General features: G+C 60.9%; 44 protein-coding genes (1 of these 44 running past the window's edge). 8 read left to right on the forward strand and 36 right to left on the reverse strand.

Features of this window, described 5'->3' with window-relative positions; translation table 11 throughout:
• Positions 1-244: 244 nt before the first annotated feature.
• Positions 245-1,030 (reverse strand): AraC family transcriptional regulator, encoded by a 786-nt coding sequence (locus tag VQ071_RS18430; protein ID WP_340515601.1) that lies wholly within the window; start codon positions 1,028-1,030, stop codon positions 245-247.
• A gap of 210 nt (positions 1,031-1,240) precedes the next feature.
• On the opposite strand from VQ071_RS18430, the gene VQ071_RS18435 reads away from it, so the two are divergent.
• Positions 1,241-1,672 carry a hypothetical protein gene (locus VQ071_RS18435; protein WP_340515602.1) on the forward strand — a complete coding sequence of 144 codons (432 nt, stop codon included), beginning with the start codon at positions 1,241-1,243 and terminating at the stop codon, positions 1,670-1,672.
• A gap of 80 nt (positions 1,673-1,752) precedes the next feature.
• Here the strand turns inward: VQ071_RS18435 and VQ071_RS18440 are convergent, their stop codons facing one another.
• The 7 genes from VQ071_RS18440 to ku all read right to left on the reverse strand — a co-directional run bounded on the left by VQ071_RS18440 (position 1,753) and on the right by ku (position 8,403).
• A complete protein-coding gene (locus VQ071_RS18440; protein WP_340515603.1) occupies positions 1,753-1,947 on the reverse strand; it encodes a DUF2188 domain-containing protein in 195 nt (64 codons plus the stop codon).
• 58 nt (positions 1,948-2,005) lie between these two features.
• Positions 2,006-3,058 carry an NAD-dependent epimerase/dehydratase family protein gene (locus VQ071_RS18445; protein ID WP_340515604.1) on the reverse strand — a complete coding sequence of 351 codons (1,053 nt, stop codon included), beginning with the start codon at positions 3,056-3,058 and terminating at the stop codon, positions 2,006-2,008.
• 4 nt (positions 3,059-3,062) lie between these two features.
• Positions 3,063-4,010: an aldo/keto reductase family protein gene (locus VQ071_RS18450; protein WP_340515605.1), complete on the reverse strand. Its 948-nt coding sequence runs from the start codon at positions 4,008-4,010 to the stop codon at positions 3,063-3,065.
• Between the two features lie 140 nt (positions 4,011-4,150).
• Entirely contained in the window at positions 4,151-5,608 is a 1,458-nt protein-coding gene (locus VQ071_RS18455; RefSeq protein ID WP_340515606.1) for an ATP-binding protein, read from the reverse strand.
• Positions 5,609-5,662: 54 nt separating this feature from the next.
• Positions 5,663-6,547 carry a non-homologous end-joining DNA ligase gene (ligD, locus tag VQ071_RS18460; RefSeq protein WP_340515607.1) on the reverse strand — a complete coding sequence of 295 codons (885 nt, stop codon included), beginning with the start codon at positions 6,545-6,547 and terminating at the stop codon, positions 5,663-5,665.
• Positions 6,544-7,449: an ATP-dependent DNA ligase gene (locus VQ071_RS18465; RefSeq protein WP_340515608.1), complete on the reverse strand. Its 906-nt coding sequence runs from the start codon at positions 7,447-7,449 to the stop codon at positions 6,544-6,546. The genes ligD and VQ071_RS18465 overlap by 4 nt, the downstream gene beginning before the upstream one ends.
• Positions 7,450-7,452: 3 nt before the next feature.
• Positions 7,453-8,403, reverse strand: coding sequence for a non-homologous end joining protein Ku (ku, locus tag VQ071_RS18470; protein WP_340515609.1), 951 nt, complete (start codon positions 8,401-8,403; stop codon positions 7,453-7,455).
• Positions 8,404-8,546: 143 nt separating this feature from the next.
• Here ku and VQ071_RS18475 point away from each other — a divergent pair, with 143 nt between their 5' ends.
• A complete protein-coding gene (locus tag VQ071_RS18475; protein ID WP_340515610.1) occupies positions 8,547-9,377 on the forward strand; it encodes a YheC/YheD family protein in 831 nt (276 codons plus the stop codon).
• Between the two features lie 344 nt (positions 9,378-9,721).
• On the opposite strand, the gene VQ071_RS18480 is transcribed toward VQ071_RS18475, so the two are convergent.
• The 6 genes from VQ071_RS18480 to VQ071_RS18505 form a co-directional block, all read right to left on the reverse strand.
• Positions 9,722-9,964, reverse strand: coding sequence for a hypothetical protein (locus VQ071_RS18480; RefSeq protein WP_340515611.1), 243 nt, complete (start codon positions 9,962-9,964; stop codon positions 9,722-9,724).
• A complete protein-coding gene (locus VQ071_RS18485; protein ID WP_340515612.1) occupies positions 9,961-11,277 on the reverse strand; it encodes a hypothetical protein in 1,317 nt (438 codons plus the stop codon). The genes VQ071_RS18480 and VQ071_RS18485 overlap by 4 nt, the downstream gene beginning before the upstream one ends.
• The gene (locus VQ071_RS18490) at positions 11,235-12,035 is read right to left on the reverse strand and encodes a hypothetical protein (RefSeq protein ID WP_340515613.1); all 801 of its coding nucleotides are present in this window, start codon (positions 12,033-12,035) and stop codon (positions 11,235-11,237) included. The genes VQ071_RS18485 and VQ071_RS18490 overlap by 43 nt, the downstream gene beginning before the upstream one ends.
• Positions 12,032-12,721, reverse strand: coding sequence for an ABC transporter ATP-binding protein (locus VQ071_RS18495; protein ID WP_340515614.1), 690 nt, complete (start codon positions 12,719-12,721; stop codon positions 12,032-12,034). Before VQ071_RS18495 ends, VQ071_RS18490 begins: the two co-directional genes overlap by 4 nt.
• Positions 12,718-13,146 (reverse strand): GntR family transcriptional regulator, encoded by a 429-nt coding sequence (locus VQ071_RS18500; RefSeq protein WP_340515615.1) that lies wholly within the window; start codon positions 13,144-13,146, stop codon positions 12,718-12,720. Before VQ071_RS18500 ends, VQ071_RS18495 begins: the two co-directional genes overlap by 4 nt.
• A gap of 572 nt (positions 13,147-13,718) precedes the next feature.
• Positions 13,719-14,450, reverse strand: a complete 732-nt coding sequence (locus tag VQ071_RS18505) for an RNA polymerase sigma factor (RefSeq protein WP_340515616.1) — start codon at positions 14,448-14,450, stop codon at positions 13,719-13,721.
• A gap of 146 nt (positions 14,451-14,596) precedes the next feature.
• Between VQ071_RS18505 and clpP the strand changes: the two genes are divergently transcribed.
• Positions 14,597-15,241, forward strand: a complete 645-nt coding sequence (gene clpP, locus VQ071_RS18510) for an ATP-dependent Clp endopeptidase proteolytic subunit ClpP (RefSeq protein WP_340515617.1) — start codon at positions 14,597-14,599, stop codon at positions 15,239-15,241.
• A 78-nt stretch (positions 15,242-15,319) separates the two neighbouring features.
• Here the strand turns inward: clpP and VQ071_RS18515 are convergent, their stop codons facing one another.
• Both VQ071_RS18515 and VQ071_RS18520 read right to left on the reverse strand, forming a co-directional pair.
• Positions 15,320-15,865, reverse strand: a complete 546-nt coding sequence (locus VQ071_RS18515) for a DUF1697 domain-containing protein (RefSeq protein WP_340515618.1) — start codon at positions 15,863-15,865, stop codon at positions 15,320-15,322.
• A 297-nt stretch (positions 15,866-16,162) separates the two neighbouring features.
• On the reverse strand, positions 16,163-16,504 hold the full coding sequence (locus tag VQ071_RS18520) for a hypothetical protein (protein ID WP_340515619.1): 342 nt from the start codon (positions 16,502-16,504) through the stop codon (positions 16,163-16,165).
• 253 nt (positions 16,505-16,757) lie between these two features.
• Between VQ071_RS18520 and VQ071_RS18525 the strand changes: the two genes are divergently transcribed.
• Entirely contained in the window at positions 16,758-17,480 is a 723-nt protein-coding gene (locus VQ071_RS18525; RefSeq protein WP_340515620.1) for a hypothetical protein, read from the forward strand.
• 40 nt (positions 17,481-17,520) lie between these two features.
• On the opposite strand, the gene VQ071_RS18530 is transcribed toward VQ071_RS18525, so the two are convergent.
• The 11 genes from VQ071_RS18530 to VQ071_RS18580 form a co-directional block, all read right to left on the reverse strand.
• A complete protein-coding gene (locus tag VQ071_RS18530; RefSeq protein WP_340515621.1) occupies positions 17,521-18,771 on the reverse strand; it encodes a GAF domain-containing sensor histidine kinase in 1,251 nt (416 codons plus the stop codon).
• Positions 18,772-18,900: 129 nt separating this feature from the next.
• Entirely contained in the window at positions 18,901-23,337 is a 4,437-nt protein-coding gene (locus VQ071_RS18535) for a DEAD/DEAH box helicase (RefSeq protein ID WP_340515622.1), read from the reverse strand.
• A 25-nt stretch (positions 23,338-23,362) separates the two neighbouring features.
• Positions 23,363-26,002, reverse strand: coding sequence for a PAS domain S-box protein (locus VQ071_RS18540; protein WP_340515623.1), 2,640 nt, complete (start codon positions 26,000-26,002; stop codon positions 23,363-23,365).
• Positions 26,003-26,154: 152 nt separating this feature from the next.
• Complete coding sequence (locus VQ071_RS18545) at positions 26,155-27,393, reverse strand: glucosaminidase domain-containing protein (protein WP_340515624.1); 1,239 nt, start codon at positions 27,391-27,393, stop codon at positions 26,155-26,157.
• 346 nt (positions 27,394-27,739) lie between these two features.
• Positions 27,740-28,339 (reverse strand): NAD(P)H:quinone oxidoreductase, encoded by a 600-nt coding sequence (gene wrbA / locus VQ071_RS18550; protein ID WP_340515625.1) that lies wholly within the window; start codon positions 28,337-28,339, stop codon positions 27,740-27,742.
• A 108-nt stretch (positions 28,340-28,447) separates the two neighbouring features.
• On the reverse strand, positions 28,448-34,162 hold the full coding sequence (locus tag VQ071_RS18555) for a HAMP domain-containing protein (protein ID WP_340515626.1): 5,715 nt from the start codon (positions 34,160-34,162) through the stop codon (positions 28,448-28,450).
• A 45-nt stretch (positions 34,163-34,207) separates the two neighbouring features.
• Positions 34,208-35,857: an ATP-binding protein gene (locus VQ071_RS18560; RefSeq protein ID WP_340515628.1), complete on the reverse strand. Its 1,650-nt coding sequence runs from the start codon at positions 35,855-35,857 to the stop codon at positions 34,208-34,210.
• 495 nt (positions 35,858-36,352) lie between these two features.
• Positions 36,353-38,305 carry an ATP-dependent DNA helicase gene (locus VQ071_RS18565; RefSeq protein WP_340515629.1) on the reverse strand — a complete coding sequence of 651 codons (1,953 nt, stop codon included), beginning with the start codon at positions 38,303-38,305 and terminating at the stop codon, positions 36,353-36,355.
• Between the two features lie 136 nt (positions 38,306-38,441).
• Positions 38,442-38,972: a hypothetical protein gene (locus tag VQ071_RS18570; RefSeq protein WP_340515631.1), complete on the reverse strand. Its 531-nt coding sequence runs from the start codon at positions 38,970-38,972 to the stop codon at positions 38,442-38,444.
• Between the two features lie 15 nt (positions 38,973-38,987).
• Positions 38,988-39,719 (reverse strand): ZIP family metal transporter, encoded by a 732-nt coding sequence (locus tag VQ071_RS18575; protein WP_340515632.1) that lies wholly within the window; start codon positions 39,717-39,719, stop codon positions 38,988-38,990.
• 286 nt (positions 39,720-40,005) lie between these two features.
• Entirely contained in the window at positions 40,006-41,331 is a 1,326-nt protein-coding gene (locus tag VQ071_RS18580) for a hemolysin family protein (protein ID WP_340515633.1), read from the reverse strand.
• Positions 41,332-41,660: 329 nt separating this feature from the next.
• Here VQ071_RS18580 and VQ071_RS18585 point away from each other — a divergent pair, with 329 nt between their 5' ends.
• Complete coding sequence (locus VQ071_RS18585; protein WP_340515634.1) at positions 41,661-43,088, forward strand: hypothetical protein; 1,428 nt, start codon at positions 41,661-41,663, stop codon at positions 43,086-43,088.
• A gap of 170 nt (positions 43,089-43,258) precedes the next feature.
• Positions 43,259-45,274 carry a Na+/H+ antiporter gene (locus VQ071_RS18590; protein WP_340515635.1) on the forward strand — a complete coding sequence of 672 codons (2,016 nt, stop codon included), beginning with the start codon at positions 43,259-43,261 and terminating at the stop codon, positions 45,272-45,274.
• Positions 45,275-45,289: 15 nt separating this feature from the next.
• Here VQ071_RS18590 and VQ071_RS18595 read toward each other — a convergent pair whose 3' ends face one another.
• The 6 genes from VQ071_RS18595 to VQ071_RS18620 all read right to left on the reverse strand — a co-directional run bounded on the left by VQ071_RS18595 (position 45,290) and on the right by VQ071_RS18620 (position 49,774).
• Positions 45,290-46,531 (reverse strand): D-alanyl-D-alanine carboxypeptidase family protein, encoded by a 1,242-nt coding sequence (locus VQ071_RS18595; protein WP_340515636.1) that lies wholly within the window; start codon positions 46,529-46,531, stop codon positions 45,290-45,292.
• Between the two features lie 54 nt (positions 46,532-46,585).
• Positions 46,586-46,948 carry an ArsR/SmtB family transcription factor gene (locus tag VQ071_RS18600; protein WP_340515637.1) on the reverse strand — a complete coding sequence of 121 codons (363 nt, stop codon included), beginning with the start codon at positions 46,946-46,948 and terminating at the stop codon, positions 46,586-46,588.
• A 19-nt stretch (positions 46,949-46,967) separates the two neighbouring features.
• The gene (locus VQ071_RS18605) at positions 46,968-47,135 is read right to left on the reverse strand and encodes a hypothetical protein (protein WP_340515638.1); all 168 of its coding nucleotides are present in this window, start codon (positions 47,133-47,135) and stop codon (positions 46,968-46,970) included.
• Positions 47,136-47,223: 88 nt separating this feature from the next.
• Positions 47,224-47,874: a hypothetical protein gene (locus VQ071_RS18610; protein WP_340515639.1), complete on the reverse strand. Its 651-nt coding sequence runs from the start codon at positions 47,872-47,874 to the stop codon at positions 47,224-47,226.
• A 65-nt stretch (positions 47,875-47,939) separates the two neighbouring features.
• Positions 47,940-48,884, reverse strand: a complete 945-nt coding sequence (locus tag VQ071_RS18615; RefSeq protein ID WP_340515640.1) for a TIGR03943 family putative permease subunit — start codon at positions 48,882-48,884, stop codon at positions 47,940-47,942.
• Positions 48,881-49,774, reverse strand: a complete 894-nt coding sequence (locus VQ071_RS18620) for a permease (RefSeq protein ID WP_445293312.1) — start codon at positions 49,772-49,774, stop codon at positions 48,881-48,883. Before VQ071_RS18620 ends, VQ071_RS18615 begins: the two co-directional genes overlap by 4 nt.
• Positions 49,775-50,012: 238 nt before the next feature.
• Here VQ071_RS18620 and VQ071_RS18625 point away from each other — a divergent pair, with 238 nt between their 5' ends.
• Entirely contained in the window at positions 50,013-50,954 is a 942-nt protein-coding gene (locus VQ071_RS18625; protein ID WP_340515641.1) for a DMT family transporter, read from the forward strand.
• Positions 50,955-51,059: 105 nt separating this feature from the next.
• On the opposite strand, the gene VQ071_RS18630 is transcribed toward VQ071_RS18625, so the two are convergent.
• Complete coding sequence (locus tag VQ071_RS18630) at positions 51,060-52,937, reverse strand: beta-L-arabinofuranosidase domain-containing protein (protein WP_340515643.1); 1,878 nt, start codon at positions 52,935-52,937, stop codon at positions 51,060-51,062.
• Positions 52,938-53,131: 194 nt separating this feature from the next.
• Here VQ071_RS18630 and VQ071_RS18635 point away from each other — a divergent pair, with 194 nt between their 5' ends.
• Entirely contained in the window at positions 53,132-54,007 is an 876-nt protein-coding gene (locus VQ071_RS18635) for a helix-turn-helix domain-containing protein (protein WP_340515645.1), read from the forward strand.
• 8 nt (positions 54,008-54,015) lie between these two features.
• On the opposite strand, the gene VQ071_RS18640 is transcribed toward VQ071_RS18635, so the two are convergent.
• Positions 54,016-55,524, reverse strand: coding sequence for an MDR family MFS transporter (locus VQ071_RS18640; protein WP_340515646.1), 1,509 nt, complete (start codon positions 55,522-55,524; stop codon positions 54,016-54,018).
• Between the two features lie 53 nt (positions 55,525-55,577).
• Positions 55,578-57,671, reverse strand: the 3' portion of a protein-coding gene (gene helD, locus VQ071_RS18645; RefSeq protein WP_340515647.1) for an RNA polymerase recycling motor HelD. Its footprint extends 321 nt past the window's final position; only the last 2,094 of its 2,415 coding nucleotides appear in the window; its start codon lies off the right edge, out of view; the stop codon is at positions 55,578-55,580.

Raw genomic sequence — 57,671 nt, forward strand, 5'->3', positions numbered from 1 at the left:
TGTTGGGTGTTGGGTGTTGGGTGTTGGGTGTTGGGTGTTGGGTGTTGGGTGTTGGGTGTTGGGTGTTGGGTGTTGGGTGTTGGGTGTTGGGTGTTGGGTGTTGGGTGTTGGGTGTTGGGTGTTGGGTGTTGGGTTCTGTGTGTGCAGTGTCGTGTGGCGCGGTGTTGTATGTGCGATGTTGGGCGCGCAAAAAGCGCCCAACATCGCCGCACACAAAGCATGATGCCGGATGCTTGATGCCGGCCTAGCGCTCTACGCGGCTTAAAAATTGATTCATCAGCACCGGCAGCGAGATGAGAATCGGCGGATCGCCGGGGCTCGGTGGATACAGCTTCACCTGCTGGGGAGGCGGCTCAGCCCCGGGACCGATGATTAGAGGCGATCTGGATCTCGATCGCAGCGTGGCGTGCGGCAGCAGCGAATCTCTCGCCTGCATGCGCCAGTCGATCGAGGTCGCCATCATATAGTAGATGCCCGGCTTGACACCGCTGAAGCAGAACCGGCCCAAGGCCGGCAGCAGTGTGCCATACGTCGGCAGCCCCTCGGGGATCGGCTTGTTGAAGAGACCGATCAGGACGAAGCCGTCGAACGGCTCGTCGGTCACGACCGTGCCAGTCACCCGCACGCCCGCATCAATGGACACTGCGACCTGCTCCCGCCAGTCCCGCAGCTCGCGAAGCGCGCGTATGTATCGGTCGGCCTCAGGCTCGGATTGACGGAATTCGCCCGGCGTCATACCCACGCGCTCGGTGAATCGCGTCGTGAACGTCCCCAGGCTCTGCTGCCCGATCTCCAGTCCGATCTGCCGGACGGACAGGCTGGAGTTGAGCAGCAGATCCTTGGCCCGCTGCAGCCGGAGCGAGGATACATAATATAGCGGCGGCAAGCCGATGCGCTCCTTGAAGATTCTCGAGAAATGAAATGAGCTGAAGGCAACATGCCGCGCGAGCCGCGACAACGGCAAGGGCTCGTCCAGATTCCGCTGAATAAAGTCGATTGCTTCGTCGATCTCGGCATAACGCAGGGTCATTTCATTCGGCCCTTTCCATACTATGGAATAGTAGACTTTTCCATTTTAAAGGCAACAGAAAGCGTTGACAACCCTTTTTCGAACATTTGTTCCCGTATGAGGAAATTCTCATCCAAACGTATCACATCCCTTCGTCTCTGGTCGTATGCACAAGCTATTCCGGCGAATTCGCATAAAATGGCAGCAAGCGTACAAAGGAGGTGACCGGCTATGGCTGCCAGGCCCAAAACGCATGCCGCCAAAAAAATCGGACCTCGTCCGGGGCAGCCCGTCTGCGTCGTGTTGAAGGACGGCTCCTATTGCGTCGGCTTGATCGATCAGATCCAGGACGGCGTACTGACGCTCTCCGGCGTGCGGGGAACGGAACGTTGGAATCCGCAAGCGGCCAGGAGATCCTGGGAAAAGGCAAAGATCAGCGCACTGGGCGCTGCTGTGGAGCAAGCCGGCACGGGCGCGCTGCCCGCGGCCACCGGCGGAAACGCCGGAACGGCGACGAGCGGCGCCTCTGTCGGCGGCTTGCTCGGAGGACTGGGCGGTCTCGACGATCTGATGGGATTCATGCAAAAGGCGCTGCCGATTATGAAAATGGGCATGGACATGATCAAGACCATCATGCCGCTGATGGGCGGACTCAAGCTCTGATCGCCGCCGCTAATTTAAACAAAACGGGATGAGGCAGAAAACAATTCTGCTTCATCCCGTTTTGCTTCTTGAAGTCGGCGTCAATGCCCCTTCTTGCGGATTTGCTTGTCGTGATCCTCGCCCCACTCTTTGGCTTTTGCGGTGGCGATCGAGATCGCGCGACGCTCGGAATAGCCGTCCTTCAGCAGCTCATTGGCGATATCGATCGCCTTGTTGCGGATCGGCGCCATGAAGTTTTTTAGCGAATCGGGGTAATCGTCCTTGTCCCAAGGCATGCTCATTCCTCCTGTCCTCTCGTCTACCTATTCATTGGACGACGAGACAAGGAATGAATCATATACCGCCGGCCCCGTCTTGGGCCGAGCCTGCACGATACCAATCCGCGAATCTGGCGATGCCCGCTCTGAAGTCCATCGAAGGCCGGTATCCGAGCAATCGCGCCGCCTTGCCGATGTCCGCGCATGTGCCGGCCATGTCGCCGGGCTGATCCGGCAACCGCGTCAGACTGGCCGTCCTGCCCGTCACGGATTCGAGCGTGCTCACAAGCTCGGTCAGAGCGACCGGACGATGGCTGCCCAGATTGACGATCTCGTAGAAACGTTCGTGACGCGACGCATAATCGAGCGCCAGCACGATGCCGTCCACGATATCGCCGACATACGTATAGTCCCGCACGCTGGCTCCGTCGCCGTAGAACGGCAGCGCTTCCCCGCGCTCGATCATCGCCGTGAATTTGTGAATGGCCAGATCGGGACGCTGACGCTCTCCGTACACAGTGAATAGCCGCAGCATAAGCCCGTCGATTCCGTAGAGATGCGAATACGTATGTCCGAGCAACTCGCAGCTTTTTTTGGAAGCGGCGTAGACGGATATCGGCATATCCGTACAGTCCGTCTCCGACAGGATCGTGCGCTCGGTGTTCCCGTATACGGACGAGGACGAGGCGCACACCCATTTACGGATGCCGCAGCGCCTCATCGCCTCGAGCAAGGATAGCGTACCCTTGACGTTGACGTCCTCGTACAGCGCCGGCTGCGCCATCGAAGCTCTGACGCCCGGCAGCGCCGCCAGGTGGATGACGGCATCCGGACGCTCCTCGGCGAACAGTACGGCGAGCGCGGCCTCTTCCCGGATATCCGCGCATACGAGGCGATAGGCGCCGGATGCGGTACATGCCGACAGCCAGGCCAGATCGCGCTCCTTGTCCATCCATTGCACTCGCCCCGGCATATGAAGCGACTCCAGCACGTTGGCGACCTTGCGTCTGTAATCATAATTGTCCGCGAAGCTGTCTACGTTCACGACGCGATGTCCGAGCTCCGCCAGCCTGCCGCATACGTGAGATCCGATGAAGCCCGCCCCGCCCGTCACTACATAGGTTGACATGACGTTAAGAGAGAATCTCTTCGATGCGTTCGATCGTCTCCTGCGTCAATACGACGCCCGAAGCCTTGACGTTCTCCTCGAGCTGAGACACCTTCGTGGCGCCGACGAGCGCGCTCGCCACGCTCTCATGACGCAGAATCCATGCGATGGCGAGGCTGGATAGCGAGAGACCGAGCTCCTTGGCGACGCCGTCCAGCAGATCCACCTTGTGCAGATGTGCCTCGGTGAGATAGCCCTTGATCCACATGTTCGTCTTGGGATCTGCGGCGCGGCTGTCTTCGGGCAGCTGCTGGCCGAGGCGGTATTTGCCCGTCAGCACGCCTTGGGCGAGCGGAGAAAAGACGACCTGCGACAAGCCGTTTTTCTCGCTGACCGGCAGGACGTCCTGCTCGATGTTGCGATAGAACATATTGTACTGGGGCTGATTGACGACGATGCGGTCGAGCAGATACTTGTCCGCAACCTGGAGCGCTTCCTGAATCTGCGCACCCGTCCATTCGCTCACGCCGACGTACAGCACCTTGCCTTGGCGAACGAAGTCCTCGATCGTGCGAAGAGTCTCCTCCAAGCGGGTATCCGGATCATAGCGATGGCAATAGAAAATATCGACGTAATCCTGGTTCAGCCGCTTCAGGCTGGCATTCAATTGTTCATATACATGCTTGCGCGACAAGCCGCGGTCGTTGGGGCCTTCGCCCATCGGCCAGTAAGCCTTCGTCGCCAGCACGTACGATTCCCGCGGATAGCGGGGGAGCACCTCGCCGAGCATGCGCTCCGCGGCACCACGCTCGTACACATTGGCCGTATCGATAAAGTTGATGCCGAGCTCGAACGCACGGTCGATCAGCTTGGCGCCAGTATCCTGACCTACCGTATGGCCATAAGTCATCCAGCTTCCGAAGCTGATCTCGCTCACTTTCAGCCCAGTAGGGCCAAGCTTTCTGTACTTCATTGTGCAGCACCTGCTTTCGAATGGATATGAACACGCGTTTATAATCGTAACACGCCGAACCGCCCCGATCAACCCGATCAGGCGGCACTGCATGCAAGCAGACCCAGGCCTTGCACTTCGTGCGGAGCGGAACGATTCGATCATCCTTCACGAGCGGCCGCGCTCTGCTGTGCGGACAGCTGCACGGCCGCCACTGGCGTCAGCGGCAGCCGCAGCATGAATGTGCTGCCCTCTCCTTTGACGCTGTGCAGGGACAAGCCTCCGCCGAGCAGACTGGCGAGCTGCAGACTGATGGACAGCCCGAGCCCCGTGCCCCCGAAGCGGCGGTTGATAGCCCCGTCTGCCTGCTGGAACGCTTCGAAGATCAGCTGCTGCTTGCTTTTGTCGATGCCGATTCCCGTGTCCTTGACCGTGAAGACGGCGTATTCGGCTCCGCCCTCCGGCGACTCTCCCTCGGTAGAGACGATAATGTCGACATGTCCGCGATCCGTGAATTTAATGGCATTAATAATCAAATTCCGCAAAATTTGCCCGAGTCGCAGTCCATCCGATAGCAGCGTCTGCGGCACATTATTTTGGACGACCACATTCATGCCGATGCCCTTCGCTTCGGCGAGCGGCTTCATCTGCCTGTACAGCAAATCAACCGTGTCCGTCACGGAGACGATGTCCCACACGATATCCATCTTGCCGGCTTCGACCTTGGACAGATCGAGGATGTCGTTAATCATATGAAGCAACTGTTCGCCCGACGCCTGGATGATGTCCGCATATCTGCGATTGTCCCTCGTATGCCCCGTCTCTTCGTTCTCGCCGATCATCTGGGACAGCAGGATGATGCTGTTGAGCGGCGTCTTCAGCTCATGCGACATGTTGGCCATGAATTCGGATTTGTATCTCGATGCGAGCAGGAGCTGCTCCGCTCTGTCCTCAAGCATCTTCTTGGCGGCGAGGAGCTCATCGGTGCGTCTGCGGAGCGCCTCGTTGGTCTCCCTCAGCCGTATGGCGCGCTGCTGATCGAGGAAGAAGTCGCGGATGATGAAAAGGAAAAAAAAGCCGAACAGCACAGTAGCCGGCAGCGAGTAAGGCATGATATGCGTCAAGTAGTTGTGGCGGTCGAGCGCGCCGTACAGGATGATGCCCGCGATCTGGCATACGTTGATGGCGAACACGGATGTGACAGCCTTGATCGGATAGCCCCACTGCGGCCTGCTCTTGTACAGATGCACGAGAATAGCGCCGACGATGCCCATCGTGGATATATTGATAAACCCCGTCAATGCCGAGGCCGATATTCCGTTGACGCCGAATCTGGCCAGTCCGATGCCGAAGCCGATGGCCAGTATCTGTCTCGGATCGCGGAACACGAGCGTGGCAAATATAATCGGCACGTTGCGAAGATCGAAGACGGACGAGCCGTTGACCCGTACGCCGAACCTCATCGCGATCCAGCCAAGTGCGATAAAGCCGATGATTAATGCGGCCTGCTTGACATAGCCAGAAGTATGCTGAAAAACGTACTTGTAAATTAAATTCAGCAGAAACGTGAAAGTGATCAGGATGGTGATGCTCGTAAAAAAAGTCATGCCAATATTCATGCCGCACCCCCTGATGCTTATATTTTACATCAATGGAATCGGGGGCGTATAGCCTTATTGCAGAAATTGCAGGATGTCGGCGAGCGATTGCTTCGGCATATCGGCGATCAGATCGCCCTTGGCGGCAAGCCGGCGCTCAATCGTGAGCAGCGTATAGTCGCGCGGGTCCGCGCCTTGGCGTACCTCGTCCCAGGTCAGGGGCGTCGACACGGTCGCTTCGGGGCGGCCCCGCGGCGTGTACGGCGCGGACAGACTTTTGCCCGGCGCGTGCTGCACGTAGTCGACGTAGATGCGGTCGCCGCGGTTTTTGATCAATCGCTCGACCGTGAACAGATTCGGATACTTCTCCGACACGTACTTGCCGACGAAGGCGCCCGCCTTGCGGAGCTCGGCGAAGCTGTAGCCAGCCTCGATCGGAATGACGATCTGCACGCCCGTAGCACCGCTGGTCTTGGGCACCGAGCCGATGCCCATCCCCTCCAGCGCTTCGCCGATCAGCGAGACCGCCTCCATCAGCCGCCCGCGCAGCGCTTCGCTCGGATCGATGTCTAGCACCCATTCGGCAGGCTCCTCTCCGCCCGTGTACTCGAAGGAGGGATGGAACTCCAGCACCGCCAGATTGCCGAGCCAGAGCAGCGTCGGCAACGAATCGACGACGACGTAGCGGACCTGCTCGCGGACGGCCGTATGTACGAATTCGGGCAGCGGCTCGGGTGCCCGCTTCTGGTAGAACGCCTTGCCGCCCGCGCCGTCGGGATACCTGATCGTCGTCATATAGCGGCGCCTGCAATAGGGCAGCAAATACGGAGACAGCGCCACGAGCTTCTGCAGATATGTCGCCTTGCGAATGCCGGCCTCCGGCCAGAGCAGCTTGTCCGGATTCGTCACCCGAATCTCGTTGCCTTCGACCTCGATCGTATAGCCGTCCGCCTCGCTCATAGCAGTATCCCCTCCAGATCGATCAGCTTGGGGTGGCGGAGCAAGCCGGCGTCCGTCATCTCTCTGCCGCTCACCCGTCCCGCGAGCGGACGGTCAAGCCATCGCACATCGGCGCCGCGCAGCCCCTCCGGCATGCTGTCCCAGTAGTCGGACCGCTTGAGGCCAGCCGGCAGCAGTCGGATACGGGCCTTCGCCTGCTCGTTCAGCCCCGACGATACGCGGCCCATGTAGCGTTCTCCCTTGCGCATGACCAGACTGGAGACGCGTCCTTCCTTCCATATAATGCCGACGATGTCGACGTCCATATGGTGGATCGTCTTTCGCTTGAGCCAGTCGTGATGCGCTTTGCCTTCCTTGTAGACGCTCTCTGCCTTTTTGCTGACCATGCCCTCCCAGCCGTTCGCTTCGACCCAGCCCCACAATGCCTCGCCGTCCGGGAATTCGTCCGCCACATAGAAGGGGGCGGTCCATCCGCTCGCCACACTCAGCAGCAATTGCCGGCGCGCCTTGTAGGGCAGCAAACGCAGATCGCGGCCCTCGAGGGCCAGCAGGTCGAACAGAATGTACTGCACGGGATGCCGCCTCGACGCGGCTGCGATCTGCCGGTCGCCGAGCAGCTTGCCCCGCTGCTGCATCAGCTGGAAGCTGGGCTTCCCGGTATGCGGATCGAGGATGACCGCCTCGCCGTCCAATACATAGGAGCCTGTCTTGTCTTCCAAGGCTGCGGTCAGCTCCGGATAGGATGCATTTTGCGGCAGCATCCGCTTGGAATACAGCCGGACACGGCCGTCCTGCACGTCGGCGATGAGCCGGTAGCCATCCCATTTCAGCTGGTGTACCCATGCCGGGCCAGCCGGGGTTCTGTCCTCCGCGATCGGAGACATCGGAGTGAAGGGTTCCATGAATTAGCTCCCTGTCTTTTTCGTCTTCGCCTTGGGTGCGGATTTCTCCGTCTGCGCGGTCTGATCGGCTTTTGCTTTTTTGGCGCCCTTGTCCGCCTTCGCGGCGTTTCGTTTCCTTGGCGCTTTTTTTGCGGGCGCGTCCTTTTCGTTTACATTCGCCCGTTCTTCACCCTGCTTGCCTTTGCCTGAACCCGTCTGCTGCAGGCTTGCCTTGAGCGCCTCCATCAGATCGATGACGTTGGTCTTCTTTTCCTCCGGCGCGAACTTGACTTCCTTGCCCTTGACCTTGTCCTCGATCGCATCCATCAGCCGTTCCTTGTACACGTCCTCGTACTTCTCCGGCTCGAACGGCGCGGACAGCTGTTCAATCAGCATCCGGGCCATCGCCAGCTCGCGCTCGTCCGCCTTGGACGCCTCCGGCAGATTCGGAATTTCCTTTTTGCTGCGAATCTCCTCGGCGTAGAACATCGTCGACATCGACAGCACGCCGTCCACGATCCGGATGGCCGCGAGACTGCTTCGCGAGCGGATGCTCACGTTCGCGATGCCGATCTTCTTCGTATCGAGCAGCGCCTGCACGAGCAGGTTGTATGCATGCGTACCGTTGCTCTCGGGCGCCAGATAATACGTTTTCTGATAATAAATCGGGTCGATCTCCTCCAGCGCTACGAAGTCCACGATGCGAATCTCGCGCGAAGTCTCCGATGCGATCTCCTCCAGCTCTTCCTTGTCGAACGTGACGAAGTGGCCCGGCTCGTACTCGTAGCCCTTGACGATGTCGCTCCAATTCACCTCCTCCTCGCATTTCGGACAGGTCCGATGGTACTGAATCGGCACGTTCAGCTTTTTGTGCAGCATTCGCATCTGAATATCGTTGTCCTGCGTAGCTGTGAACATCTTGACAGGGACGTTGACCAGCCCGAAGCTGACCGCGCCCTTCCATATCGTCTGCATATTCGTTCCCCCTTAACCTTGTGTCCGGGTGTTCCGGTATCATCCATTAACCGAAGCCTGCCGGGCGTGAATCTGCCGTCTCCTGCCCGTGTCGGGCGCGGACGAAGCGAGAATATACTGATTCGACGGGAGGAGGAGCGTACTTGATCAATCGCAAAGGAATGCATGTCACGAGCAAATGGGCCAAAACAGCCGCAATCTTGAGAGATCCGGCCGTCGCTCCCTACGTGCCGAAGACGCGCAGGATGAGCGAGAAAACGCTGGCGCAAATGCTGCAACGGTACAACATGGTATATGTCAAGCCCGACCGCGGCACATTCGGCCAAGGCGTGATGCGGGTGGAGCGGGCGCACGGCGCGGCGCAGCCGTACAGCTGCCATGCGGGTGTTCGCAAAAGGCAATTCGCATCGCTGGCGGCATTGTACCGGCACATCGGCAGCAAGAAGCGCCGCCGCCCCTATCTCGTGCAGCGCGGCGTACATCTGCTCAAGACCGGAGGCTGTCGGTTCGACGTGCGTGTCATGGTGCAAAAAAATAAAGCGGGCGCCTGGGAATCGACGGGCGTCATCGCCAGAGTCGCGCAAAAAGACAAAGCCGTCACCAACTATCACAACGGCGGCAGGCCGGTCGCGCTGGACGCGCTGCTGCGGCCGAAGCTGGGCGCCGCCGGTGCGGTCGCGACGGAAAGGCGGCTGAAGGCGCTTGGCCTGCGGTCGGCCAAGGCGCTGTCGCGCGCCTATCCGCGACTGAACATGATCGGCGCGGACATCGGGATCGACCGCGAACTGCGGCCATGGATCATCGAGCTGAATACGTCGCCCGACCCGTATCTGTTCAGGCATCTGCGCGACAAGGCGACGCATCGCAAGGTGCTGCGCTATGCGCGCGCGCTCGGCCGGATACCGCCTGCACGGGCACGTCAGGCGGCGGCAAGCTTGCGGGGCAAAAAGCTTGGCCGGACTCGCAAACAGTAGCCTTGCGCCTCTTTTCGTCCATCGCCAACAAGCTATAAATTGCAAAAAACCTGCATTTCAGCAGGTTTTAGATTCCATAGATTTAGTATGGTCCTAAAGCCTGCAGATGTGCAGGCTTTAGCTTCGTATGGACGCTAATTTGATTCCCATCGCCGAAATAGATGTACAGATGCAGCAATTTGCGCTGAAACCGGCGCTAGGGGCGAGAAAGGATGTACGGATGCAGGCTTTGGCGGGCGCGATGGCAAACGTATCTGTATGAGCGGCGACCGTGCGCGAACGCCAGGCATGCCGCAGCGGCGGCTTTTTCGCATGCTTGATTGCGCCGCCCACGGACCCTCTCGTCAATACGCGATCGACTGCGCCTCTTCTCGTGCGGCGTCGGCGGCCGCCTCCCGGATGACGAGGCGCCGCAGCAATCGGCGCCTCGCCTCCTCCGGCAGCAGCGGCAATTGTTGCTCACGATACAGCGACATCAGCGCACGCTTGGCGGCTTCACAGGCAGGCTCATCCGCTTCGAGCAGGTAATAGGCGATGCGATAGGCTTCGCATTCCATACCCCTTAAAATAGCGATCCGTTCGCTCATAGCTGGATCGTCATATTGTTCAGCCAGGTCAGACTGAGCTCCGAAGCGGCTTGGCCGTCAGATCCGTCATAGACGACCTGGCCCTTGTAGAGCTGTCTTCCCGTCGCTGCTTCGACAGACAAGACAAATACATATTTGCGGCTTAACGCCCCATTATTCCGCTTCGGAACTGCCATGAAGTAATAGCGGCCCTGTCTGAACTGCGGAGTGAGCATCTCCTCTGCGCCGACATCGGAGGCTCGAATGGCATATGCGCCCGTCCGCACCATCTTGGACAAGCTGTACGCGGTGACATCATAGCTCGGCGGACTGTTCACGTTCGGCGCTTTACTGTCCGGCGATATCATATACATCGTATCCCCGTCGAGATCGAATTGCGAATTGTAGCGATGCGCTTCGCGGTCCAGGTCGAACGTGGTCATCGCGCCGTCGGCATATCGATACACGAAGGAACGGAAAGCGCCGACATTGACGTTGACGACGGACTTGCCAATCCTGTCGGCATCCTCGGCTGACTTCGCGTCTCCCTGACTGTCGTGTACGCTGGAGGAAGCCACGAATACGACATACGGGGATGCGGAGCCCCAGCCTCTGTCCTTTACGATTCTAAGCGTCTCCCCTTCGCGAAGCTGCGGCAGCTCGACCTTGCGAGAGGGCAACTGCTGCCCTGTCCCGAGATCGACTGTCAGCATGATGAATTCCGATTGCTGGGGAGACGTGCGGCTGACGAGTACATATATTTTGGAATCGTCGAGCTGGACATCCTCGACGGCCATATTGAAGCCGTCGTTCCATTCTCCGGCATCCAGACGATAGTTGGACGACTTGCCTGTCGTCTTGTCGAGGACGGACAGTCTGACCTGCCCCATATTATTTTTGCGATACATGATGACGTAGGCCAGCCGCTCCTCCGTTTGGTCGATGCTGCCGTTTCGTTTACCGCGCATGAAGCTTCGATATTGAGCGATCAGCGACGCATAATAAGGGTCGTTATTGTTGATCTTTGGGAGCACCAGATTCCCGAGATAGTCGCGTTCGCTGGCATAGCGGGTCCCGGCGGCATCCAGGCTCATGGCTCTCGAACCGCGGCGGCCCACGTAGCTGCCTTCGAGCGTTACCGCATCGCCGATCGCGGGGTCGCCTTCAACCGTCTCCAGATGAAAGGTCGGCAGATGCTCGTCCGAAGCAAAGCCGTAATACGTACCGATTCCCGCGATCGCAAACGCAGCCAGCAGCCCGACCAGCACATACCTCGCCGCGCCTTTCTTTTTTATACGGACACCTTGCGGTTGATCAGTCTCAAGCTGAGCCATATCGCCACTGCCACCTCCAAACCGTATATCGTCAACATGAGGGCGCGCGCTTCGTACGGGTACAGTCTGCTCGAGGTCAGACCAAGCGCGATAAAGTTGAGTGCCATATAGAAAATCGCGAGGATCAGGCCGCGAATCCGGTAGCTGCGCTCGAGCAGAATGCCCGTGAAGACGAGCAGGACGAGCCAGATGCCGATTCCGTACCGGGCCGCGAAGGTGGCGAAGTCCAGTGGCAGCAGCATCTCTAAGATTCTGCTCGCGTACATCGCATCCGTGAACAGACTGTCTTCCTTCAGCCATGCCGGCGCAAGCCATGCGTATTCCAGCTGCAGCACCGGCATGAGCAGCAACTGCCAGGCCAGCATCGCGAATATGAACAGCAGAATGGCAGTCAGCTTGGCGAAGTACATCGGCGTTCTGCCGCCCGGCACCATCAGTTGGCGATAAATGAAGGGCTGCTTGCCGAACCAGTCCCTGTACCAGATGATCAGCACATAAGCGAGCAGCACGGCGAACGGGATCGCGACCGCCAAGGCGAAGCCTCGCTGCGAGTTGCCGATCGCATCCGCGAACGTCAGTGGCTGGGGTACGCCGCCTCCAAGCTGCGTCCCGGCGCGGGGACGGAGTCGGACGGCATAGCTCCTGAGCATCTGCGCCAGAACGATCCACTCCACCAGCAGCGTATAAAGCATGATGCCTGCCAGCGGGAAGCGGAACCTGCGCACCTCCATCGCGAGCAGCTTCATGTATACCGTCATGCTCTGTACACCTCCCGCATCACGTCGAGTACGGACTTTCCCTCTTCGTCCCGCACCCGCTCGCAGTCGATGTCCCGTTCGACCTTGCCGTCCTTGAGCAGCACGGCCCGGTCCAGCAGATACTCGACCTCGTCGATCTCGTGCGTCGTCAGGAGTACGCCGCGATCCTCCACCAGACGGCTCGAGAATACTTCGCCGATCAGCTCCCGGCTGAACAGGTCGATGCCGGAGAACGGCTCATCCATCAGCACGAACTCCGTATCTGCGGCGAGTCCCAGTACGAGGGCGTACTTGGCTGCGGTACCTTTGGACAGATTGCCGACTCTGTCGCGGGCGTTCAGATTAAAAAAAGCCATCAGTTCCGCCGCACGGGCATCGTTCCAGTTGCGATAGTAATCGGCCATGAAGCGAAGACCCTCCTCCAGCCGATAGCCGCCCGGCATCGCCGCATGGTCCGGCACGAACGAGACCTTCTCGTACAACTCGCGGCGCGACTGCACGCCTTCCACACGCACGCTGCCTTTGGAGAGCGGCGTCAGCCCCATGATCGCCTTGAGCAGCGTCGACTTGCCCGCGCCGTTCATGCCGACCAGACAAGTAATCTGGCCTTTGTGCGCCGTGAAGGTCACGCCATCGAGCACCTTGCGCAAGCGGTAGCGCTTGTGCGCATTGTCGATGTGAATCATGGCGCTTCACCTCCCGCCGCTGGCCGGTCGCGCGCTTCCGCATCTGCGGCATATTCGCGCTTGACCAGCTCCACGATCTCCTCCACCGGCACCTGCATGTTGCGGATCGATCCGATGAACGTCCGGACCGCTTCGCCGATCAGTTCCGACCGGATGCCGCGAAGCACGGCTTCATCTCTCGTAATTCGGCTTGGCGAGTTGCCCTCCGTGACGATCAAGCCCTGTTCCTCCATTTCCTTGTATGCTCGCTGTGCCGTGTTCGGGTTCATCTTGAGCAGCGCCGCGATCTCCCGCCTTGATGGAATCGCCTCTCCCGCTGCCAGACCGCCCGTGACGATCCGTTCCTTGAACAGCCGGACGACCTGCAAATATACCGGGTCCCGCGTGTTGAACGGCGTCTCCAACCAGCCGCCTTGTTTGTCCATCGCTGCGCCTCGCTTGTTTGGAGTGTGTGTACTAAGCGGTTCATACACCATAAGTGTATTATGCCCTTCATACACTTGGGCTGTCAACCCGGCATCCCAGCTTTAGGGAAAATTTATATAGCCGAAGTTGTGGCGGATGTTCGCTGAAGAGCAGCTTGGGAGGCATATTGGCGAGGCGGACGGTGTTGGGGGCACCTATTGGCGAAACGGAGGGCAATTAAATGTGCAGGAGAAATAGCTTAAATCCAATGCTAAGGCGGTAGTAAGCGCAGGACAGCACTAATGGGGTGCTATCAGAGATCATACAGCAAGGCTACTGCCTGGGGGACCCCGGATCGCACCAATCGACTGGAATTACGTACTTACCTTGGTGATTTCCAATAAGCTCATAGGTATTGAGTGGTGGAGTAGTGTCTGCCGTCGAAAAATGAGCGGGATAACACCGATCGGTGTTATCCCGCTCATTAGTAGAGGGGCCAGAATCGAATACATCGCTCCAAGCTGTGACGTAAGTTCTCTCCCCTATCGCATGGTCCCCGAAGCGCGAACAGCATGTCGCTTCGGGAGGCAAGTTAAGCTGCCAGAAAAAAAGACCCATTGTGCTTTGTGACATTGTTCTTTGTGACACTGTTCATCGGCATGTCGGCTCTGATCGCACCGGAGTCTCCCTGCGCTTCGCCGCGTATCGGCAGCTGCCGCGACTGCATCCGCGCCTCGCCGTTCGCGATCGCCACGAGCGTGCCGATGTCGCCTCTGGCGTAGGCTTCGGCCATGAGATGCGCCTCGGCCCGCTCGGCTTCGTCCGCCGGCAGCGCAGGCCCGTCCTCGCGCGCGAGCTCCGCGCGCACGGCCTCGAGCGCATGCCGCGCCCTATGATGCGCGGCCTTGACCGCGCCCTCGGTCGTACCCAGCCTGGCCGCCGTCTCCCTGATCGAGTAGCCGAGCACGTCGCGCAGCAGGAATACCGTCAGCTGCAGCTTGGGCAGCTGACGATTCAGCGCAGCGAATACGGGCGCCAGCGTCATGCCCTCGGGCTGACAATCGGCCGTCCGCTCCGCTTCTTCATGCAGCGGCAGACGCGAACGGCGTGTCTCCCGCCGCAAGCCGTCGATCCACACGTTGCGGGCGATGCGCAGCAGCAGCGCTTCCGGATTGGCGTGACCGCTTTCCCGGAGTGCGGGCAGCGCCCTGCTCCAGCTCTCCTGGGCCAGATCCTCGGCCGCAGTCAGAGAGCGCGCGAGCGACAGGCTGTACCTGGAGACGGCGCCGGACAGGCGCCGGATATCTTGAGCTTGCTCGATCATCGCATCCACCTCCGTCTAACTTCGATCCGCCGTCGTTTCGTTATGCTCGGCGATATCCTTCCTTCTATATGCAGACGAACGGCGCTATCCAAAAGATACGCGCTAAAAAAATAAATGCCGCGCTTCCGGATCGCGTATCCTGGCGCATGCGCCGGACGTTTACGGATCAGCTACACCATCACAGGCACGAGGAGGCCAACCGCATGAACGGATACATCCCCTATGTCATAGACCAGACCGCCAGAGGCGAGCGTTCGTACGACATCTATTCGCGGCTGCTGAAGGACCGCATCGTCTTCCTCGGCGCGGCGATCGACGATATGCTCGCCAACGCCGTCGTCGCCCAACTGCTGTTCCTGGCGGCCGAGGACCCGGAAAAGCCGATCAGCATGTACATCAACAGTCCGGGCGGCTCAACGACGGCAGGCATGGCGATCTACGACACGATGCAGTTCATCAAGCCGCAGGTGCATACGATCTGCACGGGCATGGCCGCTTCGTTCGCGGCGATCCTGCTGCTGTCGGGCGAGCGCGGCAAGCGATTCGCGCTGCCGAACAGCGAGATCATGATCCATCAGCCGCACGGCGGCGTACAGGGACAGGCGAGCGATATCGCGATCAGCGCCAAGCGGATACTCAAGATCAGGGAGACGCTGAACAAAATAACGGCGGATCGCACCGGCCAACCGATCGAGCGTGTCGAGAAGGATATGGACCGGGATACGTTCATGAGCGCGGAGGAAGCGGTCGCCTACGGCATCGTCGATCAGGTTATCGAGACGCAGCCGTGAAGTGTGCCTGACATTCGCAAGTGAAGCGTGCCCTGTCGTGCTCCGCCGGCAGTCCGGCAGCGGTACGGCGTTGCGAACTTAGGCTTCCATCTGCGCGGCGAGCTCGCCCAGCTTGCTCATCGTGTTCCAGTTGCGTGCAGTGATCGGCAGCTTCATCTTCCCGAACAACTTGGCGAACTCGGAATCCAATATGCTCGGCGTGAGCAGCAGGTAGACCTCTTTGTCCCGCACGACGCATCGCTCGCCCGCGGCCTCTGTGTCGGCAATCCGGGCGGCCTGCTCGGCGTCAAGCGGCGTGTCGAGCAGATTCACATACAGCTGGCTGGCCGCCGCGATCTCCTCCGCGGAGTACGGGCATGCGTCCAGCAGGTCCCGCATCTCCTCGGACGACCGGATGAGCACGACCGCCCTTTTGACGCCGAAGTCGCAGTGCAGCTTGTCCTCGATCAGCTTCTTCACCTCGGAGGCGGGACGATCGGAGCGCAGGAGCACATTCCCGCTCTGGATGTAGGTGCGGACGTCCGCGAAGCCGAGCTGCTCGCAGGCCGCCTTGAGCTCGGCCATCTTGATCTTGTTGTTGCCGCCGACATTGATGCCGCGCAGCAGCGCGATATGTACGGTCATCGTTAGCCTCCATCTCTACGCGAATCCGGACGCGCGCCTCGGGCTGCACTTGTCACGAATTCGTCGGTACCCTTCGGGGGTAAGATTAAGTTAGGATAAGGGTAACGAATCTCGGAGGTGTTGGCAATGGTCTACGTCATTATTCTGATCGTCTGCATGTTCGTCGGCGGCGGCGTCATCGTGCTGGGCGGCAAGAGCGCGATCGCGTCCGGCGACTGAGCCGGCGCAACATATCCCCGCAACGATCAAGCGCCCGGCAGCCTGCAGCTGCTCGGGCGCTTGATCGTTCTCATCGGCCTATCGGCCAATCTCGATCTTGTACCTGGCTCGCTCCGTCACGAGCAGCGCGGCATCGTCCGCGGTCTCGGTCAGGCTGAGGCCCTCGAGCGGGATCTCGAACGTATCCATCGGCAATGCCGCCTCCCTGCCCTCCGTCACGACCGTGCCCATGCCGCGCAGCAGCAGCGCCGCGCTGTCGGTATAATCGTCGAGGGCATTTTCCTTCGCCGCTCTATGCTCTACGCTGCCGAGCCGGATGCGCACCTCGTCGAGGTCGTCGTCCTCCTGCTTGGATACGAGCAATTCCTTGTCCACCTGCGCTTCGAGCCATTCCGTGACATCCGCGATCGATGCGGGCATGCAGACTCCTCCTTCGTCGTGTTCCGTAGTCGTGTTCCGTAGTCGTGTTTCGTAATCGTGTTTCGTAGTTGTGTTCCGTATGTGATCCTATCGACCCGTCGGCCGGTCTCCGGCTCGATCGACTGCCGCCACTTCATCTATACCCCCGTACGCGCAGCTTGCCTCCCGGTGCGCCCATTTCGCTGGCGGCAGTATCATGCAGGGCGCCTGCGGAATAGGCTATCCCATCACATATGTAATGGAGGCGGGCGCGATGAACTTCAATCCGCACAGCGCATACGGTCATGGCTATGGGTACTTGCAAAACTACAACGGCGGCGTTTCGCCTGCTTATTATGGGTATCCGGGCATCTCTTATGCGGCCGGATACGGGTACCGGCCATACTACGCGGATTCGTATCAGCCGCTACCACCCTATCCGGGACTCGAGCAGCTGCCGCAGCCGGTCGGGCAGGCTATGCCGGCGACCGAGGATGGCGGCGGCCACCAGCTGGGCCTGCAGGCCCAGGGCAGCATCGGCCCCATCGATGCGGGGCTGCATGCGCAGGGCTACGTAGGCGGCGGTCAGGGTGCGGGCGTGCAGGCCGGCACGTATGTCGGCGGCGCGCACGGGCTGGGCGTACAGGCAGGCTTCGGCGTCGGAGGCGGCCAAGGCATTCATGCGAAGATCGGCGGTCAGGTGGGCGGGCCGATCGGTGCGGGTGTGCAAGCCGGCGCGCATGCGGGCTTCGCCCAGGGCGTCGGATTTAATACGGGCGCTCAGCTCGGCGGCGAGCATGGGCTCGGCGTGCAGGCGAAGGGCAATCTGAGTGCGTCGTCGGGAGTTGAAGCGTACGCCGGCGGTCAGGCGGGCGGCAAGTACGGCCTCGGCGCCGAAGCCGGCGCGCATCTGGGTCCGCAAGGCGCGGGCATACAGCTGGGCGGCCATGCTGCCGGTCACGGGGCGGGCTTCAAGACAGGCATCAAATGGCGCTAAAGCAAATGAATCGCACGCAAGCTGCCGCTTGCCGTGCGATTCATCCTGCATGCGAGGAACGTTGCTGCCGCAGCGCGCGCAGCGGTACGGTCAGCGTGAAGCTGGAGCCGCCGGTGCCCGATTCGGACAGGGCGATGGAACCGCCCATCAGCTCGGCGTATTGACGGCAGATGGACAAGCCCAGGCCTACGCCGCCGTAGTTGTCCTTGACCGAACGATCGTGGACCTGGGAGAAGGAGCAGAACAGGCGTTCGCGTCGCTCGGCCGGAATGCCGATGCCCGTATCGCTCACGCACAGCTCCAGCCAGATGCGGTCGTCCGGCGCTAGCTGGGCTGCCTGTCTGACCGTAACGGCTACTTCGCCTCGCTGCGTGAACTTGATCGCATTGCTGACCAGGTTGATCAGAATCTGCCTGATCTTGAGACCGTCGCCTTCGTAGCCTCCGAGCAGATCGTCGTCAATGTCGAAGCGCAGACCGATTCCTTTCTGCCCGGCATCGTAGGCGTACAGCTGCAGCACCTGCTCGACGCACTCGGCCAGATCGAACGCCCCGATCTCGAGCGCCATGCTGCCCGACTCGATCCTCGAGTACTCCAGAATCTGATTGAGCATGGACAGCAAGCCGTTGCCGCACGCTTCGATCGTCTCCACGAAGCTCTCCTGCTCCGCCGACAGCGGGGTCGTGCGCAGCAGGCTGGCCATGCCCATGACGCCGTTCATCGGATTGCGGATCTCATGGCTGAGGATTGCCAGCAAGTGTGCCTTTTCGTCCGCCACGCGCTTCGCTTGGGCCTCGGCAGCCTTCAGCTGCTCGACGGACTCGTCCAGCGCCAGGACGTCGGTGAAAAACCGCGAGAGTGACAGCATCAACTCTACGTCGCGGTCCTCGAATTTATAGTAACGGTCGTCAAACGCGCACAGCGAGCCGAATATCTCGCCGGAGGGCGTCAGCACGGGCACGCCCAAAAACGAGCAGCCGCCTACGAACTGCGTAGCGGGCATGTCCTTTGTCAGCGGATGCGTAAAGTTGTTGTCGATGACGAGCGGTCCTTGCGCTTTTTCGGTTACGAGCGCACAGTACGACTCCTCGTTGGCAACGACCAATCCTTCTGCCAGAATCACTTTGTCCCGGTTGAAGGCGTTGATGACGACGGTCGACACGCGGTCCAGATTGGCGATGCAAAATGTATTTGCGGGAATCATCCGGCTGGCGGTATGCATGACATCCATGCCGGACTTGTACAATTTATCCGATATTTTGGCGAGCACGTCCACATAGTCGGTTTTCATTCGTTCACCCTCTCGTCTGAATGACCGCATAGGCATCGCGCTAGATGCAGCATCGCAGGAGGCGGCGCTTATATGCACTATATATTATATACTACTTTTTACATAAAAGGTTTCATATCGCCTAACAAATCACGTTTGCAGCCATAGTACGAGCGATCGCATCTGTTTTTCGGCGCCGGCCGCCAGCAGCTGCTTGCCGGCCTCCGTCTCGGCAGCCGCCCGGCCGTCCCATTCGTCAAGCTTGAGCTTGACCAGCTTCTGGCGGCGGAGGATCGTCTGAAAAGCGGTCCGCAGCCGCTCCGTCTCCGACGCGGACAGACCGTCGCCGTCCGCATCTACGCTGAAAACGCGCTTACCGTTGTTCTCCACCCAGTAGGCCCAGCGCTCGCCGTCGAGCAGCAGGAAGTTGCCGGGCTTGCGGGCGTATGCGGCGCCGCCGCGGGTCTCCGCCGGCCAATCTGCGAGCAGGCCGAACGGGTTCGCCGGATCGGCGGCCGACAGCACGGCGAGCTGGCCCGGGCCGACCTGCGCGGACCGCTTGACGGCATCGGCAAACCCCGGCGTGGCGAACTGGAGCGACGCCATGCCTTGGATGAATGCGCCTCGCGTCACCATCCCCCAGTCCTCCAGCTGCCGCAGCACCGGGTACAGCGTGTCCCAGGAATAGGGTGAGAGCTTGGCGGCGAGCTCCTTGTTCACCATGCCGTACGTGCCGAGCAGATGCTTCGTCCAGACGAGCGCCGGAGCGTCGGACTGATCCTTGGCGCCCTGCGTGCGGCCCGGTTCGGACGCGGTCTCCTCGAGCAGACTCGACACCGCATACCAGCGGCCGAGGCCCGATCCCGTCTTGGCGGCAGCGGCGCGCTTGCTCCTTGCCGCTGCGGCATGGAGACGCAGCGGCGCGAACTGGTCGTTGGAGACGATCCCCTCCCATGCCAGCTCCAGCAGCGCGGGCAGCAGCTCCGATGGCGCCATCTCCATTTCCCGCGACAGCTTGGTGAGGAAGCTCGCGCCCCCTTCGCGGATCAGCCGTGCCAGGCGGGGATGCTTCGTATGCTCCTCCTGCCTTCGCGCCGCCTCCGCATAGGGCTTGAAGAGCGCGGCATCGTCCGCCAGGAAAAAAGCGACCTTACCCTCGCGCTCGTCCTCCTCCTTGCGTCCGATCCACAGCAACTCGCCCGTCGCGCACAGCATGTCCAGGTCTTCTTTGCGGTAGCTCTGCACGCGCGCCGGCAGGATGAGCGTCTCCCAATGGGACAGCGGCAGGAAGATGCCCTGCAGCCTGGAGATGGCGGCAAGCAGCCCCTCGCCGCCCTGCAGCTGCGTGCCGGGCAGCGCATGCTGAAGCAGCGCGATGCGCGCGCACCACTTGAGCGCGTCGGCCGATTGTGCCTGCGAGCGGGTATGCCGCACCGACAGCCGCACGAGCTGCGAGGCGACCTGCACGCTCGTCCACAGCCGCTCGCCGGCGCTGGCGGCATGGGGTGCGCGCTGGATCAGCTTCTGTTCCAGCAGCAGTTCCACAGCCTCCGCCGCAGCGGACAGCGTGAGCGAGGGATAGCGCTCGCACAGGTCGGCCTCGGTAAAGGAGAGGCGATGATCGGCATAGCGGGCAAGAATGAAGACGAGCGATTGGCGGTCATCGGGGAAGCGCGTGTACAGTTCGGCTTCATCGGCGGCGATATAGCGAACCTCGTCGTCGCCCGGGAGCCGGACGGATGCGGCGGCGCCCCGCGCCTCAAGGCTGCGAAGCAGGACAAGCCCGTGTTCGCCCGCCGCCTTCACGATCTCGCCCGCCGTCATATCACCTTGCGTCTTGAGCAGCGCGGCCAGCCCTTGCTCGTCCTCGGCCGCATGAGCCGCAGGCGCCAGGCGGGCTTCCATCTCCGCGACCGCCTCGTCGGCGACGCCCCCTTTTCCCGTACGATCTCCGAACAGCTCCAGCGCCAGCTCCCGGTTGACCTGCAAAATCTGGCGGCGCGTCGATTCGTCGAGTCCGTCGCCTTCGTAGATCCGCATATTGACGTAGTCGGCCATGAACTGGGCGGCCAGCGGAGACGGATGCGGCGTCTCCCGCACGACATAGGACATCGCGCCCGTCTCCAGCTCCGCAAGCAGTCGCTTGAACGCATCGAAGCTCAGGTCGTTGCGCAGCGTCTCCCGCATCGCCTCGGCCAGATAGGGGAAGTGCCCGGCGAACGGCAGCGCCTTGCGCAGCAGCTCCTCGCTGCGCAGCCGCTTCTGCCACATCGGCGTGCGCGTGAAGCTCCGCGACAGCAGCAGCGAAGTCTCCGCGATCTTGCGGAAGGCGACCGCAAGCAGCGGTGAACCGGCCACCGCCTCGGTCAGCAGCGACTCCGCGTTCGACGTCGATACTTGGCTGAGAATCCCGAGCCACGATGCGTCCCACTCGGGCAGCACGAGCTCGATGCCGTTGTCCTTGGCGTTGCCGTACAGCTTGTAGGGCATGAGCAGCTCGAACTGCCGCTGCAGCCCAAGCAGCCAGGCCCGGTTGACGCGCCTGCCGCAAAAGTTGTGGATGACGACATGCGTCTGGTTCATCACGTCCCGGTAATGCTCGACGACGATCTGCCTGTCCGTCGGGATCGCGCAGGCCCGGTGCTGGGCGCGCACCAGCCCGATCAATTCTCCGGCGCTCTGCGCATCCATTCCGTATTCCGTGCGCAGCCATGCCGCGGTCTCGTCGTCCGCTTCCCGGATTGCCGTACCTTCGGCGGCCGTCTCCGAACCGCCGCCGATGCGCAGCCGCTCCGCCAGCTCCCGCCAGAAGGCGCCGATCTTCATGCCGAGCGCATACGATCTGCCGCCCGCCTCGTTGCGCCAGAACGGCACTTCGCTGAACCGGTTGGCTGCTTCGGAGACGTATACGCGGTCGTTTTTGATCTCGCGGATCATCCAGGAGCCCGCGCCGAGCTGGAACACGTCGCCGACGCGGCTCTCCTGGATGAATTCCTCGTCAAGCTCGCCCAGATGCGCCCTGCTCTCCATATGATGGATCGGGTAGCCGCCGCTCTGCGGAATCGTCCCCGCTCCCTGCACGGCGGCGGCCCGCCCTGCCGGTCTGCCCTTGAGCGTATCCGTACGGGCATCCCAGTCGAGCAGCGGTCGAAAAAAGGGATAGAACCCTGCGAGCACCTTGAGCATATCCCTGAACCGCAGCTCGTCGTAATCGCGGTAGCTGTCGCTGCGCCGAATCAGCCGCAGCAGCTCGTCCGTGCGCCAGTCGTCCATCGACACGATGGCGACCGTCTGCTGGGAGAGCACGTCCATCGGTCCGTACGGGATGACGATGTCCTCGATCCGGCGGCGCTCGACCAGACGGGCAAGCACGGCCGCCTCGGGCAGCAGCGCCTTGGAGCGAACGATCAGCAGGCCGCGGCTCTCCTCGCCGACGGCGTGGCCGGCCCGGCCGATCCGCTGTATGCCGCGGTCGGCGGCGAGCGGCGAATCGATCTGGATGACCAGATCGATATGGCCGATGTCGATGCCGAGCTCGAGCGAGGAGGTCGCGACGATGCAGCGCAGCTCGCCCGCCTTGAGCCGGCGCTCGGCCGCGAGGCGCCGCTCGCGCGAGAGGCTGCCGTGATGGGCGCTCGCCATCTCGTAGCCGACATGATCGTTCAGGCGGAGGACGAGCCGCTCGCTCAGGCGCCTGCTGTTCACGAACACGAGCACGGAGCGGCTGCCCTCCATCGCCTGCATGATCCGGTCGAGCAGCGGCTTCCACACCGCCTCCCGCCCCGCAGCCGGCGCATGCGGCTCGGGCATGACGATCTTCACGTCCATCCGCTTGGACATGCCGCTCTCCACGATCGTCACCGGCCGCGGGCGCATCCCGCCATGCGCCCCTGACGACGCGCCGTCTTCCTCCTCCTCCCAGCCGCCGAGGAATCTCGCCACCCGCTCGAGCGGCTGCTGCGTCGCGGACACGCCGATCCGCTGGACGCGATGTCCGCATGCGGCGGCAAGCCGCTCCAGCGAGATCGACAGATGCGAGCCGCGCTTGTCCGCGGCCAGATCGTGAATCTCGTCCACGATGACCCGCTCCACCGTCCGCAGCATATCGCGCCCCTTGACCGAGGTCAGGAGCAGGTACAGCGACTCCGGCGTCGTCACCAGCAGGTCCGGCGGCCGCCTCAGGATGGACGCGCGCATCGCGGCGGTCGTATCCCCGGTCCGCACCTCGCCGCGAATGCCGGGCCAATCCATCCCGCGCTCCGCCGCCCAGGCCTCAAGCTGGCCGGCGAAGGCCGCGACATGATGCTGGATGTCGTTGTTGAGCGCCTTGAGCGGCGTGATATACAGCGTGCGCAGTACCGCTTGGCGCGAACGCCCGCCGGGACCTGCCCGCCGGGCGATGAGGTCGAAGCAAGGCAGCAGCGCCGCCAGCGTCTTGCCCGAACCGGTCGGTGCCGCGATCAGCGTATGATCGCCGGCGCCGATCGCGGCCCATGCGCGCGTCTGAATGTCTGTCGGCTCGCCGAACGTCGCCTCGAACCACTGCGACAGCACGGGATGGAAGGAGGGCTTGCCGTCCAATGTCAATCGAATCGCTTCTTTCTATGCTGAATTACATCGCAGGACGGTCAAAAAACTTGGCGATCATCTCTCTGACCAATCCGGTATAGATCGGCTTGCTCATATATTCGTCCATGCCGGCCGCCATGAACCGCTCGCGGTCGCCCTTGAGCGCGTTGGCCGTCACCGCCACGATAATCGGACATTTGCCCGCAGGCAGCCGCTCCCTGATCATCCGGGTCGCCTCAAGGCCGTCCAGACCGGGCATCTGCACGTCCATGAAGATCAGGTCGAATTCATCGCTCGTCGCGGCTTCAACCGCCTCGACGCCGTGCGCGGCGATCGAGACGCGATGCCCTTGCTTCTCCAAAATCTTGAGCATGACGAGCTGGTTGATCTTGTTGTCCTCGGCGACGAGGATATGCAGCGGCCGGGCGGCCGCATTGTCGGCGGCAGACGGCTGCGCGTCCTCGGGCCCGTTCGACCCGGACGCGCTGGGCTCCAGCGTCACCGTGAAGGAGAAGGCAGCGCCTTGACCTTGAGCGTCCTGCTGCTCAAGCCAGATGTCTCCGCCCATCAGCACGGTGAGCTTCTTGCTGATCGCAAGACCGAGTCCCGTGCCCTCGGTCTCCTTGGTGAACTGGTTGTTCACCTGATAGAACGGCTGGAACAGCCGATACACCTTGTCCTTCGGAATGCCGATGCCCGTATCCTTCACTGTGAACAGCAGCTTGAGCTCTCCGGGATCGGCCGCAGCCTTCGAGACAGTGACGAATACGCAGCCTCTGGCGGTGAACTTGACCGCATTGCTCAGCAGGTTCATCAGCACCTGCTTCAGCCGGTTGGCATCGCCGATGGCGATGAGCGGCACCTGGGGCTGGACGTCGACTTTGATCTGGAGGTTTTTCTCCAGCGCCTTCGTCGAGACGACGTCGACCGACTCCATGACGCATGCCCGAATATCGAACGGCTCGTGGATGAGCTCCGTCTTGCCCGAATCGATCTTGGAGAAGTCCAGAATCTCTCCGATGATGCTCAGCAGCGTCTCTCCGCTCTTGCGGACGACCTCCAGGTAGCTGCGCTGCGCTTCCGACAGATTGTCGCCGTCGAGGAGCAGGTCGGTCATGCCGATGATTCCGTTCATCGGCGTGCGGATCTCATGGCTCATCATCGCCAGGAACTCGCTTTTCGCCTTGTTCGTAGTCTCCGCCGATTCCTTTTCGATCAGCAGCTTCTTCTGCTCCGTAATATCCTTGATAATTAAATAGTAGCCGACATTCTCGCCGTGGATGATGATCGGCGCCAGCGTCGTGAGCACCTCGCGCGTGCTGCCGTCCCTGTGCGTGATCTTGTCGTTCTGCCGCACCTCGGCTTCGGCGGCGTCGGCATTGCCCCGCAGCTTGCCGAGGTTTTTCCAGCCCGTAAATGTGCCGATCGAGTTGCCCACCATCTCGTTCGTGCTGTAGCCCGTCAGATCCTGCGCGACCCGGTTGGCGTTGATGACGCGGCCTTCCAGATCGACGGAGATGACGGCGTCGTGATTGTATTTTTTGAGCGATGTGTAGCGCTCGACGCTCTCCTGCAGCTTGAGCTCGACTAGCTTGCGCTCCGTAATGTCCTGCACGGTGCCGACGATGCCGCCGAGCTGCTCGGATTCCATATGAGACGCGATGCCGCGGATATGGAGATATTTAATCGAACCGTCGGCCTGCGGCGCACGGGATTCGAAGCTGATCTCCCCGCCGGCTGCCGCCGCCTCGGCCATCAGCGCGAACTCGTCGCGTTCTTCGGGAGCGACCAGATCGAGCAGGGACATCCCGTCGTGGTCCGGACGGCTCGCCGCATCTGCATAAATGTCCCGCAAAAAGGCGGAATGCGAAAAGCGCTCGTTTTCGATATCCCATTCCCAGCTGCCGATCGCCGCGACCCGTTCGGCCTCTTCGATCATCGTTTCGTATTTTTTGCGACCGGTGACTTCTCTGCCGACGAACATTCTGTAACGATTCCCCAGGTGGTCCTCAAGCCGGTTGACGGCAGCTTCGAACCAGAGCGCACGCCCGTCCTTGCGCTTCAGCCGATATTCGCGCATCGCGCCGGCGAGCGGGCATTGCTGCTGGTACAGCACCAGATCCTGCTCGTCGAACAGCAGCTTGTCCTCGCGTCCGATCAGCTCGGACGGGTGGTAGCCTAGCAAGGAGAGCGTAGTCGAGGCCGCTTCTACAATTCGCCCGCTGTCGTCGCATATGTAATGCAGATCGATCGTATTGTCGCCGATGACCTTGTTCAGCTTCACAGTCCAAGCCAGCTGGTTCTCAATCCGCTTCCTGTCCGACGCATCGTAAAATTGCCACAGTACGACCGGTTCGCCGCCGTCCCCGGAAGCGACGCTGCTCGCGGTGACGTCCGCCCAGCGCTCGCTGCCGTCGCCGCCCCGCAGCCTGGCGCTCCGGAGCGGTTCGCCGGCGAACAACGACTCCATGCTGGCGGCAGCATCCCGATTCGGGTCTTCCTCCTCGAATAGCGCCGGCGCGCTGACGGCGAGCAGCTTCTGTTCTTCATATCCCAGCATGCGCTGCAATGCTTCGTTAACGTACAACCAGCGGCCAGAGGCATCCGCGATTCCGATGCCGTGCCGCGACGATTTGATCCATGATTCATACAAGCCCGGCGCGAACTGCGGCGAGTCTGACATCGCAATTATCTCCCTTCGCCTGTTTGCCGATATGTTTCAATTCTATCCTGTTTGTCTATACCCAAAAAGCTTTTTTTCGAATCTTCCTGCAGACGCGAAAGAAGAGACCGCCGGACTCGACAGTCTCCCTGGATGACTTGCATCCTCGCTCGCTATAGCTTGCGATAATCGCTTTTCATGATGTTCATCACCTTGCCGGCCCAGCTCGAGCTGGCGGGACAATATTTTTGGGCGACTTTGTCTACTGTCGTATAGCCTTTGTCCACATATTTATCCGAGAGCAGCTGTCCGAACTTGCGCACCGATTCGCCCTTCGATTTGAAGCTGAACGCTTTGCTGTCGGCGCTCGAGGTCGCGTTCAGACCGAACAAGTTGTTTTTGGTGCGCGACAGGCGGCTTTTGCCGTTGCCGCTCTCGAGCTTCATGACCGCTATCGTGAACAAGGCGTTGATGCCGTACTCCTCCTCGATCTCGAGCACGACGCTCTCGATACCGTGTCCGGCAAGCGCGGTGCCTTTGAACAGCTTGGCGATATGCGCCTCCGTCAGCCCCGAATCGGACGCGACCCGATTGGTCGGCGATGCGGGCTCACTATCCGTATCGGTGCTGCTGTCGGAGCCGGCCGCCGAGCCGTCCTGCGGCAGCGGATCGTCAGGCTTCGCTCCAGGTACGTCGAGCTGGACGGCGCCGTCTTCGGGCTGCGCAGGCGAGAGCGCGGGCGGGCCCCCATCCGGGTCATCCAGCAGCTTGGCATAGCCGCCGTGCACATAGCCGCCGTCCTTGAGCTTCAGCCAGCCGTTGTCCGTCAGACTCAGCACCTCGAGCCGGGTGCCTTGGCTGACTACGCGCTGCACCTTGGACCCGTTGTAGGGGTTCGTGCGGACATTCAGGTAGTAGGCCGTAACTTCGTAAATAGCCGAATCCGGCTTATGTATATCGGCATTGGCACCGCCATCCGCGCCGTCAGCGGCATCGGCATCGGACGCGGGGGCAGTCCCGTCCGCCTGGTCGTCTTCGTCGGGAGACGCAGGATCGGCGCCGTCGCCCGGCTCTGAATCGGGCGTGAACCTGAGCATGCCTTTCTTGATCTCTTCGGGCAGCGATCCGGACCGGAGCACGGACGGCGTATCGGAAACGGGGGATATCGATTCGACCGACGCCTCTGCAGGCGGTTGGGACGAGAGGGAGGACAATTGGGGAGGAAAGGTCGTATCTGAAGGCGGCACAGGGACGTCTGACGGATCGGCGGCGTAAGATGGCGCAGGCGCCGGGGCGGCGACGGCGGCCGGAGCCGACTGCTTCAAGTCGGCGAACGAGGTCAGGCCGAGTGTTGCGAACATAGTGACGACGATTAATAAAACAAGGGGGAACCGCTTCTTATCTCCACGCATAACAGCACCTCTCTTCGATTAGTGAAGGACGAGCGAATCGTGAATATAGGATAGATTGTACAGACGGCTCCCTGAAAAACATGTCAAACTGTAAACGAATATTTGCATTTCCTTTGTCGCCTCGGCGTAGAAAAGCATAAACGCCCCCTTGCATACGGTAATCATTCAACGGATTCCAGCACCATATCCGCTCCGCTGGCGCCACCTGTCGTCTAATGGTGCGAATATTCCTCCGGGAGAAGACCGGTCGCTTCGAAGCCCGAACGCAAAAAAAACGGAACCGCGTCCCTGCCATCTGTCGATGGACATGAATGCGATTCCGTCTTTGTCGGACAACTTTTTTGTGTCAATCCTTGAGCTTGGCGGCGATATCGAGCACGCGTCTGGTCTGCACCTCTATCGCATCGAACACAGAATGATCGAAGACGCCGTGTTCGTCCACCGCCGTACTGGCGCCATACGGATTGCCTCCCGCCTTGAAAATCTCGGGCGCCGTATACCCCGGTGCGACGACGATCGAGCCCCAGTGGTAAAACGTCGTATATAACGCCAACAAAGTGGCCTCCTGACCGCCGTGCGGATTCTGGGCGGAGGTGAACGCGGAGACGACCTTGTTCGCGAGCTTGCCCTTCGCCCACAGTCCGCCGGTCTGATCGATGAACTGCTTGAGCTGCGCGGCTACATTCCCAAACCGCGTCGGCGTGCTGAAGATGATGGCGTCCGCCCAATCGAGATCTTCCGTCTTCGCGACCGGAATCTCCTGCGTCTCCGTGAGATGGGCCTGCCAGGCCGGGTTCGAAGCGATCACCTGCTCCGGCGCCAGCTCCGCGACGCGGGAGAGCCGCACCTCCGCGCCCCATGTGCGGGCGACATGTGCGGCTTTTTCCGCCATCTTGTGGTTCGTGCCGGTCGAGCTGTAATATATGATCGCGAGCTTGATGGTCATTCGGCTGCCTCCAATCGGTCTGTACCTTGCGGAATATCGGATATGCCGACTACGCCGGCGTCCGGTTATCCTTTACCCGCCATACAGACCGCCGAAGCAGCCGTCCGCTCACTCCTCGCCCCGGTCGAGCCAGCTCCGCATCATCGCGAGCAACTGCGCGCTGTTGACCGGCTTGGTGATATAGTCGGAAGCTCCCGCTTCGAGGCACAGCTCCCGGTCGCCCTTCATCGCCTTCGCCGTGAGCGCGATGATCGGCAGCTCCGCGAACGCCGGATTCGTCCGGATCGCGCGGGTCGTGTCGTAGCCGTCCATCACCGGCATCATAATATCCATCAGCACGATGCTGATATCCGGCGTGCGCTCGAGAATATCGATCGCCGCCTGGCCGTTCTCCGCCGGCAGCACCTTCATCTGGTGCCGCTCGAGAATCGTCGTCAGCGCGAAGATGTTGCGGACATCGTCGTCGACGACGAGCACCTTGCGGGATTGGATCGCTTCATCCGACTGATAGATGCGCTCGAGCGCTTCCCGCGATCCTTCCGGCAGCTCGTCCGAGCGCCTGTGCAGGAACAGCGTCGTGTCGTCCATAAGCTGGACGGCGCTGCGCGCTTCTCTGATGATGGACGTCTTGGCGATCTCGTCCCATTCCTCCTGCTCCTCCGGCTGCAGCCTGATCTCGCCGTCGAGGACGATCGGCAGGCGTCTGCCGGTCGACTTCTTCTGAATCTCTCTTAGCAGCTTGGGCATGGGCATGTCCGCGATCTTGCCGTCGAGCACGAGGCAGTCGAACGGCTTGGTGCCGAGCTGGTTGAGCGCCTTGCGCCCCGTATCGACCGCCGAGATCTTGAGCGAGCCGCCGGCCAGCGATTCTACGATCCGATCCCGGCGCTCGGCTTCCTTCACGGCGACGAGCAGCTGACGCCGGTCCTGCGAAGCGAATGCGAACAGGCGCTCCAGCGCGAGATCGAGCTCTTCGTTGGTGACAGGCTTGCACAAGTAATCGAATACGCCCTTGCGCAGCAGCTCGATCCGATCCTCGTCCACCGTGATGATGCATACCGGAATATGGCGGACCGCCATATCGTTTTTCAGATGTTCCAGCACGAGCCATCCGTCCGTATCGCCCAGATGCAGGTCAAGCGTGATCGCGAGCGGGTTGTACTTCTTCGCCAGCTCCAGCGCCTGCAGTCCCCTGGCCGTGATCACGGTCTTGATGCCCTTGCGGGCGAGCGCGTCGCGTACGATCTCGCCGAACTTGAGATCGTCCTCGATGATCAGGAAGACGGGATCGCCCGGCTGAATGTCGTCCCGATCGTCATGCAGCTCCTCTATCGGCTGCTGCGAGGACAGTCTGGTACGCTTCGGCGGCGAGACGTCGATCACCTCGGGCACATGCCGCGTCTTCGGCTCCGGCGGCACGTCCCACGTGTCGACCGGCAGATACAGGTTGAACACGCTGCCGCTGCCCGGCTCGCTGAACAGCGTGATCTCGCCGCCCAGCATGTCCGCGATCTCGCGGGAGATGGCAAGACCGAGTCCGGTGCCGCCGTATACCCGGTTCGTACTGCCGTCCGCCTGCTGGAACGCTTCGAAAATAATCTGCTGCTTGTCCTTCGGAATACCGATGCCGGTATCGCTGACGCTGAAGCAGATGACGGATGCGGCCCGGTTCAGCTTGTCCGCGCCTGCGTTCCAGCCTTCCGTCGCCTTGCGCAGACGCAGCATGATCTCCCCGCGCTCGGTGAACTTGAAGGCGTTGGACAGCAGATTTTTCAAAATCTGCTGCAGCCGCTTCGGATCGGTGACGATCCGCGTCGGCACCTCGGGATCGAGCTTGATCCGGAAGTCCAGCAGCCGCTCGTCCACCATATGGCGGAAGGAACGGTCCAGTCCGTCGATCAGCTCGCGGACGTCCAGCTCGCTGTATTCTGCCGACACGGTCCCCGATTCGATCTTGGACAGGTCGAGAATATCGTTGATCAGATTGAGCAGCTCGTGACCGGAGTCCTGAATCGTCTTGGCGAACTTCACCTGATGCTCGGCCAGGTTGCCGTCCACATTCTCCGCGAGCTGCTCGGCGAGCAGCAGCAGCGAGTTGAGCGGCGTCCTCAGCTCATGCGACATGTTGGCGAGAAACTCGGACTTGTAACGCGACGTCAGCGCGAGCTGCTCCGCCTTCTCTTCGAGGAAGCGGCGCGCGACCTCGACCTCGTTGTTTTTGCTCTCGACCTCGGCCTTCTGGATGACGAGCAGCTTGGCCTTGTCTTCGAGCTCCTCGTTCGTATTCTGCAGCTCGAGCTGCTGCTTCTGCAGCTCCTCGGTGAGCGACTGCGACTGAATGAGCAGCTCCTCCGTGCGCTGATTAGCCTGCATCGTATTGATGACGATCCCGATCGAATCGGTCAACTGGTCGAGCAGCGCGATGTCGATCTCGCTGAACGGCTTGAACGAAGCCAGCTCCAGCACGGCGAGCACCTGCTCCTCGAAAATGATCGGCAGCAGCACGATGTTGAGCGGCGTCGCTTCGCCGAGCGCCGACGAGATGACCACATAGTCGCCGGGCACGTTCGTCAGCAGGATGCGCTGCTTTTCGATCAGGCACTGGCCGACCAGCCCTTCGCCCGCCCTGAACTCGTTGGCCAGATGCTTGCGATTGTGGAAGGCATAGCTGGCGAACAGCTTGAGCACGGATTGTCCGGACAGCACTTCGTTCATATAGAAGACGCCATGCTGCATCGAGACGAGCGGCGCCAGCTCGGACAGGATCATCCGGCATACGGCGTACAGGTCCCGCTGGCCCTGGAGCAGGCGGGAGATCTTGGCGAGATTCGTCTTCAGCCAGTCCTGCTCCGTATTGATCCGCGTCGTCTCCTTGAGATTGCGGATCATCTCGTTGATATTGTCCTTGAGTGTCTCGACCTCGCCGGCGGCGGCGACGTCGATCGTCCGCGACAGGTCGCCGTTGGTGACCGCCGTGGCGACGTTCGTGATCGCGCGCACCTGCGTGGTGAGCGTGCTCGCCATGTAGTTGACGTTGTCGGTCAGATCGCGCCATGTGCCCGCCGCGCCCGGCACGCTCGCCTGACCGCCCAGCTTGCCCTCGGCGCCGACCTCGCGCGACACGGTCGTGACCTGCTCGGCGAAGATCGCGAGCGTATCGGTCATGTTGTTGATCGTCTCCGTGAGCTCGGCGATCTCGCCCTTGGCGTCGACGGTCAGCTTCAGCTTCAGGTTGCCGTTCGCGACCGCCGTCACGACCTTGGCGATGCCGCGCACCTGGTCGGTCAGGTTGGCGGCCATGATGTTAACGTTGTCGGTCAAGTCCTTCCAGATCCCGCCGCCGCCGCGCACCTGCGCCTGTCCGCCCAGCTTGCCGTCCGTGCCGACCTCGCGCGCTACGCGCGTCACTTCGGACGCGAACGAATTGAGCTGATCCACCATCGTATTGATCGTGTTCTTCAGCTCGAGCAGCTCGCCCTTGACGTCGACGGTGATCTTCTTCGACAGGTCGCCGTTCGCGACCGCCGTCGTGACGCCGGCGATGTTGCGCATCTGAATGGTCAGGTTGCTCGCCATGTAGTTTACGGTGTCGGTCAGGTCCTTCCACGTGCCGGAGACGTCCTTGACGTCCGCCTGCACGCCGAGCTTGCCCTCCGTGCCAACCTCGCGGGCGACCCGTGTGACTTCGGACGCGAAGTTGCCGAGCTGGTCCACCATCGTATTCATCGTATTTTTGAGCTCGAGAATCTCGCCCTTGACGTCGACCGTGATCTTCTTGGACAGGTCGCCGCGCGCGACGGCCGTCGTGACGTCCGCGATGTTGCGCACCTGGTCGGTCAGATTGCGGGCCATATTGTTGACGCTCTCCGTGAGATCCTTCCAAGTGCCGCCGACGCCCTTGACCTGGGCTTGTCCGCCCAGCTTGCCGTCCGTACCGACCTCCCGCGCCACGCGCGTAACTTCGGATGCGAACGTCGACAGCTGGTCCACCATCGTATTGATCGTGTTCTTGAGCTCCAGAATCTCGCCTTGAACGTCCGCCGTGATCTTCTTGGACAGGTCGCCGTTCGCGACTGCCGTCGTCACGACGGCGATATTGCGCACCTGGTCGGTCAGATTCGAGGCCATGTCATTAACCGATTCGGTCAAGTCGCGCCATGTGCCGGCGACGCCCTTGACCTGCGCCTGTCCGCCCAGCATCCCTTCGGTGCCGACCTCGCGCGCCACGCGCGTAACTTCGGACGCGAACGTCGACAGCTGGTCCACCATCGTATTGATCGTGTTCTTGAGCTCCAGAATCTCGCCCTTCGCGTTGACGGTGATCTGCTTGGTCAGATCGCCCTTCGCGACCGCCGTCGTGACCTCTGCGATGTTGCGCACCTGGTCGGTGAGCGTGCCGGCCATATAGTTAACGCTGTCGGTCAAGTCCTTCCACGTGCCCGAGACGTCCTTGACGTCCGCCTGGCCGCCGAGGATGCCTTCCGTGGATACTTCGCGCGCCACGCGCGTAACTTCCGAAGCGAAGTTGCCGAGCTGATCCACCATCGTATTGATCGTGCTCTTGAGCTCGAGAATCTCGCCCTTCGCGTCGACCGTAATTTTTTTCGACAGATCGCCCTTCGCGACCGCCGTCGTGACCTCGGCGATATTGCGCACCTGATTGGTCAGATTCGAAGCCATATAGTTAACGCTCTCGGTCAAGTCGCGCCATGTGCCGGCGACGCCGCTGACCTCCGCCTGGCCGCCCAGTATGCCCTCCGTGCCGACCTCACGCGCCATCCGCGTGACTTCGGATGCGAACGTCGACAGCTGGCCGACCATCGTGTTGATCGTTACTTTGAGCTCCAGAATCTCGCCCTGCACGTCCATCGTAATCTGCTTGGACAGGTCGCCGTTCGCGACGGCCGTCGTGACGACGGCGATATTGCGCACCTGATTGGTCAAGTTCGAAGCCATGTAGTTGACGCTCTCGGTCAAGTCGCGCCATGTGCCGGACACGCCCTTGACGTCCGCCTGACCGCCGAGCTTGCCCTCCGTGCCGACCTCGCGCGCTACGCGCGTGACTTCGGACGAGAACATCGACAGCTGATCCACCATCGTATTAATCGTATTCTTGAGCTCGAGAATCTCGCCCTTGGCGTTGACGGTGATCTGCTTGGACAGATCGCCCTTGGCGACCGCGGTCGTGACGGCCGCGATGTTGCGCACCTGATCGGTCAGGTTGCTCGCCATGTTGTTGACGCTCTCCGTCAGATCCTTCCACGTGCCGGATACGCCCTTGACGTCCGCCTGGCCGCCGAGCTTGCCCTCCGTGCCGACCTCGCGCGCCACGCGCGTCACTTCGGACGAGAACATCGACAGCTGGTCCACCATCGTATTGATGTTGGATGCCGTCCGCTGGAATTCGCCGGTCAGTGCCCGTCCTTCGAATTCGAGCTCGACCTTCTGGGACAGATCGCCCTGCGCGACCGCATTGATGACGCGCACCATCGCGCTCGTCGGCTGTGTCAGGTCATCGATCAGGCCGTTCAGCGATTCGACCGTCTGATCCCAGGCGCCGCCCTTGTTGGACGCGGCGAACCTGCGCGACAGATTGCCCTCCTTGCCTACGACGCGGGCGAGCTGCTGAATCTCGTGAACCATCGCCTCCTGCGTGTCCATGATCTCGTTGAACGTATCCGCAATTTTGCCAGCCACACCCGTATAATGATAAGGCATGCGGTAGGCAAAGTTCCCTTTTTTCCAAGCCATCAGCGCATTCAGCAGTTCTCCGCTGTCCGGCATATCTTCGCCGGCCAGCTGCTCCTTGTTCCGATCCGTCATCGTCTACTCATCCCCCATGAAGCTTAAAATAATGAAAAATCATCATTAAAATCTGCTGCGTATTAGCTGTGTCAATCGCTTCAGGGATATCGGTCTTTGTATATATTCGTCAATGCCGGCGTCGGCGTCCGCGCTCGCCGGCCCCTCAGCCGTATCGCCAAGCCGCGAGCATAGCGCCACCGTATAAGGCGGCTCCCTGGCCTCGCGCCAGACGCGCATGCCGCGACCGGGACGTCCCGCGGGAGCGGCAGCGGTCAAATATTCCTCATCCGCAAAGACCAGATCGAAGTCGCCGGCCTGCAGCGCTTCGCGAACCGATTCGGCGTCTGCGGCTGTCTTCGCGCCGAGACCGAGCATGTCCAGCATATGTAGGAGCAGCATGCGATAGATCGGGCAGGGCTCGCCGACCAATATTTTCAGCTGATCGGGCCTGCGCGCCTTTTCCAATCCGTCATAATCGGGCAGCACGGCCAGCTCCTCCGGGCTCAGCGGCTCGGCAGGCTCATCCGGACCGCCGGCCGCCCGGACGGTGAACACGAACATGGCGCCGGGCTCAGACGTAGCTTCGATCCGGATGTCTCCGCCCATCAGCTCGACGAGCGACTTGCTGATCGACAGACCGAGGCCGGTGCCGTCGAACTTGCGATTCATCGAGGTATCGAGCTGCGCGAACGGGTGGAACAGCAGGTTGATCTTGTCCTCCGGAATGCCGATGCCCGTATCCAGTACGGTGAACTCGATGGTGAGCCTGTCCCCGCCGTCCTCCAGCCGGTTGACGAGTATATATACGCCGCCCTCCTTGGTGAACTTCACCGCATTGCCGACGATATTGATCAGCACCTGCCGCAGCCGGTTCTTGTCCCCGACCAGGCTGCTCGGCAGCCGCGGATCGAGCACGACGATCAGCTCGAGCTGCCGCTCGCGCGATGCCGCCGTGAACAGGTCGATCGTCTCCACCAGACACATCCGAATGTCGAAGGGCGCCTCCTCGAGCTCCATCTTGCCGGATTCGATCTTCGAAAAATCGAGTATATGATTGATGACGGACAGCAGCACATTGCCGCTCGTGTGGATGATGCCCACCATGCTGGCATATTCCTCGGGAAGATCCGAAGAGAGCAGCAGATCCGACATGCCGATAATGCCGTTCAGCGGCGTCCGGATCTCATGACTCATCACCGCGAGGAATTCGGACTTCACGCGCAGCGCGATCTCGGCCGTCTCCTTGGCCTGGACGAGCGCGTGGTTCGTCCGCTCGAGCTGCTTGGTCTGCTCCTGCAGCAGTTCGCTCTGCAGCTGCAAGGCTTTGTTCGTCTCGTACATACTTACATATCCGGCAATCTTGGATCTGAAAATATGCGGAGCCAGCGGACGGGTCAAGTAGTCGATGGCGCCCCCTGCGTGGCCGTCAAAGTCGTACTTGCCTTCGTGCGCGTCCTGGGAGACGAATATAATCGGGACGACGCGGGACTTTTCCCTCGCTCTGATCATGGCGGCCGTCTCGAAGCCGTCCATGTCCGGCATGTGAATGTCCATTACGATGACTGCAAATTCCTTTTCGAGCAAATAGCGGAGCGCTTCGATGCCCGAGTACGCCCTCACGCAGTGGTACGGCTCACCGGCGAGGATCGCTTCGATCGCCATCAGATTTTCCGGGCGATCGTCTACGAGCAAGATATGGGCGGCCTCTTCCATTCCGCTCCTCCTTGATGGATCATTTAGAATTTTGAGCAAAATGATAAGGCCGATTCAAAATAGACCTGACACGTTTATATACCCACGCATTTTTTGTCTGAAACACCCGAACGACCTCCCTTTAAAAATATTTTTATGATGCGTAAATTCGGAGTGTGGGGAGCAAATTTATCGCAATTAGTTTACATAATATTAGTTACGTTTGTTTGGGGGAACCATACTTTTGTATAGCTGCTATCAGGCATCTCTTTTTCATTGATGCCGCTCTTATCGAGCAAATATTCGTTAAATGCAGCCAAATCAGCGCATTTATCCGAATTCGAGCAACACCTGCCGATTAGCATTTATTTACTCCCGCTGCCCCTTGTAGGCTATAATTAGTTGTATTTTGCATTTATCTTGCGTTTGGCCTGCCTCTCCTCTGCCTTATTCAGGCTTGCATAATCGACAAAAAAACCACGCAGCGATAACCTGCGCGGCCATGTATTTCTTGTGCTATTGCGTCAATTCGACATCCTGCGGAAGCGCGTGCGCGATCTCGGCGCGCAGCGCCGCATCCGTGTGCAGCGAAGGCTCCAGCACGACGATCGTGCCGCTGTCCTCGCGGGTACGAATCAACCGTCCGCAGCCCTGGCGGAAGCGCAGCAGCATATAAGGAAGATCGACGTCCCGGTACGGGTCGTCCGACTCTTTGCGCCGTGCGTCGAATACGGGATCGTGGGGCGGATAGGGCAGCGCCCAGATGACGACCGCAGACAGCGACGGCCCCGGAATGTCCAGTCCCTCCCATAGCGTGACTGCGCACAGGACGCTGTCGATCTCGCGCTGGAACTCGGAGATGAGCACGGTAATCTCGCGGTCGCCTTCGAACAGAATCCGGCGCTTGCTCTCGCCGCCGCGCCTCGCCAGCTCGGCCTTGAACGAGGCGAGCGCCTCTCTGTCCGGGAACAGAATCAATGTACCGCCTTCCGCATGCTCTATCGCAGCCAGCGCATTTTCCGTTTTCCAGCCGATATCCGTCCTGTCGTCCTGGGAGCGCGTCGGGACGCGCACCGTCATCCGCTCCGGATATTCGTAGGGAGACGGCACGCTGAACGACATATAGTCGCCGACGCCCAGACCGTCCGCGATATACGCGAACGATTCGCCTGACGACAGTGTGGCCGACGAGAACACGATCGGCATCGGCTTCGAGAATACTTTCTCACCGAGCACCTCACGCACGGTTCGCGGCATAATAACGAGCGTCAGCCCCGCGAGGCCGTCTATCGCCCAGCAGATCGGCGGCTTCGGACTCGCGAAGAGGCCCAGCGCCGTCCGCATCATCTCCAGATGCTCCTCGACGATCCGCAGCTGATAGCCGTCCAGATTGAACAGCTCGCTCTCGAACACGAGGTCTTCCTCGATCCGCTCCAGTACGCGATCCAGCGTCCCGACCTCTCTGAGCAGCGCCGCGTCGACCGCGATCTCCATGCGATCCGAGCCCGGCACGGGCCGGCTGCGCTTGGACAGCGCGTCGAACAGACGCTCGCTGCGCTCGATGGCCAGATCGATCTGCACGGCCAGCGATTCGCGAATCTCGTTTTTCAGCAGCCGCGTGACCAGCTCCTCGAACGCCGCATGCTTCAGCCTGTAGGTGAGCGCCTTCTGTGCCGCCGACTCCAGCAGATGGCCCTCGTCGAACACGACCGAGCTGTGCTCCGGCAGCAGGGGCAGCTGACCCTCGCGCTTGCGGCTCTCGTAGGTCCACACATGCTCCATATAAAAGTCGTGCGAGCAAATAACGATATCCGCCGCCTGCCGGTAATGCTCGCGCGACAGCGTCATGCCGCAGCGATGGCGCTTGTCGCACACGAAGCAATCGCGGAAGCTGTCCCAGCCGATGCGCGCCCACTGCGCGTCGTCCAGATCCGGATATTCCCGCCGGTCCCCGTATGCATGAAAGGACTGCAGCGCTTCCGACTTGCTCACAAAGGCCGGCAGACTGTCGTAAATATTTTTATAAATGTCCGCATCCGCATAGCCGAGCCGGGCATCGTCCAGCTTTTGCAGACAAAGATAACGGTCCTGGGACTTGCCCAGACGCGCGTCGACCGCAAGGTCGAGATGCTTGGCCAACTTGGCGAGGTCTCCCTCCGGCTTGGCGAGCTGCTCGATGAGCGATTCGTCCGCACAGGCGATGACCGCCGGCTTGCCCGTATAGCGCGCATAGCAGACCGCGTACAGCAAATAGACGAGCGTCTTGCCCGTACCGACCCCCGCCTCCGCGAAGATCGTTTTTTTGTCCGCATACGCTCGTTCGACCTGATAGGCCATGTAGATCTGTTCGTCCCTGACCTCGAATCCGGCTTCGGGCAAAATATCGTAAAAGACGTCGGCCACCCATTCGCCCACCTGCTGAACGAACGGCCTGCCGCTCACAACTTCAAAAGGATAACGCTTGCTCAAGCTATGCTGCCTCCAACCTGAAAATGTCGCGCCCTCTCTGATAGAAAGCTTCGTGACATTATGTCACGATCCCGGCGGAAATGCAAAAAAGGCGCATAACGCCCCGTATCGCAGATGACGTGCGATACGCAGGCAGCTATACGCCCATCATGCGCTTGTAGTCGTCCCCGAGCTCTCCGGCTGCACAGAACGAGACATGGACTGCGCGCTCCGCTCCCGTATTCACGATATCCAGACCGCCTCTGTCCGTCCGGATGCAGCAGCCGGCCAGCGCCTCCTCCGCGCCTCGCCGCACCAGCAGATCGATGCCGAGCATGAAGCTGCCAATATGAGGGACGAGCTCGCGCCGGTCCGTCCGCCACTCATACCGTTCGCGTATGCTCGAAGCCTCCCCGGCTCGCATACCGGCCGCACGGCTCAGATCGATCGCGTCGATCGAGAGCGCCAAGCGCGAGTTTTCGCCGAATCCGATCTCTAGCTGCGAAGTATCGAGCTCCAGCACGACCGGCGCGCAGCCGCACCAGCGCTCCGCTCCGATATCCCAGGCGCAATAGGCGTTGCATATCCGCATGCCGAGCAGCGGCTCGAGCGCGTCCGCCTCGGCCGCAATCAGCGCGTCGCACGAAGCGTAGCCGCGAGGCGCATAACCGGGCCAGGTGAAGCCCATGCCGATCCCTCCATCCTATCCGAACCAGTGCGCAATATAGATCATGACGAGCAGTCCGCCAATGAATGAAAAGGTTGACGGCCGCTCGTAGCCGTGCCCGTGACTCTCTGGAATAAGCTCCTTGTAAGCGATGAACAGCATCGCGCCCGCCGCGAAGGCAAGACCGATCCCGATCAGGGACTGCACATAGCTTGCCGTGAAGTAACCGACGACGGCCGAGACGACCTCCATCAGACCCGTCAGCGCGACGAGACCGAGCAGCTTCAGCTTGCCAACCCTGGACCGCAGCAGGAATACCGCCAGCACCAGACCCTCCGGCATGTTCTGTGCGCCGATCGCCACCGCCACCATCGTACCCAGTCCCTCGCTAGCGCTCGCATAGCTGAAGCCCGTGCTCAGTCCTTCAGGTATATTATGAATAAATAGCGCCACCAATACGAGCAGCGTCTTGCTGTCGAACCCGCTGATGCGCGATCCGCTCTCCACGTCCACATGCGGGATATTTTTCTCGATCAAATCAAGTGTGACGATGCCGATGAGCAGCCCGAGCGTCATCAGCACGATGCTCGATTCGTTCAGCGATTGCGGGATCAGCCCGAACATCGAAGCCGATACCATGATGCCGGCCGTGAACGCCACGAGCACATCCTTCCACATCTCCGACAGCTTCTTGATGAACAGAATCGGCACGGCGCCGAGCACCGTGGCCATCGCGGATATGAAGCTGCCGATCAGCGCGGTTTCCAACAGAGCAACCCCTTTCTTTTCGGTAAGGCATGTTCTGGGCACGATTTGCTTCTATCATATGTATGAATCGCGCGGAAATTGAATAAGCATATTTATTTTAAAGCTCGCACGCTTATCTATTCAACAAGGATCGGCGAACGGCCGCTCAACATATTGCAAGTCATGCCGCATATGCATGGTTTTCCGAGAAAAACATGAGAAAATCAAAAAAAGAGCCGCGTCCCTTCCGGAAGCGGCCCTTCTTATAAAAACTTAATTATAGCTTCCGAAGCTCATCCGAAGTCCATTAACCCTCCACCAACGTCAACCGCGCCTGCCCCTCCTGCCGGCGCGCGATCTCCAGCTTGCGGATGCGGTTGCGGTCCTTGTCGCGGATGATGAACGCGAGGTTCTCGTCCTCATAAATCCATGGTACGTTCTTCGGCAGGTCGGGCTGCATCGCGAACAGCCAGCCGCCGATCGTGTTGACCTCGTCGCTCGGCAGCTCGACCTCGAACAGGCGGTTGACCTCGTCGACGAGCGTCTTGCCGTCCACGACGTACTTGTCCGCGCCGATCTCCTCGATCGGCTGGATCTCGTCGCCGTCGAATTCGTCGCGAATCTCGCCGACAATCTCCTCGAGGATGTCCTCGATCGTGACGAGACCGGCAGTGCCGCCGTATTCGTCGTGCAGCAGAGCGATATGCTTGCGCTCCTTCTGCATGCGGATGAGCAGATCCTTGACGGGTATCGCGTCCGGCACGGACAGCACAGGCTGCAGCAGCGCGCCGAAGTCGAAGTCCGGGTTGTTGTCGTAGCTCAAGAAAAATTGCTTCGTATTCACAAAGCCGATAATGTCGTCCTTGCTCTCGCCGGCGACCATGAAGCGCGTATATTGCTCCTGCTTGATCGTCGCCAGATTATCGGCGAGCGACTTGCTACGATGCAGACATACCATATCGGTTCGCGGGATCATGATGTCCCTGGCGAGCAGGCGATCGAACTGGAAGATGCGGTTCACGTAGCCGTACTCGTCCTCGTTGATCTTGCCGCTCTCATAGCTCTCCGACAGGATGAGACGGATCTCTTCCTCGGAGTGGGCTTCCTCGTGCTCGCTCGCAGGCTTCATGCCGAACAGGCGGATGAGTGCGTTGGCCGAACCGTTAAGCGCCCAGATGAACGGATACATGACCTTGTGGAACCATACGATAATCGGCGCGACGAACAGCGAGATGGCCTCTGCCTTCTGAATGGCCAGCGTCTTGGGCGCGAGCTCGCCGAGCACGACATGCAAGTACGTGATGAGCGAGAAAGCGATGATGAACGACAGCACATGGGCCACGCTGTCTCCGATATGAAGCGAATGGAATGCCGGCCCAAGCAGCGCTTCGACCGTCGGCTCGCCCAGCCAGCCAAGGCCCAGCGCCGTGATCGTGATGCCGAGCTGACACGCCGACAGGTAGCCGTCCAGATTGGCGATGACGCGCTGCACGGCGACGGCGTTTTTCCTTTTCTCCATAACGAGTTGGTCTACGCGGCTGGAACGTATGCGTATAATGGCAAATTCGGTAGCGACGAAGAAGGCTGTCAGCAGAATGAGCAACGCAACCCACACCAGATTAAGTCCTAGCATGCGCGATCACCCCCATTGACGATTAAATCGCGGATGATGGCGGCATGTCCATGTCCTCTAAATCTCGGCTGCAAGCTGCGTAAATCAGATTCTGTATCCACGTACGATAGTCTCCTCCTGCTCCCCATAAAATTGTCTTGAATTAATCTTCCTCGGTAATACGCATGCGAAGCGATTATAGATTCAAAAAAATTGTTTTTAACCTATACCCGTCTGCGCAAAACTTCAAACAGTTCATTCGTCGGAGATTGACAAGGCAGATGCGGCTTGCTAAGATTCCAATACATATTATACCTACATATTTAATATGAATAATAAGGAGAATTGCCATGAAACTGAATTCGGCCCGTCCAAAACATGTTCGCCACCTGCTGCTGCTCGCGCTCGCCCTGTCGGCCGCCGCCGGCACCTCGCACGCCTTTGCCGCCCCGGCAACCACCGCCGCCTCGGTCACTCCTGCTGCGTCCGCCGCTATAGTCGGATCGGCAGACGCGGGCCATGCGCCGCGCGAAGTATCTGCTGCAGAATACGCAATCTTCCTCAAGGAAAAGTATGCAATCGACCTCCCTGCGGCCGTGAGCAAAGGCGCCTACCTGGCTGCCGTCGCCGATGCGCTGTCCGCGCGCCCGGACGATCAGCCGCATGCCTTTGCCGATATGAAGCCCGGCGATGCCTACTACGCGGACGCGGCGGCGCTCCAGGCGCTCGGCGTCATCACAAGCAGCACGGTCGGCGCGGACAAGCTGCTGTCCGCGGTCGGCGCCGTCCAGCTCGCGGTCAAGGCTGCCGGCCTGCAGGAGCTCGCCTATACGTATCCGGCCGCCAAGACCGAAGCCGCCCTCGCCAAGGTCAAGCTGAAGCCGGCCGGCCTCGGCACAGCGGGCGCCGCGCAGGAGCTGGCCGCCGCCATCGACACCGGCCTGCTCCCGCCGTCCTATTACGGCGAGATCAAGCTGGGCGGCAAGGCGTCGCGTGAGCTGGCGTTGACACTCATCGGCCAGACGCTGTCCGTCCGCGGACAGTACAAGCATTACGTCGGCTATACGTCCGACGCGGATATTTACGCCAAGGTCCAGGACGCTTTCGCGCAGTCGGACATCATCCAGTCGCCAGAGCTTCAGGCTGTCGTCGATAAGGCGCTCGAGCGCGACATCGTCACTGGCTACAATCTGAAGGACAGCCGCTTCGAGGCCAACTTCGTCGACGCGCTCTCGCTCGTATACGGCCACTCCGATCTGAGACACGGGCTCCAGCTGATCGGTCTGCTGCGCAGCGAAGGCATCGACGCCAAGGTTCAGTTCGAGCCCAAGACATCCGCCTTCATCTATCTGAAGGAATGGGGCGAGCCGGGCGTCTCCGATCTCTATACGGTCAAGCAGATCGCGAACGGCAATTATATCGAATATGCCAAGGAATACGATCTGGCGTTCGAGTTCGCGAGCGTCGGCGACAAGGCGCGCTTCGACGGCATCGTCCAAGCCTATGCCAAGAAAAACGAAGAAAATCAAACCGGCCTGCTGTACGGCTCTTGGTGGCAGCCGCTCTACTACTCCCAGACGGAGCTGCCGGGATACAAGATCATCGCGAACAACAAGATCGCGCGCGGCCATTATTATGCGCAGTCGTTCTCGCTCTCAAGCGAATCCGCCAAAGTCGCGCAGGGCTTCCGCGAGATCGATCCGAGCGTCGTCGTCGACAGCTACGAGTTTTGGACGGACGTGCCGTTCTACAACTACCTGAACGGAGAATCCAAGTAGAGCGATTATCAAAGTCAGTCCAGGTCTGATCGCTATCCCGCGAAATCCCGCGAAGCCGCCGAGAGGCGGCTTTTCGTCATGATTGCACCACATTGATCCGAACACGAAATTACGGGTAGTATATGTTAGAACAGTCTATGCGGCAACAGGCGCCACGGAGGTATAACGCTATGGAAGTTTTTGAAATCATTTTATTTTTGCTCGCCATCATCGCGTTGTCCAACGTGCTGAATCGGCTCCTGCCCGTCGTACCGCTTCCGCTCGTACAGATCGCCTTGGGGATGGCCGTAGCGGGATTGCCCCTCGGTCATCACTTGACGCTGAACCCCGAGCTTTTTTTCGTGCTTTTCATCGCGCCGCTGCTGTTCAACGACGGACAGCGTACCCCCCGCGACGAGCTGTGGGAGCTGCGGGGGCCGATCCTGCTCATGGCGCTCGGTCTCGTATTCGCTACTACGGTTGGTGTCGGCTACATCATTCATGCGATGATCCCGAGCATTCCGCTGCCTGCCGCATTCGGCTTGGCGGCCATCCTGTCTCCGACCGACGCCGTCGCCGTCACCTCGATGGCAGGCAGAGCCGCGCTGCCAAAGCGGATCATGCGGCTGCTGGAGGGGGAGGCGCTGATGAACGACGCCTCCGGCCTTGTCGCATTCAAGTTCGCGATCGCGGCTGCCGTTACCGGATCTTTCTCTCTCGTGCATGCGACGGGCAGCTTCATCCTCATCTCGATCGGCGGCCTGCTGTGCGGCGCCTTGGTCGCTGCGCTCCTCATCCGTCTGCGCCTGCTGCTTAGACGCTGGGGCATGGAGGACGTCACCGTACATATGCTCATCCTGATCCTGACGCCATTCGTTATTTTTCTCGTCGCGGAGGAGCTGGGCCTGTCGGGCATTCTCGCCGTCGTCGCCGGCGGCGTCGTTCATGCCATCGAGAAGGATCGCATGGAATCGCGAATGGTGAAGCTGCAGATCGTATCCGCAAGCACATGGTCCGTCATTTTATACGTGCTTAACGGGCTGGTCTTTCTGCTGCTTGGCCTGCAGGTGCCCGAAGTCGTCAATGTCATTTTCTTCGAAAATCCGATCAACAACGGTATCGTCATCGGCTATATCGCCGTCATTTTCTTGTCGCTGATCGCCCTCCGCTTTCTGTGGGTGTATCTGTTCTGGGAAAACCGCTTCTCGCGCAACAACGGCCGTTCGATGAAGGAGGGCCTTGGCGCATCGGCGCTGACCTCGCTGTCCGGCGTACGGGGCGCCGTGACGCTGGCGGGCGCATTCTCGATCCCGCTCGTACTGAACAATGGCGATCCGTTCCCGCAGCGTGACCTGATCTTGTTCCTCGCCGCCGGCGTCATTCTGATCAGTCTCATCGTAGCCAGCGTCGCCCTCCCCATCCTCACCCGCAATCAGGCGCAGATGCCGTCGGACGAAGAAGAGAAGCTCAACGCAGCCCGGATCGCGACGATCAAGGCGGCGCTGCGATTCATCAGCGAGTCGATCACCGAGGATAACCGCAACGCCTCGCATGCGGTCATCGCGCAGTACGAGGCCAGAATGAGACGGCTGTCGCTTCATGAGGAGGAGGAGACCGGAGGCATCGAGCTGGCGCTCGAGGAGACCCGGGCGAGGCTGGTCGGCCTGGCGGCGGAACGCAAAGAAATCGCCAGCCTGTTCGCGGCCGGCGAGATTCCGGATTATGTGGCGAATCGGTTCAACGATTCGTTCTCCGCGCTCGAAGAAGCGCTGTCGCGGCGGTCGAAGATGCGCGCGCTGCTGTTGACCAGAGGGCTGCGCCAGCTCAGCGCACTCATCTTCAAGCCCAGGGAGCAGGAGCCCCGCCTGGACAAGAGCATCATCCGCAAGACGAAGCTCAAGACATCCCAGGCCGCCATCGCCGCGATCCGCGCCCAGATCGTCAAGGAAAATCGCAAGGCCTCGCTCAACGTCATCGCGCAATATCGCGAGTTCATCCGGGCCATCTCCCGCAAGGACGCCGATCCCGAGGACGATCTGCTCCAGCGCAAGCAGCGCCAGGAGATCCAGCTGCGGGCGTACCAGATCGAACGCGACGAGATCCAGGCGCTCTACGAGCGCGGAGAGATCCGGCGCGATATGGCCAACACGCTGCGCAAAACGATCAGCTACGCAGAGGCGACCATCCTGGAGACGGAGCTGGCTTAGCCGCAGCAGATCTCCTCAGCCGTCGCAGCGCTCGGAAGCGCGGTTTTTGTCGCGTCTGCGCCTCAGCCGCACGACGGCAAAAACAGCCGCAGGCGCCAGCAGCGCCAGGCAAGCCCAGGCGGCAATCCGGCTGCCCGAGGAATTCGCGGGCTGCCCGCCGGCCGCCGCCTTTTCGTTGTCCGAGCCGGATTTCGTGAAGGACGATATGGCGACTTCCTTCTTGACGGCTGAGAGCCGGCCCGCCTCGTAGCGCAGACCTGCGCTCGAGAGCGTCACCGCGCCGTCTCCGGCGATCTCAACCTGCGGCTGCTCCCCCTTCGAATAGACGCCCCAGATCGGCGCCGACGCGACCCAGCCGCTCGCCGCCCCCATCTCGTCCGCCGGCCGCTCATATTGCTCGCCGTCCGCGAACAGAAGCTTGACGGCGAAGTTCGCGAAGCCGTAATCGAGCATCGCCTTCATGTCCGCATAGGCTTTTTCCTTGGAGCCGGCCTTCAGCACGACGCCGATCAGCGACATGCCGTCGCGCTCGGCCGATCCCACCAGCGTATTGCCCGCCGCGATCGTATATCCGTTTTTAATGCCCGTCGCGCCCGGATAGTCGGTCAGCAGCCGATTGTGATTTTGCAGCGTGGACGTCCACTCGAGCCCCGCCCACGGCATCGTGCGCGTCGCTACGATGCGGCGGAACGTATCGTTGTTCATCGCGTACCGCGCCAGCTTCGCCATGTCGTAGGCGGTCGTGTAGTGATCCGGGTCCGGCAGGCCGGATGGATTGACGAAGTGCGTATCGTCAGCGCCGATATCCCCGCTCATAAATTCATTCATCCGCTCCGCGAACTTTTCCTTTGTCCCGTCGATATGCTCTGCGATCGCGGTCGCCGCGTCGTTGCCGGAGTTGAGCATCATGCCGTACAGCAGCTTCTCCATCGTCACCTGCTCGCCCTCGGCCAGATAGACGCGCGTGCCCTCCTCGCCCCTGGCCGTCTTGGACACCGTGACGATGTCGTCAGGCGACGCGTGCTCGATCGCGAGGATCGCAGTGGCGATCTTCGTGATGCTGGCCGGATAGAGGCGCTCGTCGCCGTTCTTGACGAAGATCGCTTCGCCCGTGCGCTGCTCGATGAGGATCGCCGCTTCGCTCTCCACTGCAGGCGGCTGCACGCTCTCGGCCGATGCCCATCCGGATCCTACGGTCATACCGATCACTATCGCGAATACTCGGGCGCCAGCCCGAAGCAGGGCGCGCTGTCCCATGCGTCAGCCTCCGTTTGGCCTCAATGTAACGACGAATCCTCGTCCAGCCGCCGCTTACTTGTGCTTGACATGCGCATGCGTCACCTGGAAGATCTGTTCGATATGATCGTCGTCGAGCGAATAATAGACGGTCTTGCCTGCCTTGCGGCGCTTCACCATCCGCACGTCCCGCAAATAGCGGAGCTGATGCGAGACGGCGGATTGCCCCATCTCGAGCAGCACGGACAGATCGTGAACGCATAGCTCGCCGAGCAGGAGCGCATTGATGATGCGCACCCGCGTCGGATCGCCCAGCGCCTTGAACCAGTCCGCCATCTCGCGAACTTCGCCGGCATCCAGCATCGAGGCGCGCACGGCGCTCAGGTCCGCTTCCGTGCCTTTGCAGCTATCGTCGCACAGCAGCGTCGTTTTATCCATATGCGCTCGCCCCTTCGAATTATTTCCTGCGTCTCTTGTATATCGAGATCACGATCAGTGCGGTAATGACGAGCCCGATGCCAAAAACGATGGTGGCGCCAAGCGAGAATCCGACCGGGGCCGCCTCCTGCGTCTGCTCCTCAATGATCTTCCTTGCGCCCGATGGCCATTCAATCGTGCCGTTCACATGCTTCCTCTCCTCTGGTCCGCGCTTCTACACATGACAAGACGCCCGCTTCGGCAATCGAAGGGGCGCCGTCCGGCATGCCGCCGAATCAATCGAGACCATGCTCCTCGCGGATGCGGTACAGACCCTGAATGAGCAGGTCCGCCGGATCGCGGTTCAGCAAATAATGCGCCATTAAAAAATGAAGCGGCATCGCGCATACGTTGTTGCCCTCTGTAATCGAAGGAAAGCCGGCTTCGACGACCGGACCATGCTCCTCGTGAAGCTCAAGGTCCGCGTGCACCGGCTCCGGCGCGAACTCTTCGCGCACGGAATTCACGCAATGCGGCACGATGATCTTGTCGATGAGCGCCTTCGCCTCCTCCTCGGATTGCGGCGGCATCGGCAGCAGCCTGCTCTCCGGAGACTTCATCAAGTCCACGTAGAACGAGGACAGCCACAGCGACGGGTCTTGCTTCTGCTGGAAGCCGGCGATCATCTCTCTGAGGAAAAATCCGCTGACATATGACTTGCCTTCGGGCGACTTGACCATATACGTGAAAATAGGGCCGTACACCTCGTGATTCATGACCTGTCCTTCGACCTGCTGCTCGCCGAATTCCATCTTAAGCGCCTGCAGGCCGTTCCAATGGACAGCTGCGATCAGCTCCTGGGCTTTCTCGCTGTCCGTCTTGTCCGCGCCATCCGTCTGCGCCCCCGGTTGCTGCTGCTTTTGTTGCGTATCGTTGTCGGTTGTCATCTTCTTCATCTCCTTGCCATGCTACCATGATAGCATCCCGAGCCCCGAAGTGAAAGCGCTCTTCGTCAGAAATTGCGATATACGTAAGGATCGTCCGGCTTGTCGATGCGTTCCCAGCTCTTCACCCTGAGCACGGGAATCATCTGCTTGAATGGCTGGTAGTATTCGCGGGTGAGCTTGCCGCTGACGCGCACCCAGTCGTCGTCCGCGAGCTGTGTGCCGGTCGGCATCTGCACGAGCATCCCGAACACGCCCGAATCCGCGACGCAGTGAATGAAGCCGAAGCGGAACAGAAAGTAGGACGAAGGATTGACCTCCTCCCCCTTGTACGCGAAGCCTTCGATCGATACGGTCTTGTCCATAAAATCGTCCGTATAATTGTAAAGCACTTCCATGCCCTTCAGGTAGTTCGAATCGTTCAGCGCGACGGTCGATTGTCCGGCAAAGTCCGCCATATCCTTCTGTTTGACCTTGTCGTAGTTCTCGGCGCTGTAAAATACGCTCGTATCCGGCTTCAGAAATTGATGGTAGCCTGCGTCCTTGCGGCGCTGGTCCAGCTCGGGGAAGGAGAAGCCCTTCGCCTTCACAAAGCTCGAATCGAGCGTCGCCACAGGCAGGAAGATCCCCGTAAAAATCGGAACGGCCAGCACGAGATAGGTAAGGCCGCGCCGCCATCTGGAGCCTCCGCCGTGATGGTGGCCGAAATGATCGTGGCCTTGAGTGTGGTCATGGTCGTGAGCGTGATCATGAGCGTGAGCGTGGTCGTGATTGTGATCGGCATGATCGCAGTCGTGTCCGTGTGCGTGCTCCTCTTCCGCCCTTTCCTCCTCGGCCTTCCTTTCCGCGCTGTACACTTTGATGAATTGGTACAGGCTCAGCAGCCCGAGCAGCACGATCGCGCTGACGGACAGATAGGCGTACTTCATATTGATGTATTTGTTCAGATCGCCCGTACGGTGCAGCAGCAGGAACATAAAGGCGAGACCGAACAATATCGCGAATCGTATCATCCGAACAACCTCCCCACAATCAGCGAGCCGACAAGCGTGAATCCGGCCACGAGCGCGATCAGCGTGACGACGAACCGCGTGCGGAAGGCGCCGAGCAGCATGAGCGTGTTTTTGATATCGATCATCGGCCCGAACACCATGAAGGCGGACAGCGAGCCGACCGTGAAGCTGCTGCGGAACGAGGATGCGATGAAGGCGTCCGCCTCCGAACATACCGACATGACGAATGCGAGCACAAGCATGACGAGCGAAGCCTTGAGCGGATCGCTGCCCAGCTCCAGCAGATACGACGTCGGGATGTAGGTCTGCATGGCCGCCGCCAGCAAGGCGCCGATGACGAGGTACTTGCCGACGTCGAAAAATTCGTCAATGCCGTGCGCGATGACCGACGACAGCCGGGCGCCGGCCGACGGCTTCGGCGGCAGCGCCGGGGCGAGGCCCGGCTCGAGCGCGGCGGCGACGGGAGCGGAAGGCGCGTGCGCCTCCGCCCCGGCCTGCCTCAGCTGCGGACCTCTAAAAATAAGCGCGACGGCGAGCGATACGCAGAAGGCGACCGCGATCGCAAGGCCTGCGCGGATGCCGACCATGCGCCAATCGTTGCCGAACGCGATGAACGTGGCGAACAGCACGATCGGATTGACGATCGGACCGGACAGCATGAAGGCGACGCCCGCGTTGAGCGGCATGCCCTTCATGACGAGCCGCCGCGTGATGGGCACGATCCCGCATTCGCAGGAAGGAAACAGCAGCCCGATGCCGCAGCCGAAGCATGTTCGCAGCAGCATATTGCGGGGCATGATCCGGGCGATCCACGCTTCGGTCACGAACGTCTGGATGACGCCGGACACCAGCACGCCGATCAGGACGAACGGTATCGCCTCCATGATCATGCTGATGAAGATTGTGTTCAATTGTAAAAACGAGGTCAAGCGGATCACTTCCAAAATAGAGGATAAACCTACTCTATTTATTATGGATATTATCCGCAAAATAGCAAACGCCAATCAGCGCCGCCGCCTCGCGTCTCCCCCCCGCGAGCTTCCAGTTGCCAAGCGTGCGCGGCACATTTAAAATATTTAATTTACGCGCATATTGCATTGTCTTTATATCGAAAGGAACGTGCCCTGCTTGAATTCGCTCACGCAAAAGCCGCCGGTCGCTCCGGCCATTCCCCTGCTCGTCGGCATGATCGCCATCTCGTTCGCGCCGATTCTCGTCCGTTATTCGGACGCCCCCGTCTCCGTACAGGGCATGTGGCGCATGCTGTTCACGCTCGTCCTCATGCTGCCCTTCGCCGGAGGCGCCAACTTGCGCGCCTTGAAGTCCGTCAGACCGGCCGATTGGCTGCTCTTGCTCGCAGCCGGCTTTTTTCTGGCGCTGCATTTCCTGCTGTGGATGGCGTCGCTCAGCTATACTTCCATCGCCAGCTCTACGCTCATTTTGTCGCTGGAGCCGGTGTTCGTCATGATCGGCGCTTATTTTCTGTTCAAGGACCGCCTCGGCCGCAAGGCGATGATCGGCCTGATCGCAGCGCTGGCGGGGATCGCGATCGTCGGAGCGGGAGACTCCGGCCTGTCCGGAGATGCGATGACCGGCGATCTGCTCTCCTTGCTCGGCACGCTGGCGGTCGCGGTCAACATGCTGCTCGCCAAACGGATTCTGGCGCGCGTCCCCTCTTTTGTATACAGTCTGGTCGTATTCGCGGTGACCGCGTTATGCTTTTATTTATACAATGCAGCCGCAGGCTACCGCATGACGGACTACCCGCAGCGCGAATGGCTCGTCTTCGTACTGCTGGCCGTCGTACCGACCGTGTTCGGGCATCTGATCTTCAACTGGCTGCTGCGCTATATCAAGCCGGCGACGATCTCGATGTCCGTGCTGGCGGAGCCCGTCGGCGCGAGCATCCTCGGCCTGCTCCTGTTCGGCGAAGCGATCGGCGTCTGGCAGCTCGTCGGCGGCGCGTTCGTCATCGCCGGGCTGACGCTCTATATGCGCGCCGAGGCCGACAACTACGACCGTCCGGCCGAGGCTCGCGGGCACGCTGCCGCCGGCCCGAGCGGCAGCTGATGCACCCGCTGCGCCGTTCGGCAAAAAGGAAGGCTCGCCCGAGCCTTCCTTTTTGCCTTCTATATAATGAAGCGATGCGATGCCGCCAAGCGCACCCCGCCTCGCCTAGTCCGCCCGGATGCGGGGGAATTCGCCGATCCGCAGCTTGGCGCCCCCGTACGGGACGAGCACGAGCTCCTCGGCGGCCTGCCCAGCGACGTCCGGGTTCAGCGGCGGCGAGTCGGCGTTGTTGCCGGCCATCCGCCAGTTGCGCACGAGCTTGCCGCGCGTCCGCAGACGAACCGGGGACGCAGCGGCCAGGAACGGCTGCGGCGGAATATCCGCCGTCTCGCAGACGAACCCCGCGTCTTCGATCAGACCGTAGCGCCAGGCGGTCGTCGGGTACAGCTCCCAGTCGGAGAAGCGCTCCCGTCTGATATGCGGCAGCCAATTCTCGCCTACCGGCAGCGCGTACACGAGCGGGCCGCGTTCGACGCTCGCCGCATACAGATGCCGCGACACCGTACGGACCTCCATCAGCAGGCCGAGCATGAGCTCGTCGCCGTCCGACCAATCGCGCTCGACGGTCGCATAGCCGTTGTCGGCCGCCAGCTCCACCGCTGCGCCGTTCACCGTGAGCGACGGCGTCGCGCACCAGCCCGGTATTCGCAGCCGGAGCTTGAAGCGCTCGGACTGCGGCAGCTGCAGCGCGATCCGGACGGACTCGCGGAACGGGTAGCCGCCGCTCACCTCGAGCTTCGCCTCGGTGCCCGCCGAACCGACGACGGCGCGGACGACGCAGGGCACGTAGCTGACCGCCGCCAGCCCGCCCTCGCGGTCGGACATCCAGGCATGCGATACAAGCTTGGGCCAGCCCTGATGCATGTTCGCGGTGCAGCAGCCGAAGTTCGGCTCCAGGCCGAACAGGTTCGCTTCTTCGTTGTTGCTCCAGTCCCGCTTGGCGACGTTGCACATGATCTGGTTCACCTGCTGGTCGTATTGATGGCTCGTCCAGTCGGCCGATATCGCCGCCGGCAGCGCGTTGAAGGCGACCTGCTCCAGGATGTCCCCGAATCGGCCGTCGCCGAACACGCGCGTCAGCTGCTCGAGCGTATACATATATTCGACGACCGCGCACAGCTCGACGCCCTGGGAAGGATGCGTGCCGGACAGCCATTCGTCCCCCGAGAACATCCCGTGCGCCTGCCCGTGGTAGGTCATGAGACTGTCGATGCCCTTTAGTGCAGCCGCCTTCAGACGCTCTCCGTCTCCCGTCAGCTCGCTGAGCAGCGCCGGCGTCTTGATGCCCATCGCCACGTTGACGACATGCGTCCGGTGATCCCAATGCTCGACCTTGCGCCAGAACGGGAAGTCCGCGAGCAGCCCGGTCCAATCCGTCGTCTGCGCTGCGACGATCTCCGACAGCTCCGGCAGGAACGCGTCCCCCGTGCGGGCATAAGTCCAGTGAATCGCCAGCATCAGCTCGGCGCCGCGCGGGACGGCCCAGTCCTTGAGCGGATGCGCCTCGATGCGGCAGCGCACGTAATGCAGGAATCGGCTCATGAACGGCACGACGCGGGCGTCGCCGGTCGCCTCCGCGTACTGCATCAGCACCTTCAGCATGATCATGTAATGCCACCAGTCCTGATTTTTGTCGACATCCTGATTCACCGTCTCGATGCGCGCCGGTCCGAACGATCCGTCCGCCCGCTGGCTGGCCAGCGACCACTCGATCCAGCGCTGCGCCTTGGCGATCAGCCGCTCATCCTGCAGCAAAAAGGCGAGCGGGACGAGTCCGTCCAGATAATACGGCCCCCGCTCCCAGCTCTCTCCGTCGCCTCCGATCCAGCCGTTGTCGGGCCCGACATCCTTCCAATGCTCCTCCAGATGCCCGGTGAGGCCGTCCGCCTGCAGCCGGAGCTGATCGCGAATCCAGCCTTCAGGGACAATATGGCCCAGTTGCAGCGGCTCGAACGCCGCTTCGTGCAATATGCGATTCGTCATCGGTATGCGCTCCTCTATCGCGTGTTTACCGGAACTATAGCATGCCGGGACAGCGCGCCGACAGAGCGAATCGCAATCTCGATTTGTCCGATCTGAACCTTCCGGAAGCTCGCTGCCTTTGTTATAGTAACAAGTGAATGACAATCGTTGTCCGAAAACAAACCGGAATTCGCGGAAGAACGAGAGGTTGACTCATGAACGGCATACGCTTCGTCTCCCCGCCCATGCCGCATTATATCGTCGGCGGCGAGGATACCTATCGGCCGGGCGGCTCGCATCCGGCTAGAACGAATATCGGCGTATTCGACCTGCTCGTCGTCACAAGAGGCTGCCTCTGCATCGCCGAGGAGGAGGAACGGTATGCGGTGTCGCCAGGCCGGTATTTGCTGCTGCGGCCCGATCGCGCGCATCGTTCGTACCAGGCTTGCGATGCGGAGACGCACTTTTACTGGCTCCATCTGCATACCGAAGGCTCGTGGCAGACTTCGGCCGAGCTGGAGGCGGACCCGCAGCGGCCCGCGGACGATCCGTATGTCCGCCTGCATCAATTTGCCTTCGTCCTGCCGCAGTACGGCACGGTCGTTCGGACCGAGGCGCTGCATGACTTGCTGCGGCAGCTGACGCTGTGGGAGGCCGAGCCGTATTCGGCCGCCCGCCTCAAGCAGCAGGCTTCGTTCCAGCAAATGCTGCTGCTGCTGGCCGAGGATACGGCGGATCGCCATCCCGCCCCGCCGAGCTTCGCCGTCGCGGAGCGGGCGGCCGCCTACTTGCAGCAGCGATACCGGGAGACGATCTCCTACGAGGCGATGGCCGAAGCGCTGCACTTTCACCCGAATTACGTGGCGCGCTGCATGAAGCGCGTATACGGCTGCACGCCGCTCGAGTACTTGATCCGGTATCGGCTCGAGCAGGCCAAGCACCGGCTGGCCTATACCGACGAGCCGATCGGAGAGATCGCGGCGGACGCCGGGTTCGGCTCGTTCGCCTACTTCGTGAAGCGGTTCGTCAAGCAGGTCGGCTGCCGGCCTCGCGACTACCGGCTCCGCTACCGCAGCCGCGAACGGCGCTAGACGCGCGCCTAATGCCCCATCGTCAGCACCGGGTCCGGTCGTTCGTCGCCGGCGGCGCCTTCCTGCTGCCGCTTCGGTCTGCGCAGCAGGAGCGTCAGCGCGACGCCCGCGGTCACGATGCACGCGGACAGGAAAAACGTGTCGCCGTAGCCAGCGACGACGGCGGCGAGCGGGGGCGCTCCCGCCTCCGTCTCCGCCGCACCCGCACCGGCGGCATGCGAAGCGATCTGCGACGTCAGATAACCCGTCAGGCCCGCGACCGCGAACGAGACGACGACCTGCTGCGCGGCCGTCGTCAGCGGGGTGACGCGACTCACCAGATGACGCGGCGCCGTGTTCAGCACATGCGTATTGAGCGGCATCATCGAGAAGCCCATGCCGAGGCCGATCGCGCAGATGCACAGGATGATCGTCCATAGCGGCGTATCCACCGTAATGCCGGACAAGACGAACAGGGAGACGGAGATGACGGAGAGGCCGGCAAAAGCGAGCGGACGCGCGCCGATCCGGTCGAACAGGCGCCCGCTGATCGGCATGGCGATGCCCGCGCACAGCGCCTGCGGCATCAGAATCCAGCCGGTCTCAAGCGCGGAATAGCGCATGACGCCCTGCAAGTACAGCGGCACGATCAGCATCGCGCCGAACAGCGCGAGCTGCACGATCCAGGTCAGGACAATGCTGCGCGTGAAGTCGGACGACCTGAACACCTTCAGCTCCAAGAGTGGCTGCTTCTGCCCCAGCTCCACGAAGATGAAGACGATGAGCGCGACGCCGCCGACGGCAAGACCCGTGATCGTCGAAGCGGAGGACCAGCTGGTGCCGCCTTCGCTGACGCCGTAGGCGAGCATGGCGAAGGCGATCGGCGCGAGACACATGCCGACGACGTCCAGATGCGGCGCCGTATGGCGTTCGGTTGTCGGCAAATACTTGTACCCGAGGATCAGGGCGAGGATGCCGATCGGCAGATTGATGATGAAGATCCAGTGCCAGCTGACCGAGTCGACCAGCCAGCCGGAGAGCACCGGACCGAATGCCGGCGCCATCAGCATCGGGATGCCGAGCACGCCCATGATCGACCCGCGCCGCTCCGGAGGCGCGAGCTTGAACACCATCGCCATCCCGATCGGGGCCACCATGCCGCCGCCCAGGCCCTGGATGACGCGATAGATGATCAGCTGCTCCGGCGTCTGCGCGATGCCGCACAGCATGGAGCCGATCGTGAACAAGGCGATCGTGATCAGGAAGATTCGCTTGGCACCGAATTTGTCGGTCATCCAGCCTGCCAGCGGGATAACTGCCGACAGCGCCAGCGTATAGCCGGTGACGGTCCATTGGATCGTCTTCAGATCGGTGCCGAAGTAGCTGACGAGCTTCGGAATTGCGTTGTTGACGACGGTGCTGTCGAGAATGACCATAATCATGCCGACGATGATCGCCAGCAGCGGCGGCAAAATCGCTTTTAGCGAGAACGTCTCGCCGCCTGCGGACGTCTGCTTGGTTCGGGTAGAAGCTGTCATAAGTTCCCGCTTTCCGCTCAGTGAGCAATGTAATATAAGTTATCGATGGTCGGTTATCTGGCCAATTCGTACAAATCCGCAGGTAACGTCTGCAAAAACGGCGACCAGACGCCTGCCGTATACAGATGCAGCCGGTGCATGGCCCGCGTGCACGCCGTATAGAGCAGTTTGCGCTCGGCTTCCCGGCCGTAAGAATCTGGCGAGGCGTCGTAGATGAGCACCGCATCGAATTCGATGCCTTTGGCAAGATAGACGGGAATGACCATCACGCCCTTCTCAAAGGCAGCCGTCTCCTTCGTAATCAGCTGCCCTTCGCCCCCCTTCCCGACCAACGACGCGCAGGCCGCCCTGCTCTCGGCCGCTGTCTTGGTGACGACGGCGATGGATGCGAAGCCTTCCGCCTTCAGCGAGGCGATGTCCGCCAGCATTTGCGCATCGCGCGTCTGCACGCCGTCCGATTCGTTCAGACGGGGCTTGACGCCGAATCGGTCGAACGGCACGATCTCCTCCCCGCCGGGCAGCAGCGCCCGCGTGAACATGACAATCTCGCTCGTCGAGCGATAGCTGCGCAGCAGGCGGACGAGGCGCGTATCGGCAGCGCCGTACAGCGAGATCAGCGGTGAATCCGCCGCATCCAGGCTCGTGGCCTGCATGAAGATCGCTTGCCCGAAGTCCCCGAGCACCGTCATCCGGGCGCGCGGGAACAGCTTTTTCAAATACGCATATTGAAATGCCGAATAGTCCTGGCCTTCGTCGACGAATACATGCCTGACCTCCTTGTTCGTGCGGGCGCCTGAGATCAGTTCTTTGACGAACAAATACGGCGCCGCATCCTCGCAGAGCTGTTCGCTGCGGCCCAGCTTCTCTTTCGTTTGCCTGCAAATTTCGGCCCACAGCGGGGGTACGGCGCTTTCCTTCGTTTTCTCCCGGTACGCGGCATCATCGCCGTCGAACAACTGGCCATAGAGGGCGTCGATGTCGACAAACAAACAATTTCTTACGCCCTTTCTTAACGGCCTGAAGCTCTCCTTCACAATTGTGCGGAGGATCAGCTCCTCCTCCCGCCGGGCGAAGTCAACGTCGCCTTCATCGCCGCGGCGCCGGTTCGTCATATGCTCGCGCGTCTTCGCGTAGAGCTCGGACAGGTCCAGCAGCTCCCGCTCCGTATGCAGCTGCCCGAAAACTTCGGCATACTGGTCATTGTCCAAATAATTTAATTCCTCCTGCACCCAGGGCGCATGCCGTTCCTGCCGTTCGAGCGAAGCCAGCTCCTCCAGCAGCCAATCCTGCAGCAGCGCGACACGCCCGGCTAACGGCAGGGAGCTGTCGAATTCGTACAGCTTGGCGCTCATGCGCTCCGCTTCAATCAACACGCGGTCCCGGTACCGGATGTCTTTAAACCGCATGCCATTTTGACCGAGCCAGGCCCCGTAATTTTGCAGAGCTTTCAAATAAGCTTCGGACGTTTTGTACGCTATTCCTTGCAGGCGCGCTTCATATCCCGGCTCTCTCTGCGCTGTCAGCGTGTACTCGATCTGATCGAACGGATCCTCGGGCCGCAGTGCGGAGCCTAGCCAATAGTCCACATATTCCTGGAACGTCGTCTGCTGCATATTTTCTTCGCCCAGCTCCGGAAGGACGGTGGAGATGTAGCTGCTAAACATCGAGTTAGGCGAGAAAAGCACAATCTGGTCCGCCCTGATCGTCTGGCGATGCTTGTAAAGCAAATAGGCCACCCGCTGCAAAGCTGCGGACGTTTTTCCGCTGCCGGCCGCTCCTTGCACGATGAGCATCCGGCTCGTGTCGTCGCGGATGATGGCGTTCTGCTCCTTTTGAATGGTCGCCACGATGCTCTTCATCTGCGAGTCCGCGTCCTTGCCGAGCACCTCCTGGAGCAATTCGTCTCCGATCGTGTCGCTCGCGTCGAACATATTGCGGATTTGCCCGTCCTGAATCTGAAACTGCCGCTTGAGCGACATCGTCCCCTCGATCCGTCCTCCCGGCGTATCATAGGAGGCCCGGCCCGGCGGATAGTCGTAGTAAAGGCTCGCGATCGGAGAACGCCAATCGTAAATCAGAAAGTTCAGCCCGTCTTCGTCGACGAAGGAAGACACTCCGATATAAATCCGCTCGCCTGCGTTCAAGCC

Origin of the sequence: Cohnella sp. 56, from assembly GCF_037963805.1 — a bacterium.
Lineage (GTDB): Bacteria > Bacillota > Bacilli > Paenibacillales > Paenibacillaceae > Cohnella.

Excerpts from the sequence above, each read along its gene's own strand:
- VQ071_RS18430 (WP_340515601.1), bottom strand. The coding sequence starts at position 1,030 with ATGACCCTGCGTTATGCCGAGATCGACGAAGCAATCGACTTTATTCAG.
- VQ071_RS18435 (WP_340515602.1), top strand. The coding sequence starts at position 1,241 with ATGGCTGCCAGGCCCAAAACGCATGCCGCCAAAAAAATCGGACCTCGT.
- VQ071_RS18440 (WP_340515603.1), bottom strand. The coding sequence starts at position 1,947 with ATGCCTTGGGACAAGGACGATTACCCCGATTCGCTAAAAAACTTCATG.
- VQ071_RS18445 (WP_340515604.1), bottom strand. The coding sequence starts at position 3,058 with ATGTCAACCTATGTAGTGACGGGCGGGGCGGGCTTCATCGGATCTCAC.
- VQ071_RS18450 (WP_340515605.1), bottom strand. The coding sequence starts at position 4,010 with ATGAAGTACAGAAAGCTTGGCCCTACTGGGCTGAAAGTGAGCGAGATC.
- VQ071_RS18455 (WP_340515606.1), bottom strand. The coding sequence starts at position 5,608 with ATGAATATTGGCATGACTTTTTTTACGAGCATCACCATCCTGATCACT.
- ligD (WP_340515607.1), bottom strand. The coding sequence starts at position 6,547 with ATGAGCGAGGCGGACGGCTATACGATCGAGGTCGAAGGCAACGAGATT.
- VQ071_RS18465 (WP_340515608.1), bottom strand. The coding sequence starts at position 7,449 with ATGGAACCCTTCACTCCGATGTCTCCGATCGCGGAGGACAGAACCCCG.
- ku (WP_340515609.1), bottom strand. The coding sequence starts at position 8,403 with ATGCAGACGATATGGAAGGGCGCGGTCAGCTTCGGGCTGGTCAACGTC.
- VQ071_RS18480 (WP_340515611.1), bottom strand. The coding sequence starts at position 9,964 with ATGAGCGAACGGATCGCTATTTTAAGGGGTATGGAATGCGAAGCCTAT.
- VQ071_RS18485 (WP_340515612.1), bottom strand. The coding sequence starts at position 11,277 with ATGGCTCAGCTTGAGACTGATCAACCGCAAGGTGTCCGTATAAAAAAG.
- VQ071_RS18490 (WP_340515613.1), bottom strand. The coding sequence starts at position 12,035 with ATGACGGTATACATGAAGCTGCTCGCGATGGAGGTGCGCAGGTTCCGC.
- VQ071_RS18495 (WP_340515614.1), bottom strand. The coding sequence starts at position 12,721 with ATGATTCACATCGACAATGCGCACAAGCGCTACCGCTTGCGCAAGGTG.
- VQ071_RS18500 (WP_340515615.1), bottom strand. The coding sequence starts at position 13,146 with ATGGACAAACAAGGCGGCTGGTTGGAGACGCCGTTCAACACGCGGGAC.
- VQ071_RS18505 (WP_340515616.1), bottom strand. The coding sequence starts at position 14,450 with ATGATCGAGCAAGCTCAAGATATCCGGCGCCTGTCCGGCGCCGTCTCC.
- clpP (WP_340515617.1), top strand. The coding sequence starts at position 14,597 with ATGCGCCGGACGTTTACGGATCAGCTACACCATCACAGGCACGAGGAG.
- VQ071_RS18515 (WP_340515618.1), bottom strand. The coding sequence starts at position 15,865 with ATGACCGTACATATCGCGCTGCTGCGCGGCATCAATGTCGGCGGCAAC.
- VQ071_RS18520 (WP_340515619.1), bottom strand. The coding sequence starts at position 16,504 with ATGCCCGCATCGATCGCGGATGTCACGGAATGGCTCGAAGCGCAGGTG.
- VQ071_RS18525 (WP_340515620.1), top strand. The coding sequence starts at position 16,758 with ATGAACTTCAATCCGCACAGCGCATACGGTCATGGCTATGGGTACTTG.
- VQ071_RS18530 (WP_340515621.1), bottom strand. The coding sequence starts at position 18,771 with ATGAAAACCGACTATGTGGACGTGCTCGCCAAAATATCGGATAAATTG.
- VQ071_RS18540 (WP_340515623.1), bottom strand. The coding sequence starts at position 26,002 with ATGTCAGACTCGCCGCAGTTCGCGCCGGGCTTGTATGAATCATGGATC.
- VQ071_RS18545 (WP_340515624.1), bottom strand. The coding sequence starts at position 27,393 with ATGCGTGGAGATAAGAAGCGGTTCCCCCTTGTTTTATTAATCGTCGTC.
- wrbA (WP_340515625.1), bottom strand. The coding sequence starts at position 28,339 with ATGACCATCAAGCTCGCGATCATATATTACAGCTCGACCGGCACGAAC.
- VQ071_RS18555 (WP_340515626.1), bottom strand. The coding sequence starts at position 34,162 with ATGACGGATCGGAACAAGGAGCAGCTGGCCGGCGAAGATATGCCGGAC.
- VQ071_RS18560 (WP_340515628.1), bottom strand. The coding sequence starts at position 35,857 with ATGGAAGAGGCCGCCCATATCTTGCTCGTAGACGATCGCCCGGAAAAT.
- VQ071_RS18570 (WP_340515631.1), bottom strand. The coding sequence starts at position 38,972 with ATGGGCTTCACCTGGCCCGGTTATGCGCCTCGCGGCTACGCTTCGTGC.
- VQ071_RS18580 (WP_340515633.1), bottom strand. The coding sequence starts at position 41,331 with ATGCTAGGACTTAATCTGGTGTGGGTTGCGTTGCTCATTCTGCTGACA.
- VQ071_RS18585 (WP_340515634.1), top strand. The coding sequence starts at position 41,661 with ATGAAACTGAATTCGGCCCGTCCAAAACATGTTCGCCACCTGCTGCTG.
- VQ071_RS18590 (WP_340515635.1), top strand. The coding sequence starts at position 43,259 with ATGGAAGTTTTTGAAATCATTTTATTTTTGCTCGCCATCATCGCGTTG.
- VQ071_RS18595 (WP_340515636.1), bottom strand. The coding sequence starts at position 46,531 with ATGGGACAGCGCGCCCTGCTTCGGGCTGGCGCCCGAGTATTCGCGATA.
- VQ071_RS18600 (WP_340515637.1), bottom strand. The coding sequence starts at position 46,948 with ATGGATAAAACGACGCTGCTGTGCGACGATAGCTGCAAAGGCACGGAA.
- VQ071_RS18610 (WP_340515639.1), bottom strand. The coding sequence starts at position 47,874 with ATGACAACCGACAACGATACGCAACAAAAGCAGCAGCAACCGGGGGCG.
- VQ071_RS18615 (WP_340515640.1), bottom strand. The coding sequence starts at position 48,884 with ATGATACGATTCGCGATATTGTTCGGTCTCGCCTTTATGTTCCTGCTG.
- VQ071_RS18620 (WP_445293312.1), bottom strand. The coding sequence starts at position 49,774 with ATGATCATGGAGGCGATACCGTTCGTCCTGATCGGCGTGCTGGTGTCC.
- VQ071_RS18630 (WP_340515643.1), bottom strand. The coding sequence starts at position 52,937 with ATGACGAATCGCATATTGCACGAAGCGGCGTTCGAGCCGCTGCAACTG.
- VQ071_RS18635 (WP_340515645.1), top strand. The coding sequence starts at position 53,132 with ATGAACGGCATACGCTTCGTCTCCCCGCCCATGCCGCATTATATCGTC.
- VQ071_RS18640 (WP_340515646.1), bottom strand. The coding sequence starts at position 55,524 with ATGACAGCTTCTACCCGAACCAAGCAGACGTCCGCAGGCGGCGAGACG.